The sequence below is a fragment of the Burkholderia torrens genome (assembly GCF_984668525.1).
On the sequence record NZ_OZ480211.1, the window covers coordinates 229,434 to 286,341 of the forward strand.

Sequence of the window (56,908 nt, forward strand, 5' to 3'; positions counted from 1 at the left end):
CCTGGGGATGATGATCCTGCCGCTGCCGCCGCTGCTGCTGGATCTGCTGTTCACGTTCAACATCGCGCTGTCGGTGATGGTGCTGCTCGTCAGCATGTACACGATGAAGCCGCTCGACTTCGCGGCGTTCCCGAGCGTGCTGCTGTTCTCGACGCTCTTGCGCCTGTCGCTGAACGTCGCGTCGACACGCGTCGTGCTGCTCGAAGGCCACACCGGTCCGGATGCTGCCGGCCAGGTGATCGAGGCGTTCGGCCACTTCCTCGTCGGCGGCAACTTCGCGGTCGGCATCGTCGTGTTCGTGATCCTGATGATCATCAACTTCATGGTGATCACGAAGGGCGCGGGGCGGATCGCCGAAGTGTCCGCGCGCTTCACGCTCGATGCGATGCCCGGCAAGCAGATGGCGATCGACGCCGACCTGAACGCCGGCCTCATCAACGAGGAGCAGGCCCGCAAGCGGCGCCTCGCCGTGTCGCAGGAAGCCGAGTTCTACGGGTCGATGGACGGCGCGTCGAAGTTCGTGCGCGGCGACGCGATCGCCGGCCTGATCATCATGGCGATCAACGTGATCGGCGGGCTGATCGTCGGGATGGTCCAGCACGACATGAGCTTCGCGGCGGCCGGCACCAACTACACGCTGCTGACGATCGGCGACGGCCTCGTCGCGCAGATCCCGTCGCTCGTGATCTCGACCGCGGCCGGCGTGATCGTGTCGCGCGTCGCGACCGACGAGGACATCGGCACGCAGATCACCGGCCAGCTGTTCACGAACCCGCGGGTGCTGACGATCACCGGCGTGATCATCGTGATCATGGGGCTGATCCCCGGCATGCCGCACTTCGCGTTCCTCGGGCTCGGCGGCGGCGCGATCTGGCTGGCCCGCACGCAGACCCGGCGCGCGGCGGCCCGCAAGGCGGCCGGCGACCTGACCGACATCGCGCCGCCCGCGGTGCTGCCGTCCGACAGCCACGAGGCGACCTGGGACGACGTGCAGCTGATCGACCCGCTCGGCCTCGAGGTCGGCTACCGGCTGATCCCGCTCGTCGACAAGGGCAGCGACGGCGAGCTGCTCAAGCGCATCAAGAGCATCCGCAAGAAATTCGCGCAGGAAATCGGCTTCCTGCCGCCGGTGATCCATATCCGCGACAACCTCGAACTGCGGCCGAACGCGTACCGGATCGCGCTGAAGGGCGTCGAGATCGGCGTCGGCGAAGTGTTCCCGGGCCAGTGGCTCGCGATCAACCCGGGCCAGGTGACGGCCGCGCTGCCGGGCGCCGTCACGCAGGATCCCGCGTTCGGCCTGCCGGCCGTGTGGATCGACGTCGCGATGCGCGAGCAGGCGCAGGTGTACGGCTACACGGTGGTCGATGCGAGCACGGTCGTCGCGACGCACCTGAACCATCTCGTCGTCCAGCACGCGGCCGAGCTGCTCGGCCGCCAGGAAGTGCAGGCGCTCATCGAGCGCACCGGCAAGGACGCGCCGTCGCTCGTCGAGGACCTCGTGCCGAAGACGATCTCGCTGACGACGCTGCAGAAAGTGCTGCAGAACCTGCTCGAGGAAGGCGTGCCGATCCGCGACATGCGCACGATCCTCGAGGCCGTGTCCGAACACGCGGGCCGCGGCGACGCGTACGAGATCACCGCCGCGGTGCGGCTCTCGCTCGGCCGCGCGATCACGCAGCAGTGGTATCCGGGCGCCGGCGAGATGCAGGTGATGGGCCTCGACGCGAATCTGGAGCGCGTGCTGTCGCAGGCGCTCGCCACCGGCGCGAACCCGGGCCTCGAACCCGGCCTCGCGCACAACCTTCTGACCGGCACGCAGCAAGCGATGCTGCGTCAACAGAATCTCGGGCTGCCGCCCGTGCTGCTCGTGCAGCACGCGCTGCGCGCGATGCTCGCGCGTTTCCTGCGCCGCAGCCTGCCGCAATTGAAAGTGCTGTCGTATGCCGAAGTGCCGGACACACGCACGATCAAAGTCGTTAACGTCATCGGGGGTTCCGCTTGAACATTCGCAAATTCACCGGCGCAACGAGCCGCGACGCACTTCGTCTCGTGCGCGAGGCGCTCGGCGCCGACGCGGTCGTGCTGTCGAACCGCACGCTCGATGACGGCAGCGTCGAAATCGTTGCACTCGCCGATTCGGACCTGGCCGCGGTGACGCCGCCCGCCGCCCGCCCGCGTCTCGCCACGCCGCGCATGCCGGAATCCGTGCCGGCCGCCGCCGTGCCCGGCATCGTGTCGCGCCCCGGCGCCGCATCGGTGCGGCCGTCCGTCAATCCTTACGCCGCCGGCGAAGGCGGGCTGCCGGACGTGTTCTCGTCCGTGTTCGGCGCGAGTGCCGATGCGGACGACGCGCACGCGTACGCGCCGGCGATCGACGCGGATGCGCCGGTTGCGGACTCGCCGTCGATCACCGCACCCGCTGCCGGTATGCCCACCGCCGGTATGCCCGCCGCCGATACGCCGGCCGCCGGCGCATCGGAACCCGCACCGTGGCTGGTCGAGCACGCGAAGCGCCTGACGCAGCAGCGCGACGCGCTGATCGCACGCGCGCAGGCGCCGGCCGTGCCGCCCGCAAGCGCGCCCACGCCGCAGGCCGCCGCGCGCGCGACGCCGCCCGACTGGGCGCGCGACATCGTGCGCGACGCCGAACGCCGGATGCCGGCCGCCGCGACCCGCGCGCCCGACACGAGCGCCGCGTACGCGGCGAAGACGGCCGAGCGCACGCGCCTGTCCGCCGACGCGGCCGCTGCGGTGGCCGATGCGGTGAAGTCGCGCATCGAGCGGATCGTCAACGACACGGTGATGCAGGAACTCGGCGAACTGCGCGGCATGATGGAAGAGCAGTTCGACAGTCTGAAGTGGCATGACCGCCAGCGTCGCAGCGCCGTGCACGGCGCGCTGACGAAGCACCTGTTCGCGGCCGGCTTCTCCGCGCAGCTCGTGCGGATGCTGGTCGACAACCTGCCGTCCGGCGACGGCGCGCAGACCATCGAACAGGCTGCCGAATGGGCGCAGTCGGTGCTCGCGTCGAACCTGCCGGTGCTCGACAGCGAGGATGCGCTGATGGAGCGCGGCGGCGTGTTCGCGCTGATGGGGCCGACGGGCGTCGGCAAGACGACGACCACCGCGAAGCTGGCCGCGCGCTGCGTGATGCGCTTCGGCGCGAGCAAGGTCGCGCTGCTGACCACCGACAGCTACCGGATCGGCGGCCACGAGCAGCTGCGCATCTTCGGCAAGATCCTCGGCGTGCCGGTGCACGCGGTGAAGGATGCGGGCGATCTCGCGCTCGCGCTGTCCGAGCTGCGCAACAAGCACATCGTGCTGATCGACACGATCGGCATGAGCCAGCGCGACCGCGCGGTGTCCGACCAGATCGCGATGCTGCACGGCGCGAACGCGCCGGTGCAGCGCCTGCTGCTGCTCAACGCGACGAGCCACGGCGACACGCTCAACGAAGTCGTGCAGGCATACCGCAGCGCGGGCGAGCACCCTGACCTGGCCGGCTGCATCCTCACGAAGCTCGACGAGGCGACCCACCTCGGCGGCGTGCTCGACACGGTGATCCGCTACAAGCTGCCGGTCCACTACGTGTCGACCGGCCAGAAGGTGCCGGAGAACCTGTACGTCGCCTCGACCAAATTCCTGCTGAAGAGCGCGTTCTGTGTGCCGCGCGACGGTTCCCCCTTCGTGCCGCAAGACGAGGACATGCCGACGCTGCTTTCCGCACTGACCGCACGTTCCACCGCCGAGCTGCACGAGGTGCGATTTGGATAAACGGATCATCGACCAGGCCGAAGGGCTGCGGCGCCTGCTGGCCGGACGCGCGTCGCGCATCGTCGCGGTGACGGGCGGGCCGGCGGGTGTCGGCTGCACGTCCACCGTCGTGAACCTGGCCACGGCGCTTGCGTCGCTCGGCAAGGACGTGCTCGTCGTCGACGAACGCGCCGACGTGCATTCGGCCAGCGCGACGCTGGCGGGCGCGTGGCTGCGCGACGGCGAACGCACGCGGGTGGCCGCCGGCTTCGGCCTGTGCGCGGCCGCGCGGCTCGCGCGCGCCGGCTACGGCGACGCGCAGCTGAGCGATTTCATCGACGGCCCGGCCGACATCGTGCTGGTCGACACGCAGCTCGGCGCCGACGGCGCGTTCTCGGCGCTCGCACGCGAGGCGCACGACGTGCTGGTCGTCACGCGCGTCGCCGCGCAGGCGATCACCGAGGCGTACGCGTGCATGAAGCGGCTGCATTTCGCGCACGCGTTCGCGCAGTTCCGCGTGCTGACCAATCACGTCGGCAGCCACGCGGACGCGAAGACGGCGTTCGACAACCTCGCGGGCGTCGCGAGCCGCTACCTGACCGTGTCGATCGCCGACGCGGGCTGCGTGAGCGCCGATCCGCTCGTCGAGCATGCGCGCGAACTGACGCATGCGGTGGTCGACGCGTTCCCGTCGTCGCCGGCCGCGCGCGATTACCGGCAGATTGCCGCCGACCTGCTGTACTGGCCGATGCGCCCGCGTTCGGGCGCGGGGCGCGCGGTCCACGCGGGCGGCAAGCCGTCGTACGAGGCGGGCGCGGCACACGCCGCGTGAGCGCCACCGCAAGGAGAGAGCCATGATGTACAACGCTCAAGGAAAGATGTCCCAGGCCGACGTGCTCGCGCAATATGCGCCGCTGGTGCGCCGCCTCGGGCTGCAGCTCGTCGCGAAGATGCCGGCGAGCGTCGACCTCGACGACCTGATCCAGGCCGGCATGATCGGCCTGATGGACGCGGCCGGCCGCTACAAGGAAGACCAGGGCGCGCAGTTCGAGACCTACGCGACGCAGCGCATCCGCGGCGCGATGCTCGACGAGCTGCGCAGCAACGACTGGCTGCCGCGCAGCATGCGCAAGACGTCGCGCGAGGTCGAGCACGCGGTGCACCAGGTCGAGCAGCATCTCGGCCGCTCGGCGAGCGAGACCGAGATCGCCGAGCACCTGAAGATGCCGCTCGACGAATACCAGGGGATGCTGCAGGACCTGCACGGCAGCCAGCTCATCTACTACGAGGATTTCGACCGCGCGGCCGACGACGAGCCGTTTCTCGACCGCTATCGCGTCGATCACGCCGATCCGCTGTCCGCGCTGCTCGACGAGCACCTGCGCGAGGCGCTCGTCGAGGCGATCGAGCGGCTGCCGGAGCGCGAGAAGCTGCTGATGTCGCTTTACTACGAACGGGGTCTGAATCTGCGCGAGATCGGTGCGGTGCTCGAGGTGAGCGAGTCGCGCGTGTGCCAGCTGCACAGCCAGGCCGTCGCGCGCCTGCGCGCGCGGCTGCGCGAACAGGCCTGGGTCGGCGCGGAGTCCTGACCCTTTCAGGGCGGCCACGCGCGCCGACGCCGCGCGCGGGTATCGTGCTCGCGCATTCTGCGCGCCGATTTGCTACAATCCCCTCCGTTTTCCGAGGAGCGTTGCGACGGACATCCTTGTCCGCCAGGCTCGGAAGGCTTCACCAAGCAGCCGTGCGGCACGCATTTCGCGACCGTCGCGCCGGCCCCGCTTCCTGAACGGCGCTCACGTCACCAATCTAGAAACTTTTTAGAAAGGAGGGCGTGATGAACGCCATTATCGATTCCAAGGCTTCCCACGATTACGTCGTCGCCGACATGGCGCTGGCCGGCTGGGGCCGCAAGGAACTCAACATCGCCGAGACCGAAATGCCGGGCCTCGTGCAGATCCGCGACGAATACAAGGCACAGCAGCCGCTGAAGGGCGCGCGCATTGCCGGTTCGCTGCACATGACGATCCAGACGGGCGTGCTGATCGAGACGCTGAAGGCGCTCGGCGCGGACGTCCGCTGGGCGTCGTGCAACATCTTCTCGACGCAGGACCACGCGGCGGCCGCGATCGTCGAAGCCGGTACGCCGGTGTTCGCGTTCAAGGGCGAGTCGCTCGACGAGTACTGGGAATTCTCGCACCGCATCTTCGAATGGCCGAACGGCGAATTCGCGAACATGATCCTGGACGACGGCGGCGATGCGACGCTGCTGCTGATCCTCGGCGCGAAGGCCGAGAAGGACCGTTCGGTGATCGCGAAGCCGACCAACGAGGAAGAAGTCGCGCTGTACAAGTCGATCGCTGCGCACCTCGACATCGACGCGACCTGGTACTCGAAGCGCCTCGCGCACATCAAGGGCGTGACCGAAGAAACCACGACCGGCGTGCACCGCCTGTACCAGATGGAAAAGGACGGCCGCCTGCCGTTCCCGGCGTTCAACGTGAACGATTCGGTCACGAAGTCGAAGTTCGACAACCTGTACGGCTGCCGTGAATCGCTGGTCGACGGCATCAAGCGCGCGACCGACGTGATGATTGCGGGCAAGGTCGCGGTCGTCGCGGGCTACGGCGACGTGGGCAAGGGCTGCGCGCAGTCGCTGCGCGGCCTTGGCGCGACCGTGTGGGTCACCGAAATCGATCCGATCTGCGCACTGCAGGCGGCGATGGAAGGCTACCGCGTCGTGACGATGGAATACGCGGCCGACAAGGCCGACATCTTCGTGACGGCCACCGGCAACTACCACGTGATCAACCACGATCACATGAAGGCGATGCGCCACAACGCGATCGTCTGCAACATCGGCCACTTCGATTCGGAAATCGACGTTGCGTCGACGCGCCAGTACCAGTGGGAAAACATCAAGCCGCAGGTCGACCACATCATCTTCCCGGACGGCAAGCGCGTGATCCTGCTGGCGGAAGGCCGCCTCGTGAACCTCGGCTGCGCGACCGGCCACCCGTCGTTCGTGATGTCGAACTCGTTCGCGAACCAGACGCTCGCGCAGATCGAGCTGTTCGTGCGCGGCAACGAGTACGAGAACAAGGTGTACGTGCTGCCGAAGCATCTCGATGAAAAGGTCGCGCGCCTGCACCTCGCGCGCATCGGCGCGAACCTGTCCGTGCTGTCGGACGAGCAGGCTTCGTACATCGGCGTGCAGAAGGACGGCCCGTTCAAGCCGAACCACTACCGCTATTGATGCGCGGCCGCCGCCGCACCGTGCGCGCTCGTTGCGGGCGCACGGCGCGGCGGCGCTCATCGATCGTACCGATCGACCACCGAACCGGAGCACTCCATGAGCGTCATCCTCACCTGGGTCATCAACGCGCTCGCGCTGCTGATCATCACGTATCTCGTGCCGTCGATCCACATCAAGAGCTTCGGCACCGCGCTGATCATCGCGGTCGTGCTGGGCCTGATCAACACGGTGATCCGTCCGGTGCTGATCCTGCTGACGCTGCCCGTGACGATCGTCACGCTCGGGGTGTTCATCCTCGTCGTGAACGCGCTGTGCTTCTGGTTCGCATCGTCGCTGCTGAAGGGCTTCGAGGTGTCGGGATTCTGGTCCGCGTTCTTCGGTTCGATCCTGTACAGCATCGTGTCGTGGCTGCTGTCCGCCCTGATCTTCGGCCAGCGCGACATCGGCTGAGGGCTGGCGGGCGCAGGCCCAACCCCATCGAATCATGAAACCGATCGAACTCTCGTTTGAATTCTTCCCGCCGAAGACGGCGGACGGCGTCGAGAAGCTGCGCGCGACGCGTGCGCAGCTGCTGCCGCTGAAGCCGAAATTCGTCTCCGTGACGTTCGGCGCCGGCGGCTCGACGCAGCAAGGCACGCTCGATACCGTGCTCGACATGCAGAAGGACGGCCTCGAGGCCGCGCCGCACCTGTCGTGCATCGGCTCGTCGCGCGACAGCCTGCGCGCGATCCTCGACCAGTACCGCTCGCACGGCATCCGGCACATCGTCGCGCTGCGCGGCGACCTGCCGTCGGGGATGGGCGAGGTCGGCGAGCTGCGCTATGCGTCCGAGCTCGTCAGCTTCATCCGCGCCGAGCATGGCGACTGGTTCCACATCGAGGTCGCCGGCTATCCGGAGTACCACCCGCAGTCGCGCTCGCCGAAGGCCGATCTCGAGAATTTCGCGCGCAAGGTGAAAGCCGGCGCGAATTCCGCGATCACGCAGTACTTCTTCAACGCGGACGCGTATTTCCGCTTCGTCGACGATGCGCGCAAGCTCGGTGTGGACGTGCCGATCGTGCCGGGCATCATGCCGATCACGAACTTCTCGCAGCTGATGCGCTTCTCCGAGATGTGCGGCGCCGAAGTGCCGCGCTGGGTCGCGCGCCGGCTCGAGAGCTTCGGCGACGATCGCGAGTCGATCCGCGCGTTCGGCGCGGACGTCGTCACGAGCCTGTGCCAGCGCCTGATCGATGCGGGCGTGCCGGGCCTGCACTTCTACACGCTGAACGCGGCAACCGCCACGCGGACGATCTGCGAACGGCTCGCCGTGTAAGCGCGGTCAAGGCGCGGTCACGCGGTTGCATGCGCACAAGCCCCGCCGGGTTCGCCGGCGGGGCTTTTTTCGTCGTGACGGTTGATGCGTGACGTGCGGCGGAGGCGCTTGCCCGCGTCAGCGCTGCGCCTGCATCAGCGGCGGGCGGCGGTCGAACCACGGCCGCGCCTGTTCGAGCTGCCGCGCGAGCTTCAGCAACAACGCTTCGTCGGCGTGGCGCGCGGCGAACTGCACGCCGATCGGCAGCCCGCGCGCATTCCAGTAGAGCGGCACCGACATCGCCGGCTGGCCGGTCAGGTTGAACAGCTCGGTGCAGCCGGCCCACGCGAACGCCTTCTCCGACGACTTCGCGAGCATTTCCTTCAGCAGCGGTTTCACCGGCAGCGCGGCAAGCAGCTTCATCTGCGCGGATTCGAACGGCGTCGGCTGCAGCTCGCCGATCTTCACCGGCGGCGCGGCGAGCGACGCGCACAGGATCGCGTCGTAGCGCGACACGAGGCCGGACACCTGCACGGTCAGTTGGCGCTGCCATTCGAGCACGTCCGGCAGGCGCGTGCGCGCGAGGCGCCGGCCGACCACGGCCATCGCCCACGTCGCGGCCTCGAATTCGCCGCGTCGCGGCGTGCGGCCCGTCAGCTCGCGCGCGCCGAGCACCATTTCCTCGGCGATCGTCGCCCACAGCGTGAGGAAGGTCTCGGCCGCTCGCGCGTAGTCGACGTTCAACGTCGCCGGTTCGACATGGTGGCCGAGCGATTCGAGCAGCGCGGCCGCATCGTCGAGTGCCGCGCGCGTGTCGTCGGCGAGCGCCGGTGCGAGCATCGGATCGACGACGAAACCGATCCGCAGCGGGCCGGGCGGCGTGTCGAGCGCGCCGAGGAAGGTGCCGGGCGCGCCGGCCGGCAGCGTCTGGCCGGTCGTCACGTCGAGCAGCAGTGCGCTGTCGCGCACGCTGCGCGATATCGCATGCTGGACGACGAGCTCGCCGTTCGACGGCAGGTCGACGAGTGCCGGGTTGCGGCTCGGCTTCAGGCCAAACAGCCCGCAACATGATGCGGGGATGCGGATCGAGCCGCCGCCGTCGGACGCATGCGCGAGCGGCACGATGCCGGCCGCGACGGCCGCCGCGGCGCCGCCGCTTGAGCCGCCGGGCGTGTGGTCGAGATTCCACGGGTTGCGGCACGCGCCGAACAACTCGGGTTCGGTGTACGGCATCTGGCCGATTTCCGACGTATTGGTCTTGCCGAACACGTTCAGGCCCGCTGCGCGGCTGCGTGCAATCACCGGCGAATCGTCGGCCGGCACGAAATACCGGTAATGCCGGCTGCCCATCGACAGCGGCAGCCCGGCGACGGCCGCACCGAGATCCTTGACGAGATAAGGCACGCCCGTGAACGGCGCGTCGGCGCCGGGTTCGGGCGCGGCGGTCGCGCGCTGGCGCGCGGCTTCGTAATCCTGCAGCACGATCGCGTTGATCGCGCCGTTGACCGCTTCGGCCTGGCCGATCGCGGCGTCGAGCAGTTCGCGCGGGCTGGCCTTGCGGTCGCGCACGAGCGCCGCGAGGCCGGTTGCGTCATGCGCGAGATAGTCCGAGTGCATCGCAGTCACCCCCGTCGTGACACGTGGCGATGATGGGAGCATAACGCGGGCCCGGCGCGCCGGGTCCGCGGCCGGGCGTTATTTACAGGTGCTCGGCGAGGAACGTCAGCGTGCGGCCGTGCGCGAGCGCCGCTGCGCGCTGGTTGTACGACGCGCGGTCCGTACAGTTGAAGCCGTGCTCGGCGCCCGGGTACACGTGAAACGACGCGTGGCCGTGGCCGGCGAACGCGGCCTTCACCTGGTCGACGGCCGTGAGCGGGATGCCGTGGTCGTTTTCGGCGTAGTGGAACAGGATCGGCTGCGTGACCTTGCCGGCGAGGTCGAGTGCGTTCTGGATGCCGCCGCCGTAATAGGACACCGCCGCGTCGAGCTTGCCGGTCGCGGCCGCGCGGTACGCGAGCTGGCCGCCGAAGCAGTAGCCGATCGCGGCGACCTTGCCGGCCACTTCGGGGCGCGCGCGCAACGCGTCGGCCGCCGCGCCGATGTCGGCCACCGCGAGACCGACGTCGGTCTTCTTCATCAGCTCGATGCCCTTGTCGCGATCCGCGCCGTCGTAGGTCAGCTCGACGCGCGGCTGCGTGCGCCAGAACACGTCCGGCGCGAGCGCGACGAAGCCGTCGGACGCGTATTGCTCGGCGACCGCGCGGATGTGCGAGTTCACGCCGAAGATCTCCTGGATGATGATGACGGCAGGGCCCTTGCCGCGCTTGGGCAGCGCGAGATAGCCGCCGAAGCTGTCGTTACCGGTCGGGATGTCGATCCATTGGGCAGTCACGTTCTGAACTCCTGGCGAACGGGATGCGCGATGCGCACCCCGGGGTGAAAGAGGGCGGCCTAGTGTGCCACCAATCGTCGGGTGCTGCAGTGCACACACCCGCTTCTCGCGCAGCGATCGTTTCGATCTCGATTATTCATTTTTCGGCGCTGCGCCGCTTCGATAGAGTCGAAGTGCCGGCCTTTACAAAGCGCTTTCGCGCATCGTCATCGAAGGATTCGCCATGTCTGCCCGTCTGTTTTCCACCGCCTTTTCCGAACGCTTCGGCCTGCGCCTGCCGCTCGTGCAGGCGCCGATGGTCGGCGCGACCACGACCGCGATGGTCGCCGCCGCATCGAACGCCGGCGCGCTCGGCAGCCTCGGCGCCGGCGCGCTCGCGCCCGAGCGTATCGAGGCCGAAGTCGCGGCGATCCGCGCGGCAACCGATCGCCCGTTCGCGATCAACCTGTTCGTGTTGCCCGATGACGCCGCGCCCGATGCGGCGACCGTCGCGCGCGCACTGGCCGCGATCGACCCGCTGAACGCGACGCTCGGCCTGCCGCCGGGCACGGCGCCGGCCCGCTACGCGCCCGACTTCCGCGCGCAGCTCGATGCACTCGTCGCGCTGCGCGTGCCGGTCGCGAGCTTCACGTTCGGCGTGCTCGACGCGGCCGACGTCGCGCGCCTGAAGGCGGCCGGCACCTATGTGATCGGCACCGCGACGCACGTGGCCGAAGGGCTCGCGTGGCAGGCGGCCGGCGCCGATGCGCTGTCCGCGCAGGGTGCCGAGGCGGGCGGCCATCGCGGCACGTTCATCGGTTCCGCCGACGATGCGCTGATCGGCACGCTCGCGCTCGTGCCGCAGCTCGTCGACGCGACCGGCCTGCCCGTGCTCGCCGCGGGCGGCATCATGGACGGCCGCGGGATCGCGGCCGCGCTCGCGCTCGGCGCGCAGGGCGCCCAGCTCGGCACCGCGTTCCTCACCTGTGCGGAAAGCGCGATCGCGGCGGACTGGAAGGCGCGCCTGCTCGCGAGCACCGATACGTCGACGCAGGTCACACGCGCGATCACCGGCCGCCACGCGCGCGGGTTGCGCAACACGCTGATGGCGCGGCTCGGCGAACACGTGGCCGACGTCGCGCCGTACCCGGTGCAGAACGCGCTGACGCAGCCGCTGCGCCAGGCGGCCGCGCGCGCGAACGACGGCGACTACCTGTCGCTGTGGGCCGGGCAGGGCGCGCCGCTCGCGCGGCGGCGCGGCGATGCGCTGACGACGTCGCAGCTCGTCGCGGCGCTCGACGCGGAATGGCGTGCGTCGTTCGCCTGAATCGTTCATATCGGACGATGAAACGCGCGCGTTGTCACGCGCGTTTCATTCAATGATCCCGCGCACAAAATACCGAATCGAAATGCCCCGGGAATCGATTGAATCGACCTTTCGGCAAGCTGCCGAAAACTAGCGGAAACCCTTATCCGGCGGGGCTTGCGACGATATTCGAGTCTTCATTCCAAAGCGTGCATATCAGTAGTGTTACCACTACCCCAAAAAAGTCCCACAAATTAATTTGATCACCTACACTTGCGCGCAAGTACGGACGGGCGGCTGCTAAAAGCGGCTGTTTTTCACGTGCTTGAGGCCAAGTGCATGAAGGATGCAACCGGCGAATCGTCCAGTGATTGCAAACACAGGGATGGCAGCGGGGCACCGGGCGATGGCGTTTATTGGGACCGAACTGGAGACTTACATGAATATCAAGATGCAAAAGCTGTTGCCGATCACCGCAGCGGCGATGCTGTGTGCTGCAGCTGCAAGCAACGCGTCCGCCGATCAAGTCGTCAAGATCGGCCACGTCGCGCCGTTGACGGGCGGCATTGCACACCTGGGCAAGGACAACGAAAACGGCGCACGTCTCGCAGTCGAAGAGATCAACGCGAAGGGTCTCACGGTCGGCGGCCAGAAAATTACGCTGCAACTGGACCCGCAGGATGACGCGGCCGACCCGCGCCAGGCCACGCAGGTTGCGCAGAAGCTCGTCGACGACAAGGTCGTCGCCGTGGTCGGCCACCTGAACTCGGGTACGTCGATCCCGGCCTCGAAGATCTACAGCGATGCGGGCATCGTGCAGATCTCGCCGTCGGCGACCAACCCGGCCTACACGCAGCAAGGCTTCAAGACCACGTATCGCGTGGTCGCGACCGATGCGCAGCAGGGCCCGGCACTGGCGAACTACGCGCACTCGAAGGGTGTCAAGAGCGTGGCGGTGGTCGACGATTCGACCGCATACGGCCAGGGTCTCGCGAACGAGTTCGAGAAGAAGGCGAAGGCGCTCGGCCTGAAGGTGCTGTCGCACGACGCGACGAACGACAAGGCAGTCGACTTCCGCGCGATTCTGACCAAGATCAAGGGCGAGAATCCTGATGCGATCATGTACGGCGGCATGGATGCCACCGGCGGCCCGTTCGCGAAGCAGGCGAAGCAGCTCGGCCTGCGCGCGAAGATCTTCGCGGGCGACGGCGTGTGCACGGAAAAGCTGGCCGACCTGGCCGGCGACGCGACCGACAACATCGTGTGCTCGGAAGCCGGTGCTTCGCTCGAGAAGATGCCGGGCGGCGGCGCGTTCAAGGCGAAGTACGAGAAGCGCTTCGGCCAGCCGATCCAGATCTACGCACCGTTCACGTATGACGCCGTGTACATCATCGCCGACGCGATGAAGCGCGCGGACTCGACGGATCCGGCGAAGATCCTCGCGGCGATGCCGGCGACGAAGTACACGGGCGTGATCGGCACGACGACCTTCGACTCGAAGGGCGACCTGCAGCACGGCGTGATCTCGCTGTACAACTACAAGAGCGGCAAGAAGTCGCTGCTCGACGAAGTGAAGATGTAACGCGACGAGCGGTCAACAGAAGGGGTGAAAGCGCGCATGCGGCAACGCATGCGCGCTTTCTTTTTGGCCGTTCGGCCCGGCCGGCGCCGTGCGGTCAGATCTTCAGGTGCGCGAGCACCTTCGGCGCGATGATCGCGACGAGCGCCGCGCACAGCGCGACGACCGACAGGCCGATCGTCAGGTTCGCGGCCTGCGCGACCGCACCGATCATGACCGGACCGAACAGCAGTCCGAAATACGCGAGCCCGGCCACGTGCGCGAGCCCTTCGGCCGCATGGATGCCCTTCACGCGCGCGGCGGCGGCGAACAGCACGGGCATCATGTTCGCGAGGCCGAGGCCCATCAGCGTGAATCCGGTCAGCACCACGACCGGATTCGGCAGCAGCAGCGCGCCGATCATCCCCGCGCACGCGAGCGACGCGCTCGCGAACACGAGCTGCGGCGCGCCGAAGCGCGCACGCACGGCGTCGCCCGCGAAGCGTGCGATGGCCATCCCGCCCGAGAACGCCGCATACGCAGCACTCGCGAGCGCGGGGCTCGCCGCGACCACGTCACGCATGTAGACCGTCGCCCAGTCGTACATTGCGCCTTCGGCGATCAGTGCAATCAGCGCGATGCCGCCGAGCATCCACAACGCGGCCGAGCGCCAGCGATTGCCGCCGCCGTGCGCGTGTTCGTGGTGCGGCACCTGCGGCAGCACGGCCGGGCTGGCGGCCACGAGCACCGCGGCGCTCACGGCCGCCGCGAGCGCGAGATGCACGGCCGGCGCCATGCCGGCAGACAGCAGCGCGCCGCCGGCGGCCGCGCCCGACATCCCGCCGATGCTGAACATCCCGTGCAGCGACGACATGATCGGCTTGCCGAGCGCGATCTCGACCGCGCTGGCCTCGGCGTTCATCGCGACGTCGAGCGTGGCCATCGAGAAGCCGAACAGCGCGAGCACCGCGAGCAGCATCCCGTAGTCGGGCACGACGAGGATCAGCGCCGCGCACGCGGCCATCACGAGCCCGCCGGCGAGGCACGCGGTGCGCGAGCCGACGCGGGTGATCCAGCGCGCGACGGTCAGCATCGCGGCGATCGAGCCGCCGGCGACCGCGAACAGCGCGATCGACAGCAGGCCGGGGCTCAGCGCGAACTTGTCGCGCACGGTCGGCACGTGCACGCCCCACGACGCGTACATCATGCCGGCGACGAAGAACAGCGCCATCGACGCCGTGCGCGCGCGCTGGCGGGCCGGCAGCGGCAGCGCGCGATGCGCGGCGGGCGGCGCGGCGAACGGGGACGACGACTGCGGAGAAGAGGATTCGGACACGGGAAGGCTCGTCAGAAAATGCACGGACGCACGCGGCGTCCGTCGGAATTGTCCGATTCTATCGAACCGCTTACGATCCTGCCGGGCGCTGCCCATTCGGCGACGATCGGCCGACCGGACCGCATCGGCCGTCTGGCCGACGCGCGGCGCGCCGCATCGGCGGGTAACATCGAAGTGCATGCGGCATGAACGACGCGCCGCCCTTCGACCGCAGGAGTCCTCTTGAACATCGATCCCGCCCTCGCGCTGCATCTGCTGCACCGTTGCGCGCTCGGCACGCTCGCCACCCATACGCGCGAACCGCAGGGTTTCCCGTATCCGACGGTCGTCCCGTTTGCGCCCGATGCAAGCCATCGGCCCGTGATCCTCGTCAGCGGCCTGGCCGAGCACACGCGCAATCTCGCCGCCGATCCGCGGTCGGGCTTCCTGGTCGTCGACGCGCCGGACGGCGACGTGCTGAATGCCGAGCGCGCGACGCTGCTCGGCCGGTTCGTGCCGCTCGGCGACGATCCGCATGCCGCTGCGCGCTACCTGCGCTACGAGCCGGACGCCGCGCGCTATCTCGCACTCGGCGATTTCTCGTTCTGGGCGCTCGATATCGAGCGGCTCCGCTATATCGGCGGGTTCGGGCGGATGGGCTGGGTCGAAGGCACGCATCTCGGCGCATGGCCGCCGCTCGCGTTCGACGACGAGCAGGCGCTGTGGAATGCCTACGACGCCGGCGACGCACGGCGCGACGGGCTCGACTTGCTCGGCGTCGATCGTCACGGCGCCGACTGGCGATACGACGGCCGCCGCGTGCGCACGCCATTCGATGCGCTGTCGGCCGATATCGGCGCGCTGCGCGACCGGCTGCTTGCATGCGCACGCGCTGTGACGTGACGTCGCGGGTCAGTGACTTGTCCGTTTAGCAAACCACGTCATGTGATTTTTAGCAAAACTGTCGTCCGATGAAAGCTTCTATTTTCCCGAATACAGGGTAATTGCGTATGTTGATAGACCTAATAGACAATCGCTAATGTCCTAATCTCTGTACGAGGACGTAAAAATTTGAGAAAAGGCCGCGGCCGGTCAAATTGACATGTGCGAATTACAATTGGTCTCGGGATTTTCGTGAATCTCGCTTCTATCAAATCTTTTTTGTGCTAATCTCTGCCTTCGAAAATCCGAGGCACATATATTTCATGAATGGTGAGCTGGCTGCAGACCGGCGCCATTAGTCAGATAGAAAGGGAAACTATGTCTTCTTACAAGGACCTGCTGGCCCAGCGGGAGAAGCTGGAGAAGCAAATCGAAGAAGCGAAGTCGCGTGAATACGCTGAAGTGCTGAATGACGTGAAGCAGAAAATTGCCGACTACGGCTTTTCGCTCGCCGAACTCGGTCTCAGCCGCGCGAAGGCAGGCAAGGTTGGCCGTCCGCGCGCCGGCGTGGCCGCGAAGTACCGCGATCCGGAAACGGGCGCGACGTGGTCGGGCCGTGGCAAGCCGCCGCGCTGGATTGCCGGCAAGAACCGCGAGCAGTTTGCGATTTAAGCGTTTGTTTAAGTCGCCTGCGCTTCAAAAGAGCCGCGTATCCGTTCAGGAGCGCGGCTTTTTTGTTTCCGGGCACCGCCGGTGTGCACGCATTGTCATGAAAATGTAATGATTCAATGTGAATGAAAATGCGACACGTTCGCATAAGCGATTGATTTAAATAAGAAATTTGTGGGTATTGGGCGGGTTCGCGAGGCGCGTTTGATAGAATTGCGTATCGCTCACCGATATCTCATATTTCATGTCCACGTTTTCCGGCGACGCGCAGAGCGCAGATAAGCACGCCGTTGCGCGCAAGAGCACGCTCGTCAGTATTGTGCTGAATGTCGTGCTTGCGACATTTCAGATCGTCGTCGGTACGATTGCGCATTCGCAGGCATTGATTGCCGACGGCGTGCATTCGATATCCGATTTGATCTCGGATTTTGTCGTGCTGGTTGCGAATCGCCACAGCGGTGCATCGCCGGATGCCGACCACAATTACGGCCATAGCCGCTACGAGACGGTCGCGTCGTTGTTTCTCGGCGCGATCCTGATTGCGGTCGGGATCGGCATGCTCTGGCGTGCCGGCGATCGCCTCGTTAATCTCGAAAACATTCCGGCCGTCCATTTCTCCGCGCTGATCGTCGCGCTGACGGTGCTCGTGTCGAAAGAGGCGCTGTTTCGCTACATGCTGCGCGAGGCGCGGCGCGTGCGTTCGGCGATGCTCGTCGCGAACGCGTGGCATGCACGTTCGGATGCCGCGTCGTCGCTGGTCGTCGCCATCGGCATCGTCGGCAGCCTGGCCGGCGTGAAACTGCTTGATCCGATCGCGGCCGCGATCGTCGGCTTCATGGTCGCGCGGATGGGCTGGACGTTCGGCTATGACGCGCTGCAGGACCTGTCCGACCGCGCGCTCGACACGGCCGACACGGCCGAGATCCGCGCGCTGCTCGCGGCGACGCCGGGCGTGCGCGACGTGCACGACCTGCGTACGCGCAAGATGGGCGATGCCGCGCTCGTCGACGCGCACATCCTCGTCGATCCGAAGATCTCTGTCTCCGAAGGGCACTACATTGCCGAGACCGCGCGTGCGCGCGTGCTGGCCGACCCGCGCGTGCTCGATGCGCTGATCCACGTCGACCCGGAGAACGACGCGGCGCGGCGCCCGGCGCTCGCGCTGCCGCCGCGCGGCGAGATCGCGGCACGGCTCGAGGCCGCGCTCGCGCAGCGCGGCCTGCAGGCGACGGCGATCAACCTGCATTACCTGAGTACGGGGCTCGAGATCGACGTGACGCTCGCCAGCGATCCGCACGAACCCGATGCGGCGCTCGCCGGCCGGATCGACGTCGGCGCACTGGAGCGCGAGTTCGGCGCGCGCCGGATCGGCTTCACGCGTGCGATGCCCGCGCAGGCGTGACCGGCGGCCGGCAATTGCGCTCGCCGAGCGCCAGCCGGGCCGGCCCGCGTGTTACAGCGGCAGTTGCGTGTCGAACTTGATTTCGCGCAGCACGACGCTCGTGCGCACCTGCGACACGGCCGGGATCTTGAAGATGCGTTCGTGCAGGAACACGTCGTAGGCCTTGATGTCCGGCGCGACGATCTTGAGGATGTAATCGGCTTCGCCCGTCGTGCTGTAGCACTCGGTGACTTCCGGGCAGGTCGCGATCTCGCGCTCGAACTGCTCGACGCCGCCTTCGTTGTGGCGCGTGAGATGCACGTGCGCGAGCGCGCAGACGTGCAGGCCGAGCTTCTCGCGATCGAGCAGCGCCGTGTAGCGCTGGATCACGCCTGACTGTTCCATGTCCTTGATGCGGCGCCAGCACGGCGTGCTCGACAGGCCGACCTGGTCGGAAATTTCCTGTACGGAACGGCGCGCGTCGAGCTGCAACAGGCGAAGGATTTTTTGCGAAAAGGAATCGAGCGTCACCTGCGCCTCCATGCGGCAGCAACAACATGCTGAATGTTAGAGGGCCGGAAAAGGAAAGGCAATCTGGCGTGGCGCTGGTGAGCGAGATTCGCTAATTTGCTCGCGGATCCGTGGGGTTTTGTCCCGCCCCCGCATTGTCCGACCGATCGGTGTCCGACACGGCGAGGCCTGCGAGCGCGGCCTGCTGCCGGCGCAGGTCGGCGAGCATGTTGCAGAACAGCGCGCCTTGCTCGATCGCGTCGTCGAGCGCGACGTGCGTATGCGGATGGTCGTCGAACCAGTGCTTCGGAAAGCGCGGCTTGATCGCCTTGCGGTACGGCAGGCCCGTCATCGCGAACGCGAGCGTCTTGATGTCGAGCGCGGACCACGAGAACGGGCAGCGTCCCGCGAAGCGCATCATGTACCAGAACATGAACGTGAAATCGAAGCCGGCCGGCATCGCGACGAACACGGGCTTGCCGGGCAGCGCCTCGACCCAGTCGACGTACGCGATCAGCGCCGCCTCGGGCGCCTGCAGGTCACGCCGGCACGCGGCCCACGCGTCGGGCTCGGTCTTCCACCACGCTTCCTGCACCGGGTGCGCCTGCGCGCCGGGCAGCGTCTCGAGGTTGGCCGAGAATGTCGCGATCAGCTGCTTGTCCTCGGTATAGGCGGCCGACGCGAAGCTGAGCATCGAGTGCGGGCCGGGAATCGGGCCGTCGGCCTCGACGTCGGTGCTGACGTAGATTTCCGGGATGGCGGTCTGGTTCATCCGAATACCTTGTCGGACACGAACGGGTTCGTGCGGCGCTCGTCGCCGAACGTCGACACGGGGCCGTGGCCCGGCACGAACGTGACGTCGTCGCCGAGCGGCCACAGCTTTTCCTTGATCGAACGGACGAGATCCTCGTGGTTGCCGCGCGGAAAATCGGTCCGGCCGATCGAGCCGGCGAACAGCACGTCGCCGACGATCGCGACGCGATGCGCGCGGCTGAAGAACACGACATGGCCGGGCGTGTGGCCCGGGCAGTGATAGACCTCGAGCGTCTCGTCGCCGAACTGCACGGTGTCGCCGTCGTTCAGCCAGTGGTCGGGCTCGAAGGTGTCGGCGGCCGGGAAGCCGAAGCGCTCGCTCTGCATCGGCAGCTTCTCGATCCAGAAGCGTTCTTCTTCCTGCGGCCCTTCGATCGGTACGCCGTAGTGCGTCGCGAGCGTCTTCGCGCCCGCGCAGTGATCGATGTGCCCGTGCGTGAGCAGCACTTTCTCGACCTGCACGTTCTGCCGCGCGACTTCCTGCTGGATCCGGTCGAGATCGCCGCCCGGATCGACGACGGCGGCACGGCCCGTTTTCTCGCAGACGAGCAGCGAGCAGTTCTGCTGGAACGGCGTGACCGGAATGAGCGTGACTTTCATGGAGGCACCGGCGGCTAAAAGGAGCGATTGTACCGGTCGCGCGCGCCGCCTGCCGTTCGTGCGGCGCGTGCCGCGACGCGCGGATGCGGGCATTCCCCGAGCATGTCGATTGTTACAGCCATAGTGAGAATCAATGGTCCGCCGGGGGTCCTTTTCGAGACAAGGTTTTGATTTATGTATAATGCGCTCCATTGCGCGTGAATTTCATGCCATTCGCTGGTGTTTCGGCCCCGTTAAAAGAGGCGTCCGATTCACCGTCAAGCATCAGCCGCCGGGGAGTCCGGCGGTGTATCCAGCACCGATATTCGGTGCTCACGTCTTGTCCGGCCGGGTGCTGCGCGCCCGCCTTGCGGCCCAGCTGCCGCGCCGCCGGATGAGGCCTGTGCCGCCGTTCCCGTGCGTTGGTCGTATCGACGCGCGCGAACGTGAAACCATGTTCGATGGCGGCATGCGGGGTCTGGTCAGGCTGTTGGGGACAGGTTGCGCCAGACGTGAAAACTAATCAGGACGGTTGCGGCATAGACGAAAGCCGCGCCCATGCTAGCCGCCTGCTCGCATCCGAGCGGGGCGTGCACGCATTTGCCGTCCGGGCCGCGTGCCTGCGTAGTGACGCAGCGTCGTGAAGGAGCGGCCCGAACCAGAAGGCGACACGTCGATGAATTTACGTTTTCCGAGTCGATTCGGGACCATTGCATTATTTTTTGCGCTGACGGGCTGTGCGGTGCCACCCAGCCAGACCACCAGCAGCGCGAACCAGAAGAACGCAGTCGACAAGACGGCCGCTGCCGCGAAGGCGGACGCCGACAAGCAACTCAATTTCGATTCCGCGCTGGCATCGATGCCGGCTACAGACAGCAAGGACGCGAAGAAGTCGTCGCTGGCCGACGCCGAGCCGATCGACGGCAAGGATGTGTCCGACTTCCGCCAAATGGGCCGCGCGTCGTGGTACGGGCGGGATTTCCACGGCCGCCGCACCGCGAACGGCGAGCGCTTCAACATGAACGCGTTCACCGCCGCGCACCGCACGCTGCCGCTGTCGTCGTACATCAAGGTGACGAACTCGTCGACCGGCAAGTGGGTCGTCGTGAAGGTCAACGATCGCGGGCCGTACAAGCGCGGCCGTGTGCTCGACCTGTCGTATGCCGCTGCCAAGGTGATCGGCCTCGTGCACGCCGGCACGGGCCGCGTGAAGATCGAAGGGCTGTCGCCGCAGGAAGCGCGCGAGGCACGCGACGAAATGTTCGCCTCGATCTCGGCGAAGTAACGCGGCGGATCGTCCGCTCACGCATTCAGGGATCACGCATCAAGTACAAAGGGCTGCCTTCCGGCAGCCCTTTATCGTTTCGGCGCGGCAATGTCGCGCGTCAGCCTTCCTTCCCTTCCTTCAGCGCGAGCGCACGCGCATACAGCGTGTTGCGCGAGGCGCCCGTCAGCGCGGCCGCGAGCTTGGCCGCGCTCTTCACCGGCACTTCTTCCAGCAGCAGTTTGAGCAGCGCGTCGTGCGCGGTGTCGTCGGCTTCGCCGCTCGCCGCCGGCGCGCCTTCGACGACCAGCACGAACTCGCCGCGCTGCCGGTTCGCATCGCCGGCCAGCCAGGTCTGTCCTTCGGCCAGGGTGCCCTGGAACAGCTGCTCGTGTAGCTTGGTGAGTTCGCGCGCAATCAGCAGCCGGCGCGCGGGGCCGAACGCATCGGCGAGCGCGGCGACGGTTTCGGCGATCCGATGCGGCGCTTCGTAGAACACCAGCGCATACGGATGCGACACCAGCGCCTGCAGTGCGGTTGCGCGCTGCTTGGCCTTCGGCGGCAGGAAGCCCGCGAACGTGAACGCGCCGGCCCAGTCGCCGGCCACGCTCAGCGCGGTCACGGCCGCGCTCGCGCCCGGCAGCGGGATCACCGCGAAGCCGGCCGCGCGCACCGCGTCGACGAGCCGTGCGCCGGGGTCCGAGATGCCGGGCGTGCCGGCGTCCGATACGTAGGCCACGCGTTCGCCGCCGCGCAGCAGTTCGATCACGCGCTGCGCGGCTTCGCGTTCGTTGTGCTCGTGCACGGCCAGGAGCGGCTTCGAGATCCCGTAGCGGGCGAGCAGCTGGCCCGTGTTGCGGGTGTCTTCGGCCGCGATGCGGTCGGCGAGGCCGAGCACGTGCAGCGCGCGCAGCGTGATGTCGGCCGTATTGCCGATCGGCGTGGCGACCACGTAAAGCGCGGCGTCCGGGTAGTGCTGCGTATGCGCGAGTTCGAGGAGGGCAGTCATGGCAGGCAATGCACGCAATCGCGGCGCAAGCGGAACAAGGTCGGCATTGTGCCACGCGGCGCCGGCCGGCCCGGGCGACGGGCGCGGTTTGGCGCGCGCGGGCGACAACTTTTCCGGCGCGGCGCGATCCAAACCGGTCGGCGCCGCGTTCGAGCAGCGCGCGCGGCAGTTTCTCGAGCGGCGCGGCCTCGGGTTCGTCGCGGCGAACGTGACGATGCGCGGCGGCGAGCTCGATCTCGTGATGCGCGAGCCCGACGGCATGCTGGTGTTCGTCGAGGTGCGCGCACGGCGCAGTGTCCGGCACGGCGGTGCGGCCGCGAGCGTCGGCTGGCGCAAGCGGCGGCGTCTCGTCGCGGCGGCGCTGCAGTTCTGGGCGCGGCATGGTGCCGGTGCCGCGTGCCGGTTCGACGTCGTCGCGTTCGAGGCCGGCCGGCTCGCGTGGCTGCGCGACGCATTTCGTACCGACGATGCGTAGCCGCGACGTGTGACGAGATGTAAAGAGTTCTTGCCGGACCCCCGGAGAGCGTGCCGGAGTACGGTAAACTCGCCGCACCCATGATGTCGCGCGATATGTGCCACGCGCCCAGTTCACCAGGAATCGATGTCAGTCGAACGTATTCAGCAACAATTCCACGACAGCGCCGCGCTTCACGCCGAAGCGGCCGACGCACTGTCGTTGCCGATCGCAGCCGCGGTCGATGCGATGTTCGCCGCGCTGGCGAACGGCAACAAGATCGTTGCGTGCGGTGAGGGCCCGTCGGCCGCCGCCGCGCAGTATCTCGCCGCGTCGCTCGTCGGCGGCTTCGAGCGCGAGCGTCCGGGCCTGCCCGCGATCGCGCTGGCCACCGATGCGTCGCAGGCCGGCCTCATGGGTGCGGTGGCCGCCGAGCAGCTGTTCGCGCAGCAGGTGCGCGTGCTCGGCCAGACCGGCGACATCCTGCTGGTGCTCGATTCGGGCGGCGCGTCGCCGCGCGTGCTGGCGGCGATCGACGAGGCGCACGAGCGCGAGATGACCGTCGTCGCGCTGACGGGCGGCAACGGCCACGCAGTCGCGGCCGCGCTGTCCGATACCGATATTCCGATCAGCGTGCACGCCGTTCGCGCGGCACGCATTCAAGAAGTCCATCTGCTGACCATCCACTGCCTGTGCGACGGCATCGACGCGATGCTGCTGGGTGAGGATTGAACGAAGGAGAGCCGTCGATGAATCAAAGCCGCGTCAAACAGACGCTCGTCAGAACCACGCTGCTCGCCGCACTGACCGCGGGCCTTGCCGTGTCGCTGCAGGGTTGTGTGCTCGGAGTCGTGGGCGCAGCGGCCGGCGGCGGCGCGCTGATCGCGACCGATCGCCGGACGCTCGGCGCGCAGACGGAAGACCGCGAGATCCAGGTCAAGTCGCTCTCGCAGATCAACAACGGGCTGCCGGACCAGTCGCACGTGAACGTGACGGTGTTCAACCGCCGCGTGCTGCTGACGGGTGAAGTGCCGAACGATGCGTCGAAGCAGCGTGCCGAGGAAATCGTGCGCGGCATCAACAACGTGAACGGCATCATCAACGAGCTGTCGGTCGAGCCGGCGTCGTCGCTGTCGTCGCGCGCGAACGACTCGTATCTCGAAGGGCGCGTGAAGTCCGAGCTGATCGCGACGAAGGGCATCTCGGCGAACTACTACAAGGTCGTCAGCGAACGCGGCAACCTTTACCTGATGGGCCTCGTGACGGTGGACGAAGGCAATCGCGGCGCGGAAGCCGCGAGCCAGGTGCCGGGTGTCGAGAAAGTCGTGAAGGTGTTCCAGTACGTGAAGCCGCAGGACGCGCAGGCGCTGCAGGATGCGTCGCCCGCGAGCGGCGCGTCCGGCGTGCCGGCTGCCGCCGCGCCGACCGACAGCGCGACGGTCGGCGCCGTGCCCGACGCGTCGGTGCAGTCCGCGCCGCTGCAGTCGCCGGCCCCGATCTCGAATTCGTCGAACGTGCACCCGGGCAACCCGAAGGCGCCGAAGCAATGACGAGCGTGCAGATGAATCAGATGAAGCGCTGGATGGCGCAGGGTGCCGCGGCCGCGGCGCTCGTGGCCGGTACGCTGGGCGCCGCGCACGCGGACGTCGGCGACGGCCTGAAAGTGGCGCGCAGCAACGCCTGCATGGGCTGTCACGCGGTCGACCGCAAGCTCGTCGGTCCGTCGTTCAAGGATATCGCCGCGCGCTACAAGTCCGATCCGCAGGCCGTCGCGAAGCTGTCGAAGAAGGTGAAGGAGGGTGGTTCGGGCGTCTGGGGCGCGATTCCGATGCCTGCGCATCCGCGCATGAGCGACGCCGACGTCCGTTCGGTAGTCGAATGGGTGCTGGCCGGCGCGCCGTCAAAGTGACGTTTCAGGGGCGACCTAACCCCTATTGCCAAGCGCAGAAATGCGTGTGTATGATGATTGACTGTTGGGGCGGTAGCTCAGCTGGGAGAGCGTCGCGTTCGCAATGCGAAGGTCGGGAGTTCGATCCTCCTCCGCTCCACCAACGGAATTTGAAAGGCCTGATCGTCTTGGGACAGGAAACGTAATGCGGCATCGGGTGCCGAGTTATGTTTCTGCTCCGGCATAGCGCCTTATGCTTCGCAAACAAAAAGCCGGCCTTGTGCCGGCTTTTTGCATTTCTGTGACCCGTCCTGAAATAGGTTGACACTTTTTCGCCGAAGCGAAGAGGTGCCAAGTGGAGCAAGGGATCAAGCGAACGCAGCGAGACTACAGCCTGGCTTTTAAATTGTCGGTGGTAGCGCAGGTTGAAAAAGGCGAACTGACGTACAGAGAGGCGCAGCAGCGCTACGGTATCCAGGGACGCTCGACCGTGCTGGTATGGTTACGTAAGCACGGCTTGCAGGATTGGGCCGATCCATCCGGCCGTGCGCGATCGGGTTCCACCATGCCAAAGCCAGACTCAAAGCCACTCACACCGGAGCAGCGCATCAAGGAGTTGGAGGTGCAGTTGCGCGAGGCGCAGGAGAAAGCGGCGCTGTTCGAAGCCGTACTCGACGTGATGCGCAAGGACTACGGGATCACCGTAAAAAAGCCTTCGGGCAGGTCGTCGCGCAAAGGCGGATCGAAAAGCTGAGCGTCGAGCGAGCCTGCCGCTACATGGGCATCAGCCGCCAAGCGTATTACAAGCGATGTCGCAGCGAGAAACGCCGCTGTTCGCAAGCCGAGACTGTGACGGCACTGGTACGCGACGTCCGTTTGCGCCAGCCCAGGCTTGGGACGCGCAAACTGCATCATCTGCTTGGGCCGGCGTTGGTCGAGCGCGGCATTAAGCTGGGGCGAGATGGGCTGTTCGAGATGCTGCGCGCGGCGCGGCTGCTGGTCGTGCCGCACCGGGCGTATCACAAGACGACGCAAAGCCACCATCACTTCCGGCGTCATCCAAATCTGCTGAAACGCGGGCCTGAGCAAATCGTACCCACCGGTCCCGAACAAGTGTGGGTAGCCGACATCACATACCTGCCGACGGCGGGCCGGTTTGTGTATTTGAGCCTCGTCACGGATGCGTTCTCGCGCAAGATCGTCCGGCATCACGTCCACGACAGCCTGCAGACCGAGCAGGTCAGTCAGGCGCTGAAGAAGGCGTTGCGCAAGCGCCAGACCTGTCAGCCACTGATCCATCACTCCGATCGTGGGATCCAGTACTGCTCGACCTACTATCAGGACATCCACCGGCGTCACGGCCTGCGCTGTTCAATGACGGACGGCTACGACTGCTATCAGAACGCGCTGGCCGAACGGGTCAACGGCATCCTCAAGGGGGAGTTCCTGCTGCAGCGTCCCGCGGACCTTGAGCAGGCTGCCAAGATGGTTGAACAGTCGGTACGCATCTACAACCATGAGCGACCACATACCGCCCTGAAATACAAAACGCCCGATGCGGTGCATCGGGCGTTCTAGCGTCTGGATACTGTCAACCTATTCCAGGACTTGACACTGTTCGATATCGGCGTGCGTGCACGTTGCTCTGTCGACTTCTTCCTCGGCCGCGTGTTGTTCCGCTCGAATCCCCGGGCCGCGCCTCTCCCGCGTGATACGGCGCTCTGTCAATCTTAGTCAGATTGTGTCGGCAACCGGCATGGATACACACCGGATGCCGAAATATTTTCGTGAATTTGATATGCTCGCTGTCACAAATCGGTAGTGTGACCGTGACATGACGCGGGGTGCCAAGCCGAAGCCAATAGGTCGACAACAATACTGAGAGAACGGCTGTGTCGATAAATGAAACAATAAGCAGCTTTGCATCGGGGATGGTCGACTGGAATCGTCGGCCGGTTGCCTTGAATTTCGGCAAGGCGCAAGACGCACTGGGGCACTTGCTTGCGCTGCAGCACGCGCACGTGCACGAAGGGCTGATGACCGGCATTCGCGGGCATCTGACCTGCGTGTCGGCCCGTCATAACCTGCCGCCGCGGCTGTTCCTCGGCGTCCCGGTCTCGATCCGGCTCGTCACCGACCGGGGGCAACTGCACTTCGTCAACGCGATCGTCCAGGACGTGCAGATCGGCCAGAGCGACGGCGAGCTGTGCGTGTACCAACTGACAGTGTGCGATGCCCTGTCGTTGATGGACAAGCGCACGAATTCCCGCATATTCCGCCAAAGCAGCGTCGTCGACATACTTTCGACGCTGTTCACCGAATGGCGTCAGCGCAGCCCGGCGCTGGCGGCCGCGTTCGATTTCGACTTGTCCGGCCTGAGTCGTGACCGATATCCGGCGCGCGAGTTGACTCGCCAGGTCAACGAGTCGGATGCGAAGTTCGTGCGCCGCCTGTTGCGGCGCGAAGGTATCACGGTCTTCGCCAAGGCCGGTCCGGGCAAGGGCGACGGCAGCAGCCACGACGACACGCCCGCGCATACGCTAGTGTGCTGCGACGATCCGATGTCGCTGCCTCAGGCGCCGGCCGGTACGGTACGGCTGCATCCACGCGACGCTGCCACGGAAGAGCGCGACACCGTCACGTTGTTCGCACTGCATCAACGCCTGGCGCCTGGCCAGGTCGGCCGCCCGTCGTGGGATTACAAGAAAGCGCGTATCGACGAGTCGATGGTCGCGACGAGCCTCAATCAGGGCGACGCCGGCAACGACCTCGCACAATTGCTGACCGATGTCGCGATCGACATCCCGCATGCGGGCGACTCGTGGAACGATCACGAGCGCCTGACGCGCGCCCGGGTGCTCGCGCATCAGTTCGAGGCCGAGCGCTACGACGGCGTGAGCAGCGTGCGCGACCTGGCCGTCGGCGCATGGATCACGCTGACCGGCGATCCCGAGCGGGACATGCAGCCCTCCGACCAGCGGCAGTTCGTGATCACGTCGATCGACCACGACGTCTGGAACAATTTGCCGAAGGGGCTGACCGACCGTGTGCAGGCGCTGTTCGCCGCGAGCAGGCACTTGGCCTATCCGTCGCCATTGCAGCAGCCTGCCGAAGCGACCGAACCCGACACGCGCTACGAGAATCATTTCACCTGCGTGCGGCGTGGCGTGCCGCTCACGCCCGCTTACGATCCGAAGATCGACCTGCCGCCCGTGCACCTGCTGACCGGCACGATCGTCGGTCAGCGGGGCGAGGAAGTGTTCTGCGATGCCGACGGCCGCGTACGCGTGCGGATTCACGGTCTCGATCCGGCCGATCATGCGCACGCGCAGGGTGCGGGCACGAACGACAACGCCGGCGACAGCGCGCCGATCCGTGTCGGGGCGAGTCTCGCCGGCGGAAGTTTCGGCGCGCTCTTTCTGCCGCGCGTCGGCATGGAAGTCCTGATCGGCAGCCTCGGTGGCGATCCGGACCGGCTGGTCATCATCAACGTGCTGAGCAACGGGGTGAATCCGCCGGCGGCCTTCACCCACATCGGCAACCTGCCCGGCAACCGCTACGTTTCAGGGATCAAGACCAAGGAAATCAAGGGGAACCGGTATAACCAGCTGCGTCTCGACGATACGCCGGGTCAGATTTCCAGTCAGCTGGCGAGCGAACACGCGCATTCTCAATTGAACCTGGGGTATTTGACGCAACCGCGGCGGGACGGCCAGGGCCAGGACCGTGGAGAGGGCGCGGAATTGCGTACCGACGCGGCCGCCGCACTGCGGGCCGCGCAGGGGATTCTGCTGACGACCTACGCGCGCTCGCAGGCAAGTGGCGGTCAGCTCGATCGCGACGAGTTGCTGCGGCTGCTCGGCGAGTGCACCGAGTTGTTCAAGTCGCTGGGCGACTACGCCGGTCAGCATGGCGGCCAGGCGAGCGACACGGCAGGCCAGCAGGCGGTCGCCGCGGCGTTCAAGAGCTGGACGCCCGGCAGCGGTAGCGGCACGTCGGGCGCCGGCGCTGGCGCTGGCGATGCGGCCGGATCCCAGGCGCTGATGGCGTTCGGCGCGCAAGCCGGCTCGGTTGCGATCACACCGAAGACCCACGTGACGTACGCCGGCGAGAACATCGACCAGGTCGCGCAGCAACATGTCCAGTTGACCAGCGGCCAGCACATCACGCTGCACGGCGGCCGCGGCGTCGCGATGTTTGCGCACAGCGACGGCGTGTCGGCGATCGCGAATCAGGGCAAGGTGACGCTGCAGAGTCAGAACGACGACACGCAGATCGATTCCGCGAAGAACATTCAGTTCACGGCGGCCGGCGGCAAGCTCGCGGGCATGGCGAGCGATGAGGTGGTCTTCACGACGTCCGGCGGTGCCTACCTGAAACTGCACGGCAGCGATATCGAGCTGGGGTGCCCGGGCACGTTTACGGTGAAGTCCGCAGGGCATTCGTGGCAGGGGCCGGCGAGCATGAGCACGGACATGCCGAAGTTCGATCATGCGCCGCTTGGGCGCGTGCCGAAGCTGATTCGACCGACGGATGGAAATCCGGTCGAAGGCTACGACGCGCAATTGACGAGGTCATCGGGGACGGTGACGAATCTGACCAGTGATGCAAACGGTGAGTTGCCGGCGGTTCACAGCGACCAGTTCGAAAAACTGGCGGTGAAGTTCATCAAGAAAAATATTTGAGAGATTTGCGGGAGCCCGGATGTCTGATTCTCAAACAAACAACACGCAGTCGACGACTGCCGAACCGCCGTCCGTCGTAGTCGCGCAAGGCCAGGGGCCGGCTATTTTCGATTGGCAGAGCAAGCTGCTCTGCATCAAGCAGATGCCGTTGCCGGGTGTGGTCATCTTCGTACACGGCGTCAATTCCGAAGGCGAATGGTTCGAGCCGGCGGAAGATGGGCTTTGCAAGGGGCTGAATCGACGCTTGGGCCGCCTTTCCGATCAGATGTCTCATCCCGGCATCGAAGCGGGTCAATTGACGCCGGCACAGTACACCGAAAGTCTGACGCCAGATGGATTCCTGAATCCCCAACTGCTCCCGGACAACTACGTTAAACCCACCCCATCGTTTTCGAATGTGATCCCATTTCGCTGGGGCTATCGTGCAACGCTTGACGAGCTGAAAGACTATGGTGACAAGATTTTCCTGAACGAGCAGGACTATTGGGGGGGCGGCCCATTCGCCAACGGTTGTTCGAGCCTGCCGGATCTTTGGCATGCGGGCGTCGACGATCGAATTTTCGGGTGGATCACGATTCAAGGCATGAATCCGACCAATCGCCCTCTCTACCGTACGCCGCCGCGCGCGTATGGCGTATTGGCCGCGCTACGGTTAGCGAAGCTGATCGAGTCGATCCGAAAGATGCAGGCCAACGTGCCGATTACCGTGGTGTGCCACAGCCAGGGCAACATCGTGGGCTTGACGGCCGCGTTCTTCGGCGATGCGTTGCCGGAAGTCGAAGACCAATGGGGCAACAAAGGGCGCTGCGTGGCGGATGCGTATGTGCTTGCGAACCCTCCCTATAGTTTCGCCAACGCCAAAGGCAAGGGTGTAGACGAGGCAAGTACGTTCATGGATACGTGGTCCCAGCGCGAGGTGAAAGACCCGAAGGGAAATCGTGGCCGCGAGACATATGCGGCCAGGACTGGGACGTTCGGCAGATTTCTGGACATTATTCGCGCGCGCCCAGCCTTCGAGCTTCCGGCAGACAAGGTCGATCAAGACATGGCCAACACGCGCGAATCGCCGACGAGCCGGAAGTCCTATACGGCCCAAGCAGATCGCGAACGCCACGGACTGAATGGCTCGACATACGGTCGTGTCACGTTGTACTGCTGCCCGCATGATCAGGTTATTTCGGCCGTGACCGTTCAGGGGATCGGCTGGCGAGGGATCGGCAAGACCGAGCTGGAGGCGATTGGTGCGGCCGGTGTGCTCACGCAGCGTGTCTTTGCGTCGGGGTTCGACGTCGGCAGACAAGGGCCGTACGACTATTGGAAAAACGATTGGCGACATACGAAGAACAAAAAGCACGGATTTTGGTATCCGCCATCGCCGCCGGCAAAGTACACCATCGTTGGTGCACTCAAGGGTAACGAGACGATCCCGGGAGCGGTCGGCACCATTTTGACTGCAGGACTGGCATCTTTCGTGACGTTTTTTACCTCAAAAGGAAATGTCATGCGCGTGAATGCCGATCCGGCCGAAGGTTGGACCGTGACAGCAGATGCGCCAGCACTCGACGAACCGTTCTCGCCGCAGGCATTGAAGTTCAAACAGCCGATCGAGACTCGTGATGGTGATTTGATCAGCCATTTCAACGAAGGCAACGATTCGCCCGCCGCGTGGCGAAACGCAGGTAAGAAGGACGAGGATAAGCGGGCCGACGATCCGTACGACCAGTACGAACCGAAGAGTAAAGACGGGCGGGCGCAAGGCAACGCCGATAGTGAGGCATCGCAGCGCTACGAAGATCGTGCCATTGCCCGTATGGATGCACGCCGCACCAAGAACGCAGCATGGGTTGACGACGCGGGGCACGTAGCGGGTGAGGATGGAAAGAGCGATTTGCCCGAGGGCTACAAGGATTGGCACAACGCGGAGATCAAGGACATTCTCGATCGTGGAACGATAAACAATCCGACCAATCACTCGGTGACGATGACCAACCCGATGCATGCGGAGAAGGCACTCGCGTACGATGTGGCGATTGGGCCGTGCTATCTGACGCCCACGCAGATGACGGCGTTGCGTATCGAGGCAGATTGGCGGATGGGGGAAGGTATTTCGGATGGCAATCCAAATAAGGATTACGCTAAGTATTTCTCTGATGGTGTTTTGAATAATTTGCCAATGCACCTTTGGGTGAATGCAAAAAATAGTGAAGGTAATATTCCATCGAAGATCGTAGATGAAAGAGAGGGGCAGTTCTTCCTGGCCGTGGGAGGCGCGGTATGAGGGCGTTGATTGCGACCGGGTCGCGACGTATCGTAGTTGCCGCCATGGCATGGATGGTGGCTGCAGTGTTGATGGGAGGGCTGACGGTTTACCTCGGGCAGGTGCGGCCGGCTCCACTGGACTTGGGAGATTGGATGAAACGACTTGTACTTGTGCCGGGCCTGCTGGCGTTTATGGTGTTCCTCTTGACGACGGTTGCGATGCGGCCTGCTCAGGCGGCGCCAGTCACCACGGCGAACACTGCTGCGAGTGTGGATGCTGCGGTAGCTCCGTTCGTAGCCCAGGTTGTTGGTCTGATCTGGTTGAACCCGTTACAGCGCAAGGATTACCCCACGGAATGGCAGACTCTGTGGGCGCAAGGGCTCGCTAAGCCGAACAAGAATGACGACATGGTGCGCACCGACCCGAAGTCGTTTAGTACGGTGAAGTCTATCGGGGCGCTGGTTTATGGAAATGAAGGAACCGAAACGTTCAAAGGGTTTTACCACAAATATGCATTCAAGTTTCCCCGCTTGCTGAGAACGCCTTACGCAACGAATGCCAAGTATTTTTATACGGTGAAGCCCGAGGACACCAAGGCATGGCGCGAGCTGGCCGGAATCCATGTCGAACTGGCGATTCCTTCGCGCCTCGACGCGGTCGATGCAAGAGACTACCTGGCAAACTCGATCCGGGAGACATTTTTGATCGGCAATCCGAATTTCAAAACTGTCTGGAGCCGCGACACGCCGCCCGACGTGCACACCACGCAGGGAGGCGCAAATGCGGGCTTCACTTCACTGAACGAAGGTCTGGCTTATCTCGAAGCCAATCCCGACAAGAGCGTTTGGGTGATGAACTGGGATGCGCCGAGCTTCCCTCCGAAAGACGGTCAGATCAACGAGAATCTCGTGGTGCTGTTTCTCGCTGGCCCGAACTTCAACACCGAGCGTGAACCGCTCGCATGGATCGGGAAAGCGGCGACCGGCAACACCCAAGACTTCACGCCGAAGGTCGGTGCGTCACGAACCGTGCAAGCATGGAAAGCCACGATCGAGCACGCTGCCAAAAATGCGGGCATCAGCGCTGCCGACCTCCAGTACGTCGTTCACGATGCCGGGCATGGCGGCGACGCAGCGTCGGCACGGTTGGCCGCGCTTTCGCAGTCATTGACGGAGACGTTGCCCGAATACGACTACATGAAACAGACGTTCAATACCGCGGCGTTGCTCGGCGATATGGGAACGGGCAGTGCGCTGACCGATGTTGTGCTGGCGATCGGCCGCATCAATCACTTCGGCGGCAATGCACTCGTGGCCGGTACAACGGATGCGCAGCATCCGGTCGCCGTTGTCGTGCGACCGCCGTCGAAACTTACCGCGATTGATCCGGACAAGGACTGGTTCCGAGCACGTGGCGAGAACAACGCCTATCTGCCGTGGTGGGGGCGTCGTCACGACACGAACTACGGTGCCCAGGGTTACTCGTACTGAGGAGCATCCATGCGCGGCATCATTCGGGTAGGCGACGTGCACAGCCATGGCGGCCGTGTGGAAACCGGTGCGGCGAACAGCGAAGTCATGGGGCGCGCGGTCGCCCGTCAGGGCGATCGCTGCACGTGCCCGCTGCATGGCGAGGTCGTGATCATCGACGGCGAGGCCGGATTCGATGTGGAGGGGGCACCCGCATCGTTCGACGGTCACAAGACGTCTTGCGGCGCGGTACTCATCTCGTCGGTACCTACCTCGGGGCTTTCCTGAGCTGGCCCCGTGAGGAAATGCCCGCTTTCTCCGCAGAGGAGCGCGAGCGAGGCAAGTGTGCCGGTCTACTCAGCTCTCGTGGTTGCAGGCCTTTCGCGCGCAACGAGACATGATCACGAATGGGGGGCGCGCCAGTCGAGGCGCACGGTTGGCTGTGTACTCGTCGCGCTCCTCCGCTCGTTGCCGAGCAGACCAGTGTTCCGCGTAAGGGAATATTCAGTGTAAATCGACTGCCTGCTGCAAGGCAGACACTTGTTCAGATATATGACACGGTGGACAGGATTGCCCGCTTTGGCGGGGATCGCAGCATTCACCTTTGCCTCCGCATGCTCAGCGATGAGCGCTGAGGCAGAGCAGCCCATTTCAGCGCCGGCACCTTCGACGCCAGTCCAGGAGAAGCCGTTTCTTGCTCAAATCGTGGGGCTGGAATGGCTCAATCCCCTGCAGCGCCGTGACTATCCGACGGAATGGCAATTGTTGTGGACGATGGGGCTCGTCAAGCCAAACAAGAATGACGATATGGTTAGGGTAGATCCAAAGAGTTTTTCGTCGGTTAAGCCTGTTGCGATTGTCGCGGATGGCAACAACGGAAGGGAAAGTTTTGACGGATTCTATGAGAAATACATTGATACGTTTATTGGGCTGCTTCACGATAGATATGCGATGAATGGGCATTATTTTTATACGGTCCAACCATCTGATAAGCAGCACTGGCGAGAGTTGGCGGGAGTCAGGATTGAGTTCGCGATCCCCATGCGGCTTTCTCCGAAAGAAGCTCGCGCGCACCTTAGCGATGAAATGATCACGGCCTTTTCAATTGGGAGCAAATCTTTCCCCGATCTGTGGAGTAAAGATACGCCGCCGGATATTCAGACCCACGTCGGCGGTGCGAATGCGGGTTTCACCTCGCTGAACGCCGCGCTCGACTATCTGCAGGCACACCCGCAGGAAAGCGTGTGGGTGATGAACTGGGACGCGCCGAGCTTTCCGCCCAAAGACGAGCAGATGAACGAGAACCTCACGGTGCTGTTTCTGGCGGGCCCGGATCTGAAGACCGAGCGCGAGCCGCTCGCCTGGATCGGTAAGGCGGCAACGGGCAAGGTGAGCGACTACGAGGCGAAGGCGGGCACGACGCGTGTGGTCCAGGCATGGAAGGCGACGATCGCTCAGGCTGCTCACAATGCAAACGTCGACCCGTCGAGTATCCAGTTCGTCGCGCACGACGCCGGCAAGGGCAGCGATGCGGCATCGGCGCGTCTGGCCTCGCTGTCGCAGACGCTCACGGAAACGCTGCCGGAATTCGACTATACGAAGCAGGTCTTCAACACGCCGGCGCTGCTCGGCGACATGGGTGCGGGCACGGCGCTGACGAACGTCGCACTCGCGATCGGCCGGATCAACCATTTCGGCGGCAATGCGTTGGTTGCCGGTACGACGGACGCTGGCCACCCGACTGCCGTAGTCGTGCTGCCGCCGTCGAAGCTCACGCCGATCAACCCGGACGGCGACTGGTTCCGCGCACGCGGCGAGAACAACGCCTATCTGCCGTGGTGGGGACGTCGTCACGACACGAACTACGGTATCCAGGGTTACTCGTACTGAACTGAGCCAGCCGCGCTATTCCGGCTTCTTGAGTGACGCGACCAGCGTAACGCGACGACAGACAGCGATCAGGTCGCCAACTCGTAGATCAGTCTGACCGTCGGCACCGACAACACGGCGAACGCCACGGTGATGGCCGCGAGAATCACGATCCTCTTCCGCAGCAGCGCGAGGAGGGCGATCGACAGCCCGTAGAACACGCAGGTCAGAATGACGATCCACCACAGCGCCGCGTAGCCTGCACCGCCTTCGAAATTCGATACGTTCTGCGTGATTCGGGTCGCGGCATAACCGGCGACGGTCATGCTCGCGGGCAGACACAGCACCGAATACAGGACGAAGACGATGATCTGTCGCGGTGTCGGATCGGGAGACGTCATGACGAGCGCTTTTCCTTCGGGTGGACGGAGCCGCCGAGCCGCCCGCCACGCGGGCCGGTCTAGGCAGCCGGCAGGATGCGGCCGTTTCCCGCGTTTGGCAACCATCGCCAGCCGCTCCCTCACCCCCGCCCGAAACTCGGCCGCTTCGGATCGTACGTCCACCCCGGCACCAGATAGCGCATCGCGACCGCATCGTCGCGCGCAGTACCGCCCACCGCGTTGTACAGCGCATGCGCGGCCTCGACCTGCGCCATGTCGATCTCGATCCCGAGCCCCGGCCGCTCCGGCACGGCCACCTTGCCGCCGACGATCGCGAGCGGTTCTCGCGTGAGCCGCGCGTCGCCTTCCTGCCAGATCCAGTGCGTGTCGATCGCGGTGATCGTGCCGGGCGCGGCGGCCGCCGCATGCGTGAACATCGCGAGCGACACGTCGAAGTGGTTGTTCGAGTGCGAGCCCCACGTGAGCCCCCAGTCGCGGCACAGCTGCGCGAGCCGCACCGAGCCCTGCATCGTCCAGAAATGCGGGTCGGCGAGCGGGATGTCGACCGCCTGCAGCCGCACCGCGTGATCCATCTGCCGCCAGTCGGTCGCGATCATGTTGGTCGCGGTCGGGATCCCCGTCGCGCGGCGGAATTCGGCCATCACCTCACGGCCCGAATAGCCGCCTTCCGGCCCGCACGGATCTTCCGCATACGCGAGCAGGTGGCCTTGCCCGCGGCACAGCGCGACGGCTTCGTCGAGCGACCACGCGCCGTTCGGGTCGAGCGTCGTGCGCGAATCGGGGAAGCGTGCCTTGATCGCCGCGATCGCTTCCATCTCGTCGGCGCCGGCCATCACGCCGCCCTTCAGCTTGAAATCGGTGAAGCCGTAGCGCTCGACCGCGGCTTCGGCCTGTCGCGCGATCTCGGCCGGCGCGAGCGCCGCTTCGTTGCGCAACCGGAACCAGGCGTCCGAAGCGTGTGTCTCGTCGCGATACGGCAGATCGGTGCGGCGCCGGTCGCCGATGTAGAACAGGTACGCGAGCATCGGCACCGCGTCGCGCTTCTGGCCTTCACCGAGCAGCGCCGCGACCGGCACGTCGAGATGCTGGCCGAGCAGGTCGAGCAGCGCGGCCTCGATCGCGGTGATCACGTTGTCGAGCCGCAGGTTGATCTCGTGCGGCTGGCGCAGCACCGCTGCCTCGCCGTCCGACGTCACCTCGTGCCGGATCGTGCGGCCCGCACCGGCACGCGCACCGGACAGCGCCGCGCGCACCGCGTTGAGCGTCGCCTGGTAACGACCGATCGGCTGGCCGACCACGAGATCGGTCATGCGCTCGAGCGCGTGGCGGATGCCTTCGCCGCCCGGCACTTCGCCGACACCCGTATGCCCGCTGCTGTCGTCGAGGATCACGAGGTTGCGCGTGAAGTACGGCGCATGCGCGCCGCACAGGTTGAGCAGCATGCTGTCGCGGCCGGCGACGGGGATCACCTGCATGCGCGTGACGCGCGGCGTGCCGGCACGGCTGGGTTCGGACATCGGTTCGCTCCTGGTTCCGGTGGCATGCGGGCCGCCGGACGGGCCGGCGCGGCCCGCGCCGTTCATTGAAGCTCGACGCGGCGGATCTCGCCGACGACGAACAGGTAGCAGATCACGGCGACGAGCGCGTGCGCGACGACATAGACGAGCGCGCCGTTGAACGAGCCGCTGCGGTCGACGATATAGCCGATCGCGATCGGCGTCGTGATGCTGGAAAGGTTGCCGCACGTGTTGAGCAGCGCGCCGCTCAGCCCCGCGATCTGGCGCGGCGCGGTGTCGGCGTTGACGGCCCAGCCGAGCGCGCCGAGCCCCTTGCCGAAGAACGACAGCGCCATGAACAGCACGACGAGCACATGCGAATCGGTGTAGTTGCAGACGATCATCGACATCGACAGCAGCATGCCGAACACGATCGGCACCTTGCGCGCGACCGACAGCGACCGGCCCTGCTTGAGCAGCGCGTCGGACACGACGCCGCCGAGGATCCCGCCGAGGAACCCGCATACGGCCGGGATCGACGCGACGAGCCCCGCGTTGAGGATCGACATCCCGCGTGCCTGCACGAGATAGACGGGAAACCACGTGATGAAGAAATAGGTGAGAGCGTTGATGCAGTACTGCGCGACGTACACGCCGATCAGCATCCGGCTCTTCAGCAGCGCTTTCACGTGACGCATCGACGGGCCGCCGTCGCGTCCGCCCGTTGCCTGGTCGATGTTGACGAGCGCGCCGCCTTCGGCGAGGTAGTCGAGTTCCGCGCGGTTGATGTTCGGGTGGTCCTTCGGGTCGTACATCGTGCGGTTCCACACGAGGACGAACGCGAAGCCGAGCACGCCCATCACCGCGAACACCGACTGCCAGCCGAACGCGTGCACGAGCCAGCCCATCAGCGGTGCGAACACGACGGTCGCCGCGTATTGCGCGGCGTTGAAGATCGCCGATGCGGTGCCGCGCTCGGCGGCCGGGAACCACGCGGACACGATCCGGCTGTTGGCCGGGAACGACGGCGCCTCGGCCGCACCGACCAGGAAGCGCAGCCCGAACAGCAGCGCGAACGCGGCCGCGCCGCCGAAGAAGCCGATCGAGCCCTGCAGCAGCGTGAACAGCGACCAGAGAAAGATGCTGAACGCGTAGACGATGCGCGACCCGTAGCGGTCGAGCAGCCAGCCGCCGGGCAGTTGCGCGGCCACGTAAGACCAGCCGAACGCGGAGAAGATGAAGCCGATCTGCACGTGGCTCAGGTGCAGCGCGCGGGCGAGGCTCGGGCCCGCGATCGCGATCGCCGCGCGATCCGCGTAGTTGATCGTCGTGACCGCGAACAGGACGGTCAGCACGAGCCAGCGCACGCGCGTGCGCCGGGCCGTTGCCGACGCGGACGCCGGCAGCGCGTGAAGCGGATTCATGACTTGTCTCCTCCGAAGGGCGGAAGGTGCCGTCGTGCGGCGGCGCGTCGATGCGCGCGTGATATGTGCGGATGCCGCCGGTTCGAGGGCGGGCACCGGACGCCGAAGCAGGCAAGGGCGTCCGGGCCATTCTGTCATGTCGCAATTTGCGCTTTCATGCCAATTGCTGACTTGATCGATTCAGCATTTGAATCGATCGGTTCCGCTCGCTCAGGGGCGCGCGTCGTCCGCGCCGGTACCGTGATGGCGCGCCACATGCTGCGCGAGAAACTCGACGGCGGCGCGCACGCCGGGCAACTGGCCGCGGCGGTGCGGCATCAGCAGCGTCGTCGTGACGGTGCCGGCGCGCCAGCCCGGCAGCACGCGCACGAGTGCGCCGGACGCGAGCGCGGTGCCCGCGATCCAGTCGGGCAGGCACGCGATGCCGAGGCCGGCCGTCGCCGCGTGTAGCAGCAGCGTCGATTCGTCGGCCTGCAGGCGGATGCGCGGCGCCACGTCGACGGTGTCGCTGCCACGCTGCAGCCGCCAAGGCTGCTGGCCGGGGTGGAGACCGTCGTGCCGCGCGAGGTCGGCGGGCTCGTCCGGGGTCCCGGCACGCGCGAGATAGGCCGGCGATGCCACGGCGATGATCGGCGAGGCCGCGAGCGGACGCTGCACGAGCGCGGAATCGGGCAGCGGCGCGAAATGGCTGCGCACCGCGATGTCGAAGCCTTCCTGCGCGATGTCGACGAGGCGGTCGCTCGCATGAACCTGCAACAGCAGCTTCGGGTGCGCGATCGCCAGCGCCGGCAGGCAGGGCGCGAGGATGTGCTGCGCGACCGGCACCGAGCTCGTGAGCCGCACGATGCCGGCCGGCTCGGCGGCCTGCCGCAGCACCGCGTCGCGCGCGCTGTCGGCCTCGATCACGGCCGCGCGTGCATGCTCGAAGAATTCGGTGCCGACCGGCGTCAGCCGGAAGCTGCGCGACGTGCGGTGCACGAGCCGCGCGCCGAGCGTGCGCTCGAGCTCGGCCACGCGCTTGCTGACGGTCGATTTCGGCAGGTCGAGCCGGCGCGCCGCCGCCGACATGCTACCCGCATCGACCGCCTGCACGAACAGGTAGAGATCGTTCAGATTCACTTTCAGCGTCCACATGAAGAAACGACGAGTTTCAATTTTAGCGGCTACTGCGTCATCGTTCGCCGTGGGAGCATGATCACTCGTTCAACTTCTGCGGAATCCTCCGATGTCTCCCATCCTTCTCTACGGCATTCCCGCCGGCTGTTCGTTCGGCTCGATCGTCGCGCTCGAATGGATCGGCCGCCCGTACCGGCTGTCGCGCATCACGATGCCCGGCGCCGTGACGAGCGACGCGTATCTCGCGCTGAACCCCGTCGCCGAGACGCCGGCGTTCGTCACCGCGAACGGCGACGTGCTGACCGAAAGCCTCGCGATCCTCGGCCACGTCGGCGCGCAGGCGCTCGACAGCGGCCTCGCGTTTCGCCAGGGCAGCGCGGATTTCGACCGGCTGAACCGGATGCTCGCATGGCTGAACACGACGTTCTTCAACGCGTTCGGCGCGCTCTGGTACGTGTATGAACACGACACCGAGGGCGCGGAGAAAGCGGCGCTGCAGGCATACGGCCGCGGCAAGGTTCTGAAGGCGCACCGGCAGCTCGAGGCGCTGCTCGAACACGGCGAGGGCCCGTGGCTGCTGGGCGCGCGGCGTACGCTGGCCGACGCTTACTTCGCCGGGATCGCGCGCTGGGCCGACTATCACGCGGTGTTCGAGCGCGATGCGTTCCCGCGTGTCGCCGCACTGCGCGCACGGCTCGCCGACGATGCAGGCGTGCAGTTCGCGCACGCAATCGAGGAAGACCTGCCGCTGCCGGCATCGCTGGCGTTCGAAGGGCATGTGTCGGTCGACGACGCGCTGGCAAGCGCACGCGGTATCACGGCTCCGGCTCGCGCGACCTGACCCGTGGTCGCCCGAATGAATCGAACGCGCGGCTGCCGTATTTTTACCCGGATGATATTGACATCCAATTAATACCCGGATAAAAATAGCGTCATTCTGATTCCTGCCCGCGGGCGACCACGATGACCACCTCCACGCTCCTTCCTTCGTACACGGCCTTCGACGGCCACCGGCGGCTCGCGTCGGGCCCGCTCGAGACCGTCGCGCTCGCGGTCCGGCAGGCTGCCGGCGCGGCGACGCCGGGCACGATCCTGATCTTCGACGACGCGACGGGCCGCTCGATCGACCTCGACTTGCGCGGCACGGACGACGACATCCGCGCGCGGTATGCGCCGCCGTCAGGCAACACGTCCGGCACCGGCGAACCGCGCGGCCGCGGCCGGCCGAAGCTCGGCGTCGTGTCGCGCGAGGTCACGCTGCTGCCGCGTCACTGGGAATGGCTCGGCGCGCAGCCGGGCGGCGCGTCGGTTGCGCTGCGCAAGCTCGTCGAGGACGCGCGGCGCACGCATGCGGCGGCCGACCGGCATCGCGATGCGCAGGCACGCGCCTACCACTTCATGTCGGCGATGGCGGGCGATCTGCCCGGTTTCGAGGAGGCCGCGCGGGCGCTGTATGCGAACGATCCGGCGCGGCTGGCGGAATTGGTTGCCGGCTGGCCGGACGACGTGCGCGACCATGCGCTCGCCTTGGCGCGCGGCGACCTGCCGCCGTCCGCCGAAGACTGTTGACGGAGCACCGATGCAATGACCGTATTCGACCTGAACCGCGGCGCGATCGCGCCGGTCGCCGATGAAGCCGATATCGTCGACCTGCGCGTGACGGGCGCCATTCCGCGCGAACTCGGCGGCACGTTGCTGCGCAACGGCCCGAATCCGCCGGGCGGCCGCTTCGAAGGCAACGACATGCTGTCGTGGTGGCCGGAAGCCGCGATGCTGCACGCGATCGCGTTCGACGACGGCCGCGCGACCGGCTACCGGAACCGCTGGGCGCGCACGCAGCGCTGGGCCGCCGTGCATGCGCCCGCGCAGGCGCCGCATCTGCCCGACACCAATCCGAACGTGAACGTGCTGCAGCATGCGGGCGAGCTGCTCGCGCTGGCCGAGGGCGGCGCGCCGCTCGCGATCACGGCCGCGCTCGATTCGCTCGGCGTGCCGGCGCGGCATGCGGTCTTCGGCGGCGGGATGACCGCGCATCCGAAGGTCGACCCGGTGACCGGCGAGCTGATGACGTTCCGCGCGGACTGGCGCGCGCCGTGGCTGCGTTACGGCGTGATCGATGCGCACGGCGTGCAGCGTGTCGACGTCGAGATCGACCTGGGTGCGCCATCGATGATGCACGACCTCGCGATCACCGAGACCCGCAGCCTGCTGCTCGACCTGAACGTCGGCTATGACTTCTCGCTGCTGAAACAGGGCCACCGGATGCCGCTGCGCTGGCACGACGACCGGCCCGCGCGCATCGGCGTGATGCCGCGCCACGGCGGCGCGGTGCGCTGGTTCGAGGTCGAGCCGTGCTTCATCCAGCACGTCGTGAACGCGTACGACTGCGACGCGTCGTGCATCGTGCTCGACGCGGTGCGCTATCCGTCGTTCCTGCGGCTCGACCCGCGCACGGGCCGCTTCGCCGACAACCCGGTCGGCGAGCTGTGGCGCTACGTGATCGATACGGCGAACGGGCTGGTAGACGAAGGGCCGCTCGCCGACGGCGGCATCGAGTTGCCGCGCATCAACGAAAGCCTGACGGGGCGCCGCTACCGCTACTTGTATGCGGTCGAGCAGCCGAACAACGCGGAAATGCGCGGCGTGATGCGCTTCGATCACCTGCGCGGCACGACGACGCACTACGCGGTGCCGGCCGGCGACCAGAACGGCGAGCCGGTGTTCGTGCCGCGCGCGGGCGGCACCGGCGAGGACGACGGCTGGCTGCTGGTGATGGTCTACCGCGCGGTGACCGATACGAGCGACGTCGTGATCCTCGATGCATGCGCGATCGACGCGGGGCCGGTCGCGACCGTGCATCTGCCGCGCCGCGTGCCGGCCGGGTTCCACGGCGCGTGGGTGCCGCGCTCAAGCTGATGAACGGCTGCGCGCGTCATTGCGTCACTGCGCGCGCAGCGCGTCGACGATCTTCAGCCGCGCGGCGCGCATCGCCGGCAGGAACCCGCCGACGAGCCCCATCACGAGCGAGAACAGCAGCGTCTTCACGACGATCGCGGGCGTCAGCACGAAGCGGAACGACAGGTCCGAGAAGGTCTGGAAGTTGGTGGTCGAGAACGACGCGAACTGCATCAGCGACGCGCACGCGAGCCCCGCGACGCCGCCGACGAAGCCGAGCAGCAGCGCTTCCAGCAGGAACGCGGCGAGCACGTTCCTGCGCTTGAAGCCGAGCGCGCGCAGCGTGCCGATCTCGGCCACGCGGTTCGCGACCGACGCGTACATCGTGATCATCGCGCCGATCATCGCGGCAATCGAGAAGATCGTCGACAGCGTGATGCCGAGGATGTTGATGAACGTCGACAGCGATTTCGACTGGTCGCCGTAGAACGTCTGCTCGCGCTTCGCCTCGTCGGTCAGCCGCGGGTCGACGTCGATGTCGGCCTTGAAGCGCGCGAAGCCGTCGGCGCTCGGGATGCGCAGCACCATCGACGAATAGCTGGTGCGCCGGAACGACTGCATCAACTGGTCGACGTCGCCCCAGATCTCCGAATCGAAGCCGCTGCCGCCCGCGTCGAAGAGGCCGACGATGGTCCAGTCGCGCTGCGCGAAATGCAGGCTGTTGCCGAGCTGCGTGCCGCTGAAGCCTTTCGCGATCGCGCTGCCGACGATGATCTCCGACGAGCCGGGCGCGAACATCCGGCCGGCCACGAGCGTCACGTGCGGGCGCAGCGCGAGCCCGGCCGGCGACACGCCGCGGATCACGACGTTCGACGGCTTGCCGCTCGACGTCTTCACGAGCGAGATCAGCACGACGGCCTCCTTCGACACGAGCGGCCGGCCGTCGGGGCCGAGCGCGACGGCCGGATGCATCTCGAGCGCGTTGGCCTGCTGGTGGTCGATCGAACTCTGGATCTCGGTCTCGGCGCCCTTGCGGATCACCACCGCGTTGTCGGGTTCGCCGGTCGACACGAGCGTCTGCGTGAGCCCGGCGTCGAGCATCTGCACGGTCGCGAACACGAAGATCACGAGCGCCATCCCGCCCGCCGTGAGCGCGGTGGTGAGGCGCCGGGTCCACAGGTTGCGCGCGATGTAGGTGAGCGGGATCGCCATGCGCGTCGTTACCCGATCGCCCGCAGGCCTTCGACGACGCGCACGCGTGCGGCCTGCCACGCCGGCACGATCGCGGCCGCGAAGCCGACCGCGACCGAGCATGCGGCCTGCAGCGCGACCGTCTCGGCCGACACCTTGAACACCGGGAAGATGCCGCCGGCCGCCTGCTTGAACAGGCTCGCGGCGGGCGGTGTCGCGAGGATCCCGAGCGCGCCGCCGGCCACGGCGATCACGACCGATTCGCCGAACACGATCAGCGCGAGAAAGCCGGGGCCGAAGCCGAGCGCCTTCAGCGTCGCGTACTCGGCCGTGCGTTCGCGCGCGCTCATCGCCATCGCGTTCGCCATCACGGCCATGATGATCAGTATCACCACATACGACACCAGGCGGATCGCCGCGATGATCTGGTTCGACATCGCGACGAAGCCGAGCTGGAACGCCTGCTCGGTCTCGGTCAGCGTCTCGGCGAGCGAGTTCTTGAACACGGTGTCGACGTTGCGCGCGATCGATGCGCCGTCGTCGGGGTTCGCGACGCCGAGCACGAACACGCCGACCTGGTCGGCCTGCTTCGGCGTGCGCTTGCGCACCGTCTCGTTCAGGTAGTCCCAGTGGAACACCAGCTGGCGCGTGATCGTCGAGTCGTCGCGGCCGTCGAGGATCCCGCGCACGACGAAATCCCACGTGCCCGGATAGATCGTGCCCTTCAACGGAATCACGTCGCCGACCTTGAAGCCGAACTGCGTCGCGAGCTGGCGGCCGACGAGGCAGCCGCGGCGGTCGCGGTCGTAGTCGGCGCGCTGCTGCGCCGGGATGATGAATTCCGGATACAGGTCGAGATAGTTCTCCGACACCGCGAAGCTCGCGAAGAAGTTCTTCGGGTCGCGGTAGATGCCGCCGAACCAGTTCGAGCGGACCACGGCCGTCACGCCGTCGACGCCGCGGATCCGGTTCTCGTAGCTGACGGGCAGCGGAAACACGAGCGAGATCGCGTTGCGCGTGACGAGCCGTCCGCTGGACGCGGCGGCCGCACCCGCGTACCACGCGTCGACCACGGTATGCAGCAGCCCGAACGCCAGCACCGCGATGGTCAGCCCGAGCACGGTCAGCAGCGTGCGCAGGCGGTGGCGCAGCGCGTTGCGCGCGATCAGCTTCAGCACATGCATCGCGCGCGCTCCCGCCGCCGCTCAGCCGGCGTGCCCATCGATCAGCTCCCCTTTTTCCAGATGCACGAGCGAGCGCGCGGCGCCGGCCGCGTGCGCGTCGTGCGTCACCATGATGATCGTCTTGCCGAGCTCGGCGTTCATCCGTTGCAGCATTGCGAGCACGTCGGTGGCCGACGCGCGGTCGAGGTCGCCGGTCGGCTCGTCGGCGACGATCAGCACGGGGTCGGTGATCAGCGCGCGTGCGATCGCGACGCGCTGCTGCTGGCCGCCCGACAGCTCGGACGGATAGTGGCTGGTACGGTCGCCGAGGTTCACCATGTCGAGCACGAGCTCGACGCGCTCGCGCCGCTCGCGGCGCGACAGGTGCGTGAGCATCAGCGGCAGCTCGACGTTCTCGAACGCGGTGAGCACGGGCATCAGGTTGTAGAACTGGAAGATGAAGCCGACGTTCGCCGCGCGCCATTCGGCCAGCTGCGCCTCCGCGAGCTGCGAGATATCGAGGCCGCCCACGCGCAGCTCGCCGCTGTCGGGCCGGTCGATGCCGGCCACCAGGTTCAGCAGCGTGCTCTTGCCGGAGCCCGACGGCCCCATCAGCGCGACGAAGTCGCCTTCGCCGATGTCGAGCGTGATGTCGGTCAGCACGGGCACGATCTGGTTGCCGCGCCGGTACGACTTCGCGACGTGGCTGATCTCGACGAGGGGCGGCGATGCGTCGTTCACGCGCGCGCTACTTCTTCGCGACGGTCACTTTCGCGCCGTCCTTCAGCTTCACGCCCGGCGCGAGCACGACCGTGTCGCCGGGTTTCACGCCGCGGATCGCCACCAGTTCGCCGATCCGCATGCCGCGCGTCACGGGCGCCGCGTGCACGGTGTCGTCCTTCACGACGAACACGACCGGCCGGCCGTCGCGCTCGACCACCGCGCTCGCCTGCACGGCCGTCACGGGCTGCCGGTCCTGCGCCGACACGGGTTTCGACAGGAACGCGATCTTCGCGCTCATGTCCGGCAGCACGCGCTCGTCGCGGTCGACGAAGCGCACCTTCACGAGCACGGTGGCCTTCGAGCGGTCGACGGTCGGCACGATGCGCGACACGCGGCCCGCGAAGCGCATGTCCGGCAGCGCGTCGAGCTGGATCTCGCACGGCTGCTCGGCGCGGATCTTCGCGATGTTCGATTCGGCGACGTCGGCCTCGACTTCGAGCGTGTCCATGTCGGCGATCGTCACGACGGCGCCCTTGCTGTCCGACGCGGACGAGAACGGTGTGATGTTGTCGCCGACGTTCGCATGCTTCGCGAGCACGATGCCGTCGAACGGCGCGCGGATCACCGTCTGGTCGACCGCGACCTGGGCGGCTTGCGCGTTCGCTTCGGCCGACGCGATCGCGGCCTGGTCGCTGCCGACCGACGCGCGCGCCTTGTTCACGCGGGCCGTGTCGATGTCGAGCTGCGCGGCCGGCACGGCGCCCTTCGGCGCGAGCGCGGCGGTGCGGCGCAGCGCGATTTCGGCGTCCTTCTGCTCGGCCAGCGCCACGCCGAGGTTGGCGCGCGAGACCTGCACCTGCGCGCGCGCCTGCGCGAGCGACGCTTCCACGTCGCGGCTTTCGAGGCGCGCGATGATGTCGTCCTTCTTCACGCGCGTGCCTTCGAGCACGCCGAGCCATTCGACGCGCCCCTGGCCCTTCGACGCGACCGCGGCCTTGCGCTGCGGCACGACGTAGCCGGTCGCATTGAGCTGCGTGTCGTTCTGGTACGGGTAGGCGGACGTGACGGCCGTGGTTTCGACGGTCGGCCGGCCGGTGAGCGCGATGCCGGCGACGATCGCGATCACGATGATCGTGGCGGCGGCCGCATAGCGGACCCACCGGCGCCGGCGGGGCGGCGGCGCGATCGGACGCCGGTCGATTTTCAGTTTGTCCAGATTGTGATCGGGCAATTTGAGCGCCTCGAGACGGCGGCGGTCTGGCGACCGGCCGCGATCCGGTTTCCCGGGAAGGGACGGATGGACGCCAGTATAAGCGTCGCCCCGATGGCGCGCGAGCGGGTTTGCCGTGCCGCCGGCGCGGCCGCCGGACGGGGCACCGGGACTGGAACACACGCCCGTCTCCGGGGAAACCCGAGGGACGCAAGCAACGTGTCAACTTGCCGCGAACACGAGGCGTTATGGAACCAGTGCGTCAGGTTTTGTCGCGACGGAACGGCGAAAGCCGGCCGCGCCGCCTGGGGCTCCGATGCGAATGCCTCGCATCTTTACTTACCGGTACGTTTGATTTTTTCTCCGCTAAAGGAAGAACAATGAAGAAGACGCTCGCTTCGATCATCGCCGCAGCATTCGCACTCGCATCGGTTTCGGCATTCGCACAGGCGTCCGCGCCGGCAGCCGACACGTCGGCAGCTGCCCCGGCACCGGCCAAGAAGGATCACAGCAAGCCGAAGCACCAGCTGAAGCACCACGGTTCGAAGAAGGGCCAGGCGAAGGCTGCTGCCGCATCGGCCGCCGGCACGAACGACGCAGGCGCGCAAAACTAAGCGGCTCGCTGCCACGGCTGGCGTTGCCGGTCATCGGCCGGCCAACCCCGCATGCTCCGGCATGCGGGGTTTTGTTTTTTCAGGCGCCGAGTTCGTCCGGTTCGCCCGGCTCGTCGAGCCGGACGGGTTGCGGCGTGCGCATCGCGTCGACCACCGCGCGCATGCGCCGCCAGTGCGAGCCCTCCCAGAACACGCGCCGGCACACGTCGCACGCGGCGAAGCGCCGGTGCCGCTGCCGGACGCCGTCCGGCACACGCGGTGCGGCGGCAGCCGCCTCGAGCGGGTGTAGCGGCGCATTGCAGCGCAGGCACAGCCGGAACGGCCGCATGTGCGGCGCGAGGTCGAGCCGCTCGAACAGTTCGCGCAACTGGTCGGCCGGCTGCACCGCGTGCAGGTAGCAGCCGCGCACGACCGCGCGCCGCTTGAGCAGTTCGCGGTCGCGGGTCAGCACGATCCGGCCCTCCCGCTCGGCCAGCGCCGCGAGTTCATCGTCGCGGTAGTGGTTGTCGTAACAGGTGTCGAAGCCCGCGAGGCGCAGCAGTTGCGCGAGGCCGCCGAGATGCGCGTCGGCGACGAAGCGCCACGGCGCCGGTTGCGGCGCGCTGGCACCGTTCGCCGCCGGCCGCGCGCGCTCCGGAAAGGCTTCGACGCGGTCGCCGTCACCGAGCGGCCGGTCGAGCGCGGCCGGTACGCCGTTCACGCAAAGCCGACCGATTTCGGTATGCGGGACGCCCAGCGCCTCGATCGCATGCTTCACGGTTGCGTCGCGCGCACACGCGTGCCCGAACGCGCGCTCGCGCTGCGCGCGCGGCAGAAAGGCGTTCAGTTCGCCGTGGAAGCGGAAGGTCGCGGTCGCCATCCGTCCAGTATCGCACCGCGCCCGGCCGGCGGCAGGCGCTGCAGGCCGCCGCCATCTGTGATTAACTCGCGGCTTCACGGAGCGAAGGAGAGGGCGATGGATCTCGGGTTTATCGGGCTGGGCGAAATGGGGCAGGCGATCGCGACGAACCTGCTGAAGGCGGGCCATACGGTGCGGGTCTGGAACCGCTCGCGCGAGCGTGCCGAGCCGCTCGCGGCGTTCGGCGCGCAGATCGTCGACACGCCGGCCGACGCGTTTCGCGGCGACGCGGTGTTCTCGATGCTCGGCGACGATGCCGCCGCACGCGCCGTGTTCGACGAGGCACTGCTCGCGCAGGCGCCGCGCGGGCTGATTCACGTGAACATGGCGACGGTATCGGTCGCGCTCGCCGAATCGCTCGCGCACGCGCATGCGTCGCGCGGCATCCACTATGTCGCCGCACCGGTGATGGGGCGGCCCGACGTGGCGGCCGCCGCGCGCCTGACGATCATGGCGGGCGGCCCGGCCGAGGCGATCGACCGCGTGCAGCCGCTGTTCGACGCGATCGGCCAGAAGACCTGGCGGTTCGGTTCGCTGCCGCAGCATGCGAACGTCGCGAAGATCGCCGCGAACTTCACGCTCGCATCGGCGATCGAGACGCTCGGCGAGGCGTCGGCGCTGCTGGGCGCGCACGGCGTCGCGATGCGCGACTTCCTCGACGTGATCACCGGCAGCGTGTTTCCGGGGCCCGTCTACGAAGGCTACGGCTCGATGATCGCCGAGCGGCGTTACGAGCCCGCGCGCTTCAAGGCGCGGCTCGGGCTGAAGGATGTGCGCCTCGCGCTGGAAGCCGGCGACGCGACGTCGGTGCCGTTGCCGGTGGCGAGCGTCGTGCGCGACAGCCTGCTCGATGTGCTCGCGCACGGCGGCGGCGACCAGGATTTCGCGGTGCTCGGCGAGGTCGCGCTGCGCCGCGCCGGCCGCTGACGCGCGACAGGCGCGCGGCGCTCACGGCATAATCGATGTTTCATTTCCCCGACATTCAGGCAGAGGCAGTCATGAACTTGCATACGTGGTGGCTTTTCGTGGCGACGGTGTTCGTCGTGTCGGCGATTCCGGGTCCGAACATGCTGCTCGTGATGACGCACGGTGCGCGGCACGGGCTGCGCCGCTCGGCCGCGACGATGGCCGGCTGCCTGAGCGCGCTGGTGTTGATGCTCGCGGTATCCGCGGCGGGGCTCGGCGCGGTGCTTGAAGCATGGCCGGCGACGTTCAATGCGTTGCGCTTCGCGGGCGCGGCCTACCTGATCTATCTCGGCGTGAAGGCGTGGCGCGCACGCGTGGACGACACGCCGGCGGCCGACGTCGATGCCGTGTCGCAAGGGGCGTCGGCATCGCGCATGGTGCTGTTCCGCAATGGCTTCCTGGTCGCGGGCAGCAATCCGAAGGCGATCCTGTTCGCGGCCGCGCTGCTGCCGCAGTTCATCAACGCGGCCGAGCCGACGCTGCCGCAGTTCGGCATCCTCGTCGTCACGTTCGCGCTGATCGAGGTGAGCTGGTATCTCGTCTACGCGTCGTTCGGCACGCGCATCGGCGCGACGCTGAAGAGCCAGAGCGTCGCGAAGGTGTTCAACCGGCTGACGGGCGGGCTGTTCGTCGGCTTCGGCGCGATGATGGCGCTGGTCCGTCACTGATTTCGACTAGACCGGATTCCGGCGTACCGAACGCCCCGTCCCTCGCGAGAGGGCGGGGCGTTCGGTTTTTCGGCGCCGCGTCGTCGCTGTCCGCTTATGCGCGCGGGCGAGTCAACGCCGCCGTGCCGGCCCCGCGTCCGGCCGTGAGCCCGAACAGGGCGGCTGCGCCCGCGAACGCGAAGCCGACGCCGCACACCGCGCTCCATCCGCCCCATGCCCACGCGCTGCCCGCGAGCGCCGCGCCGAGCGCGCCGCCGACGAAGAACAGACCGACGAACAGCCCGTTCAGGCGGCCGCGCGCGGCCGGATTCAGCAGGTTGATCGCGCGGCGGCCGATCGTCTGGTCGACGATGACGCCCGCGTCCAGCAGCGCCGCGCCGCCGGCCAGCAGCGCGAGTGCGACGCCGCGATGCGCAGGCGCATCGAAGCCGAACCAGCCGGCCCCGGCGATGCCGAGCACGACGAGCGCCGCGAGCATCGTGCCGTGCGCGATCCGTTGCGCGGCCGGGCCGTGGCCACGGTCGCCGGCGCGGCCGGCGAGCGGCGTGACGATCGCGCCGCTGGCGCCGGCGAACGCGAACAGCGCGATCCCGTGCAGGTCGAGCGCGAACGGCGGCTGTGCGAGCCGCAGCCCGACGGCCGTCCAGAACGCGCTGAACGCGGCCATCGCGAGCGCGGCCGACAGCGCATGGCGGCGCAGCACGCGTTCGTCGGCAAGCAGGCGCCCCAGCGACGCGAGCAGCGCGCGGTAGCCGGCCGTGGCCGTCGGCGTGCGCGACGGCAGGCGCAGCGCGAGCACGATGGCGATCGCCGCGTTCGCGAGCGCGGCCAGCAAGTAGAACGCTCGCCAGCCGGCCGAGCCCGCGATCAGGCTCGCGAGCGGCCGCGACAGCAGGATGCCGAGCATCAGCCCGCTCATCACGTTGCCGACCGCGCGGCCACGCTGCGCTTCAGGCGCCATCGATGCGGCCATCGGCACCAGCATCTGGATCACGCTCGACGCGGCGCCCGCCGCCAGCGTCGCCAGCAGGAAGACGGTGCCGGACCGCGTGAACGCGGGCAGCGCGAGCGCGGCCGCACACGCGGAGAGCGTCGCGACGATCAGGCGGCGGTTTTCGAGCAGGTCGACCAGCGGCACGAGCAGCACGAGTCCGGCCGCGTAGCCGAGTTGCGGCAGCATCGCGACGAGGCCGGCGAGGCCGGGCGGCAGGTGCAGGTCGGCGCTGATCGGGCCCGTCAGCGGTTGCGCGGCGAACAGGTCCATCACGATCACGCCGACCGTCGCGGCGAAGAACAGCGTCATCCCGGCGCTCAGCGCGGGCGGCGCGGCGACGGACGGTGGAACGGAGGCGGGGCAACGGTTGGCAGGACAGTTCATCGGAAGCCTAGAGCAAGGGGCGAAGGAATCCCCATCGTAGGTGCCCGACGTTTATGCGACAATTGAAATATCTCTAACATGATTATGCGAGTTTGTTTTGAATACGCGTGATCTCCAGGCATTCGTCGCGGTGGTCGACAGCGGGTCGATGGTCGCCGCGGCCGCGAAGCTCCACCTGACGCAGCCGGGCCTGACGCGGCGCGTGCAGAACCTCGAAACGCTGCTCGGCATGCCGCTGCTCGAACGGCAAAGCAAGCCGCTGAAGCCGACCGCCGCCGGGCGCGACGTCTACGCGCTCGCGCGCAACGTGCTGGGTGCGGTCGACGAGCTGATGGCGGCCGGTGCGCCGGACAGCGAACCGTCGGGCGAATTGCGCATCGGCGTGCCGCCGTTCCTGTCCGAACTCGCGCTGGAGCGGCCGATCGACCGGCTGCGCGACGCGTTTCCGCGCCTCACGCTGCGTGTGACGGCCGGCTGGTCGCCGGCGCTGTTGCAGGGCATCGAGCGCGGCACGCTCGACGTGGCGGCCGTGATGGTGCCCGCCAGTGCGGCGCTGCCCGACACGCTCACCGCGACGCTGCTCGGCACGCAGCCGACGGTGCTCGTCGCCGCGCGCGACTACCCGTTGCCGGACGGTCCGCTGTCGATCGACACGCTGTCGGGTTTCCCGTGGGTGCTGAGCCAGGACGGCTGCGGGATGCGTTCGGCGCTGAGCCGCTCGCTCGGCGCGGCCGGGCTGCCGTTCGACGTGGCGGTCGAGGCATTCGGCTCGGAGCTGCAGCTGTCGCTCGTCGCGCGCGGTGCCGGTATCGGCATTGCCGCACCGAATGCGCTGGCGCGCAGTGCGCATCGCGATGCGCTGAGGGTGGTGGAAACGACGGGGCTGGAGACGCGGATCAACGTGTGGATCGTGCACGGCACGCTGCCGGGCCGGCTGGCGCGGCCTGTCGCGCTGCTGCGCGACGCGCTGGGCGAGGTGCTCGATCGGGAGAACGGGAAGGGGTCGGATACGGCAATGGCGAACTAGAGGCAGCGTTCGAGGGAAAATCCTTATTTTCTCTACGGAAATGTTGCAATGCGGAAACTGATTCGATATAGTGGCACCTGTCTCCTCCATGTCTCCTCTGATATGGATTCAGCCCGCCTCTTAGGCGGGCTTTTTTTTGCCTGCGATTTTGCCGCGGCAATCCATTCGTCGGCGCTCGCCGGCGTCAGAACTTGTACGTCATCCCGACGTAGCTGATGATCGGGTCGGCCTTCAGGTCCGATTTCGACTCGGCGAGCACCGAACCGTCGGCCGCCTTGATCGTCACCGTGGATGTCGTCTTCAGCGGGATGTACGTCACCGACGCGATCAGCCCGAAATGCTCCGTCATGTTGTACTGCAGGCCCGCGTTGAACACCGGCTGCCATGACGACGACGCCTTCGCTTCCACCGATGTCGTACCCGGCTTGCCCGCACCCGCCGCGAGGATCGCGCCGAGGTTGTCCTGCGTCTGCTTGATGAAGTTCGTGTTGAGCTGCAGGTCGCTGAACCAGTTGTACGACACGCCGAGGCCGAGGAACGGCCGGAACTTCGCGGTCGCCTGCCCGAAGTAGTACTGCAGGATCACCGCCGGGCTCCACTGCCGCACGCTCTTCACGATCGGGTTGACCGACCCGAGCCCGATGTTCTGCGTGCCGAGCGCGCCGGCCGGTCCGGGCGGCTTGATCGTGCCCTGGCCCGACACCTTGAACACCGGCGGCACGCCGGCCACCGACGTGACCGCGATGTGGTCGGTCAGGAAGTGGCTGACCGTCAGACCGACGGTGTCGGCGCCGCTCGTGTGCAGCCCGGTGCCCGGCGACGTGAACGACGGCGGCAGCCGCAGCGGCGTGTTGATCGGCGTCGGCGCGACGTTGGTCGTCATCGGCGTGCTGCTCTGCTGCGGCATGATGTGGAACCAGCCGAGCGTGACGACGTTGCTGCCGGCGCTCTGTGCGTGCGCCGCGAGCGGCGCCAGCACGGCGGCGCCGGCAGCCGCGCGGAGAAGGGTTTTCTTCATCACGGCTTCCGCCTCCGCTTACTGGACGAACGCGCCGATCGTGAAATACGGCGTCGATCCCGCGTTATCGAGGAAACCGAACACGCCACCCGTGAAGATGAACTTGCCGGTCGGCGACGTGCTGCCCGAACCCGTGTGAATCGTCGTGACGGTACCCGGCACCTTCTGCGTGTAGTCGAGGTCGAGCGCGGTCGCGAGCGATGCCTGCGACGGCTGGAACGGATCGAGCAGCGTGGCCTGCTTGTCGATCAGCGCGGTGGTCCGGTAATCGAACTGGCTGTCGACGCCGATGTATTCGCCGTTCTGCGAGCCGGCCGCGACGGCCGTCTGCGGCGAGAGGATCGAGATGCTCGATTCGTCGTCGGCGGTGAGGCCCGGCACGCCGTTGCTGTCGGGCGTCGGGTTCGGGTTCGCGACACCCGTGCGCACGAGGATCGGCACGAGCTGGTTGCGCAGCTTGCCGACGATCATGAAACCCTTGCCCTGCGGCGTGGCCGACAGCGTCGGCTTCAGCTGGCTCGTGTAGTTGTTCGACTGGAACGCGCCGCTGCCGTCGGCCGACTGCACGAAGTTCGTGCCCTGCTGCGCGCATGCGCCGCCGGCGAACTGGCCGGTCGTGTCGCACTTGGTCCACGAGCCGTCCGCGTTGATCGTCACCTTCGCGTCGATCGACGCCGGCGCGAATTTCTGCGACGGCACTTCGCCGAAGCCGACGTGGCTGTACGTGCCCGCGACCTTCGTGATGTCGGTTTCGATCGACGAGAAGCCGATGAACGGGTAGTACGGGAATTTCGTGTCGGGCACCGCGGCCTGGCCGAGCACGCCGTCGAACTGGATCTCCTTGCCCGGAATCGTGCCGCCCGCGACGCCGAAGCCGACGAAGATGCGCGCCGGACGCGATGCATCGAGGCTCGCGCCGTTCAGGCGGAACGCGCACTGGTTCAGCTTGTTGGTCGGCAGCATCGTTTCCTGCGTGAGCGTGCCGCTGTCGACGGTGCCCGCGCGGGTCGGCGTGACGGTGCCGGTCTTTTGCGGCACGGCCGATTCCACGTACGTCACCTGCCAGGTCATCTTGGTCGTGTCGAGCTGGACCTTCGCGAGTTCGCCGCTGCCCGCGCCGCCCGTGAACACGGTGTTGTAGTCGAGCGTGGCGGGGCAGAGCCGGTCTTCGACGAGCGGGGGCGGGTTGTCGCCGCCGCTGCCGCTGCCGCCGCAGGCGGAAAGAAGGGGGGCGGCAAGGGCCGCCGCCAGAATGAGGTTGCGCTTCATGTTGCTCCTCCAGATTTGTCTTGTGCGGCGGCCAGCTCCCTGTCGGCCGCTTCTGTTGGGGGTACTCGTGCTGCCCGCGCCGTGCCGCGCGCGTTGTGCGTAACGCGGCGGCGGGCCAGCCGCCGCCGCGTCCTCGTCCGCTACTTGCTGATCTGCGCGCCCACGCCGAAGTACGGTGTCGACGACGTCGTCGCGTTCGCCGACGTCGACGTGACGCCGCCGTTCACCGTGCCCTGGACCAGTGCCGCGTACAGCCCGCCCGTCGCGATCACCACGCCCGATGCGGACGGGTAGCTCGCACCGCTCGGCGGCGTCGTCTTCGCGTTCAGCAGGCCCGGCGTCGCCTGGCCGTAGTCGAGCGTGAAGCCGTCTTCCTCGGCCTGCGTGGACGGGTTGATGAACGACGCGTTGCTGCCGCGGATCAGCGCAGCCGTGTACTTGAAGTTCGAGTCCGCGCCCGCGTAGCCGCCGTCGATCGCGCCCGACGTGATCGCCGTTGCCGCGCCGAGCACCGCGATGCCCGATTCGTCGTCGACCTGCGCGTCGAGGTGCAGCGGCGGCGTGCCGAGGTTCACGTTGCCCGTGCGGACGATCACCGGCACCGTCGCACCGTTGAGCTGGCCGATCACCATGTGGGCGGTCGCCGACTTGCCGGTCGCGCCGACGATCGGCAGTTGCGTCTGCGGCAGCGTCTGCGGCGCCTTCGTGCTGTCGAAGTAGCCGCCGTTCGCGGTGTTCGCGGTCCACGGGTTGCCGGTCGTCTGGCAGCCGCCCGTGCTCGTCGACGTACACGCGCCGTTCGCATCGAACGTCTCGCTCGAGTTCGTGCCTTTCGTCGCGTAGTTGCCCGACGGCACGAGGTGGTAGATCAGCGCGTTGTACGTGCCCGGCAGCTTCGACAGGTCGGTCGTCGTATTCGCGAAGCCGAGGAACGGGTAGAAATCGAAGTGGCGGTTCGGCACCTGGCCGACGTTCTGCACGACGCCCGGAATGATCGTCAGCCCGTCGTACTGGATCGTTGCACCGGGGATGCCGCCGCCTGCGACCCCCATGCCGACCAGCAGCATCGGCGGGTTCGCCTGGTTGAAGTCGGCGGCCGTCGAATAGGTCGAGCCGTCCGCCGCGGGGCCCGTGCCCGGCGTGAGGACGAACGCGCAACGCGTCTGCTCGGCGGTCGGCAGCGTGCCGGTCGGCGGATGGATGACCTTGCCGGTGATCGTCGTGCCGACACGGCTCGGCGTGACGGTGCCCGTCTTCAACGGAATCGGCGATTCGAGCCACTTGAGCGTGTACGTCATCGCGACCGCGTCGATGTTGACGCTGACGATCTCGCCGCTACCTGCGCCGCCGAGATACGTGCTCTTCACGATGTCGGCGTTGGCCGGACACAGTGCGCCGTTGATGGGCTGCGACGGCGGCTGTCCTTGCGTGCCGCAGCTCGCTCCGGAACATTGGGGCGCGTTGATCGGCGCAGGTGCGCCGCCGTCCCCCCCACCACAAGCAACCAGGAAAGGGGCAATGGCAAAGGCCGTTGCCACCCCCTTCGATAAGGTGTGCGACATGCCGCTGTCTCCAATCGTTTAATTGTGCGAGCTAATGTCGCTGCCTTGATTTTTGCTGTCAATTGATGAACCCGTCTAAAAAAGGCGATTGAAACGGGTATCGGGTATTGAATCCTTTCCCGATGCGGCATTCGGTAAGAATTTAAACGCGCAAGGGGCTGCCGAAAGCTGCCGGAGTGGGGGATGTGCCACGCTTGGCAGGCTGTCGGAGGGCCATCCTGCGTATAACGGCAGCGTTTAAAGCGGCGATATCCGGTTTATCCCTATTCGGGATTGACTGGAGAAGGAAGGGGGAAGTTAATTCGCTGGTAATCGCGCAATGGAAAGCTTGTAAATATTTGTAAATGCGCGATCGGGGATTTTTTATTTATTGCCTGATACGGGTAAATAAAAAGCCGGCCAGTGGCCGGCTTTGCATGGCGTGCGATGCTGAATCAGCGTTTGAGACCGGTATCCTCGGCCGCGCCGATGCTCAGGTTCATGCACTGGATCGCGGCGCCCGATGCGCCCTTGCCGAGGTTGTCGAGGCGCGCGACCGTGACGAAGCGCTCGGCGTTGCCGAACACGAACAGGTCGACACGGTTCGTATCGTTATTTGCCTGCACGTCGAAGAAGCCGCCGTCGAGATTCGCGTCCGCGTCGAACGGTGCGACGCGCACGAACGCTTCGTCCGCGTAGTACTCGGCGAACACGCGCTGCACGTCCTGCGGCGTCGCGCGCTTCGCGAGCTGCTCGGGCGTGAAGTAGGTCGTCACCGCGAGACCTTTCAGGAACGGGCCGACGATCGGCGTGAAGATCGGTGCGTTCGCGAGGCCCGTGTGTGCTGCCATTTCCGGCAGGTGCTTGTGCGTGAGGCCGAGCGCATACGGGCGCGGGCTCGCGAGCTTGCCGCCCGGCGCCGCATTCTCGTAGTCGGCGATCATCGACTTGCCGCCGCCGCTGTAGCCGGTGATCGAGTAGCTGTGCGCGGCGAACGTCGGTGCGACGATGCCGGCCTCGACGAGCGGACGCATCGCGAGCACGAATGCCGATGCGTGGCAGCCGGGCACCGCGATGCGCTTCGACGTGCGAATCTTCTCGCGCTGGGCGCGGGTCAGTTCCGGCAGGCCGTAGGCCCAGTCGGCGCTGGTGCGGAACGCGGTGCTCGCGTCGATCAGGATCGTGTTCGGGTTCTCGACGAGCGAGGCCGATTCGCGCGACGCGACGTCCGGCAGGCACAGGAACGTGACGTCCGACGCGTTGATCAGGCGGCGGCGCTCGTCGACGTCCTTGCGCTTCGCTTCATCGATACGCAGGATCTCGAT

Annotated in this window: 51 protein-coding genes, 1 tRNA gene and 1 riboswitch (2 of these 53 only partly in view); of the genes, 31 read left to right on the forward strand and 21 right to left on the reverse strand. The window is 66.8% G+C overall.

Features of this window, described 5'->3' with window-relative positions; all coding sequences use genetic code 11:
• From flhA to metF, 7 genes are all read left to right on the forward strand, one after another.
• On the forward strand, positions 1-2,005 hold the 3' portion of the coding sequence (gene flhA / locus AC5LXX_RS00980; RefSeq protein WP_493410231.1) for a flagellar biosynthesis protein FlhA. The gene continues 98 nt to the left of window position 1, outside the view; 2,005 of the gene's 2,103 nt are visible here — the last part of the coding sequence; its start codon lies beyond the left edge, outside the window; the stop codon is at positions 2,003-2,005.
• The gene (gene flhF / locus AC5LXX_RS00985; RefSeq protein WP_493410232.1) at positions 2,002-3,777 is read left to right on the forward strand and encodes a flagellar biosynthesis GTPase FlhF; all 1,776 of its coding nucleotides are present in this window, start codon (positions 2,002-2,004) and stop codon (positions 3,775-3,777) included. Before flhA ends, flhF begins: the two co-directional genes overlap by 4 nt.
• Positions 3,770-4,588 (forward strand): MinD/ParA family ATP-binding protein, encoded by an 819-nt coding sequence (locus tag AC5LXX_RS00990; RefSeq protein ID WP_493402059.1) that lies wholly within the window; start codon positions 3,770-3,772, stop codon positions 4,586-4,588. The genes flhF and AC5LXX_RS00990 overlap by 8 nt, the downstream gene beginning before the upstream one ends.
• 22 nt (positions 4,589-4,610) lie before the next feature.
• Positions 4,611-5,345, forward strand: a complete 735-nt coding sequence (locus AC5LXX_RS00995) for an RNA polymerase sigma factor FliA (protein WP_124456933.1) — start codon at positions 4,611-4,613, stop codon at positions 5,343-5,345.
• Positions 5,346-5,432: 87 nt separating this feature from the next.
• Positions 5,433-5,558: riboswitch (S-adenosyl-L-homocysteine riboswitch) on the forward strand.
• 32 nt (positions 5,559-5,590) lie between these two features.
• Entirely contained in the window at positions 5,591-7,009 is a 1,419-nt protein-coding gene (ahcY, locus tag AC5LXX_RS01000) for an adenosylhomocysteinase (protein ID WP_124456934.1), read from the forward strand.
• Positions 7,010-7,105: 96 nt separating this feature from the next.
• A complete protein-coding gene (locus AC5LXX_RS01005; RefSeq protein WP_006477367.1) occupies positions 7,106-7,459 on the forward strand; it encodes a phage holin family protein in 354 nt (117 codons plus the stop codon).
• A 34-nt stretch (positions 7,460-7,493) separates the two neighbouring features.
• A complete protein-coding gene (metF, locus tag AC5LXX_RS01010) occupies positions 7,494-8,324 on the forward strand; it encodes a methylenetetrahydrofolate reductase [NAD(P)H] (RefSeq protein WP_006484036.1) in 831 nt (276 codons plus the stop codon).
• 117 nt (positions 8,325-8,441) lie between these two features.
• Here the strand turns inward: metF and AC5LXX_RS01015 are convergent, their stop codons facing one another.
• On the reverse strand, positions 8,442-9,920 hold the full coding sequence (locus AC5LXX_RS01015; protein WP_493410233.1) for an amidase: 1,479 nt from the start codon (positions 9,918-9,920) through the stop codon (positions 8,442-8,444).
• Between the two features lie 82 nt (positions 9,921-10,002).
• A complete protein-coding gene (locus AC5LXX_RS01020) occupies positions 10,003-10,695 on the reverse strand; it encodes a dienelactone hydrolase family protein (protein WP_493410234.1) in 693 nt (230 codons plus the stop codon).
• Positions 10,696-10,918: 223 nt separating this feature from the next.
• Here AC5LXX_RS01020 and AC5LXX_RS01025 point away from each other — a divergent pair, with 223 nt between their 5' ends.
• Together AC5LXX_RS01025 and AC5LXX_RS01030 are read left to right on the forward strand one after the other, a co-directional pair.
• On the forward strand, positions 10,919-12,001 hold the full coding sequence (locus AC5LXX_RS01025) for an NAD(P)H-dependent flavin oxidoreductase (RefSeq protein ID WP_493410235.1): 1,083 nt from the start codon (positions 10,919-10,921) through the stop codon (positions 11,999-12,001).
• Between the two features lie 418 nt (positions 12,002-12,419).
• A complete protein-coding gene (locus AC5LXX_RS01030) occupies positions 12,420-13,562 on the forward strand; it encodes a branched-chain amino acid ABC transporter substrate-binding protein (protein ID WP_124456588.1) in 1,143 nt (380 codons plus the stop codon).
• Positions 13,563-13,656: 94 nt separating this feature from the next.
• Here the strand turns inward: AC5LXX_RS01030 and AC5LXX_RS01035 are convergent, their stop codons facing one another.
• Positions 13,657-14,874 (reverse strand): MFS transporter, encoded by a 1,218-nt coding sequence (locus tag AC5LXX_RS01035; RefSeq protein ID WP_493410236.1) that lies wholly within the window; start codon positions 14,872-14,874, stop codon positions 13,657-13,659.
• A 222-nt stretch (positions 14,875-15,096) separates the two neighbouring features.
• Here AC5LXX_RS01035 and AC5LXX_RS01040 point away from each other — a divergent pair, with 222 nt between their 5' ends.
• The 3 genes from AC5LXX_RS01040 to AC5LXX_RS01050 all read left to right on the forward strand — a co-directional run bounded on the left by AC5LXX_RS01040 (position 15,097) and on the right by AC5LXX_RS01050 (position 17,806).
• Positions 15,097-15,756, forward strand: coding sequence for a HugZ family pyridoxamine 5'-phosphate oxidase (locus AC5LXX_RS01040; protein WP_493410237.1), 660 nt, complete (start codon positions 15,097-15,099; stop codon positions 15,754-15,756).
• A gap of 357 nt (positions 15,757-16,113) precedes the next feature.
• Entirely contained in the window at positions 16,114-16,407 is a 294-nt protein-coding gene (locus AC5LXX_RS01045; RefSeq protein ID WP_006491875.1) for an H-NS histone family protein, read from the forward strand.
• A gap of 241 nt (positions 16,408-16,648) precedes the next feature.
• Positions 16,649-17,806: a cation diffusion facilitator family transporter gene (locus tag AC5LXX_RS01050; protein ID WP_493410238.1), complete on the forward strand. Its 1,158-nt coding sequence runs from the start codon at positions 16,649-16,651 to the stop codon at positions 17,804-17,806.
• 51 nt (positions 17,807-17,857) lie between these two features.
• On the opposite strand, the gene AC5LXX_RS01055 is transcribed toward AC5LXX_RS01050, so the two are convergent.
• The 3 genes from AC5LXX_RS01055 to AC5LXX_RS01065 all read right to left on the reverse strand — a co-directional run bounded on the left by AC5LXX_RS01055 (position 17,858) and on the right by AC5LXX_RS01065 (position 19,708).
• Complete coding sequence (locus AC5LXX_RS01055; RefSeq protein WP_006477376.1) at positions 17,858-18,328, reverse strand: Lrp/AsnC family transcriptional regulator; 471 nt, start codon at positions 18,326-18,328, stop codon at positions 17,858-17,860.
• Between the two features lie 79 nt (positions 18,329-18,407).
• A complete protein-coding gene (locus tag AC5LXX_RS01060) occupies positions 18,408-19,067 on the reverse strand; it encodes a 3'-5' exonuclease family protein (protein ID WP_493410239.1) in 660 nt (219 codons plus the stop codon).
• Positions 19,064-19,708 carry an MBL fold metallo-hydrolase gene (locus AC5LXX_RS01065; RefSeq protein WP_493402068.1) on the reverse strand — a complete coding sequence of 215 codons (645 nt, stop codon included), beginning with the start codon at positions 19,706-19,708 and terminating at the stop codon, positions 19,064-19,066. The genes AC5LXX_RS01060 and AC5LXX_RS01065 overlap by 4 nt, the downstream gene beginning before the upstream one ends.
• Before the next feature lie 655 nt (positions 19,709-20,363).
• Here AC5LXX_RS01065 and AC5LXX_RS01070 point away from each other — a divergent pair.
• Positions 20,364-20,972 carry a septal ring lytic transglycosylase RlpA family protein gene (locus tag AC5LXX_RS01070; protein WP_322082097.1) on the forward strand — a complete coding sequence of 203 codons (609 nt, stop codon included), beginning with the start codon at positions 20,364-20,366 and terminating at the stop codon, positions 20,970-20,972.
• Positions 20,973-21,072: 100 nt separating this feature from the next.
• Here the strand turns inward: AC5LXX_RS01070 and rsmI are convergent, their stop codons facing one another.
• Positions 21,073-21,960 (reverse strand): 16S rRNA (cytidine(1402)-2'-O)-methyltransferase, encoded by an 888-nt coding sequence (gene rsmI, locus AC5LXX_RS01075; RefSeq protein ID WP_322082096.1) that lies wholly within the window; start codon positions 21,958-21,960, stop codon positions 21,073-21,075.
• A 46-nt stretch (positions 21,961-22,006) separates the two neighbouring features.
• Here rsmI and AC5LXX_RS01080 point away from each other — a divergent pair, with 46 nt between their 5' ends.
• The 11 genes from AC5LXX_RS01080 (at position 22,007) to AC5LXX_RS01130 (ending at position 34,606) form a co-directional block, all read left to right on the forward strand.
• On the forward strand, positions 22,007-22,435 hold the full coding sequence (locus AC5LXX_RS01080; protein ID WP_322082195.1) for a YraN family protein: 429 nt from the start codon (positions 22,007-22,009) through the stop codon (positions 22,433-22,435).
• A 126-nt stretch (positions 22,436-22,561) separates the two neighbouring features.
• A complete protein-coding gene (locus AC5LXX_RS01085; RefSeq protein ID WP_322082095.1) occupies positions 22,562-23,146 on the forward strand; it encodes an SIS domain-containing protein in 585 nt (194 codons plus the stop codon).
• 17 nt (positions 23,147-23,163) lie between these two features.
• Positions 23,164-23,964, forward strand: a complete 801-nt coding sequence (locus AC5LXX_RS01090; protein WP_493410240.1) for a BON domain-containing protein — start codon at positions 23,164-23,166, stop codon at positions 23,962-23,964.
• 11 nt (positions 23,965-23,975) lie between these two features.
• Complete coding sequence (locus AC5LXX_RS01095) at positions 23,976-24,323, forward strand: c-type cytochrome (RefSeq protein WP_493410241.1); 348 nt, start codon at positions 23,976-23,978, stop codon at positions 24,321-24,323.
• Between the two features lie 66 nt (positions 24,324-24,389).
• Positions 24,390-24,465 (forward strand) — tRNA-Ala (locus AC5LXX_RS01100).
• A 192-nt stretch (positions 24,466-24,657) separates the two neighbouring features.
• A protein-coding gene (locus tag AC5LXX_RS01105; RefSeq protein WP_493410242.1) for an IS3 family transposase occupies positions 24,658-25,880 on the forward strand; the annotation gives its coding sequence in 2 pieces (ribosomal slippage) (positions 24,658-25,023 and positions 25,026-25,880; 1,221 coding nt in all).
• A 353-nt stretch (positions 25,881-26,233) separates the two neighbouring features.
• Positions 26,234-28,987 carry a type VI secretion system Vgr family protein gene (locus tag AC5LXX_RS01110; RefSeq protein ID WP_493410243.1) on the forward strand — a complete coding sequence of 918 codons (2,754 nt, stop codon included), beginning with the start codon at positions 26,234-26,236 and terminating at the stop codon, positions 28,985-28,987.
• Positions 28,988-29,006: 19 nt separating this feature from the next.
• The gene (locus AC5LXX_RS01115) at positions 29,007-31,265 is read left to right on the forward strand and encodes a T6SS effector phospholipase Tle3 domain-containing protein (RefSeq protein ID WP_493410244.1); all 2,259 of its coding nucleotides are present in this window, start codon (positions 29,007-29,009) and stop codon (positions 31,263-31,265) included.
• Positions 31,266-31,399: 134 nt separating this feature from the next.
• Positions 31,400-32,737 carry a virulence factor gene (locus AC5LXX_RS01120; RefSeq protein ID WP_493410245.1) on the forward strand — a complete coding sequence of 446 codons (1,338 nt, stop codon included), beginning with the start codon at positions 31,400-31,402 and terminating at the stop codon, positions 32,735-32,737.
• A 9-nt stretch (positions 32,738-32,746) separates the two neighbouring features.
• Positions 32,747-33,004: a PAAR domain-containing protein gene (locus AC5LXX_RS01125; RefSeq protein WP_080970964.1), complete on the forward strand. Its 258-nt coding sequence runs from the start codon at positions 32,747-32,749 to the stop codon at positions 33,002-33,004.
• A 264-nt stretch (positions 33,005-33,268) separates the two neighbouring features.
• Entirely contained in the window at positions 33,269-34,606 is a 1,338-nt protein-coding gene (locus AC5LXX_RS01130) for a virulence factor (RefSeq protein ID WP_493410246.1), read from the forward strand.
• Positions 34,607-34,674: 68 nt separating this feature from the next.
• On the opposite strand, the gene AC5LXX_RS01135 is transcribed toward AC5LXX_RS01130, so the two are convergent.
• The 4 genes from AC5LXX_RS01135 to AC5LXX_RS01150 all read right to left on the reverse strand — a co-directional run bounded on the left by AC5LXX_RS01135 (position 34,675) and on the right by AC5LXX_RS01150 (position 39,040).
• On the reverse strand, positions 34,675-35,091 hold the full coding sequence (locus AC5LXX_RS01135; protein ID WP_493410247.1) for a hypothetical protein: 417 nt from the start codon (positions 35,089-35,091) through the stop codon (positions 34,675-34,677).
• A gap of 14 nt (positions 35,092-35,105) precedes the next feature.
• Entirely contained in the window at positions 35,106-36,503 is a 1,398-nt protein-coding gene (locus AC5LXX_RS01140; RefSeq protein ID WP_493410248.1) for an enolase C-terminal domain-like protein, read from the reverse strand.
• A gap of 62 nt (positions 36,504-36,565) precedes the next feature.
• Positions 36,566-37,906: an MFS transporter gene (locus AC5LXX_RS01145; protein ID WP_493410249.1), complete on the reverse strand. Its 1,341-nt coding sequence runs from the start codon at positions 37,904-37,906 to the stop codon at positions 36,566-36,568.
• A gap of 210 nt (positions 37,907-38,116) precedes the next feature.
• Entirely contained in the window at positions 38,117-39,040 is a 924-nt protein-coding gene (locus AC5LXX_RS01150) for a LysR family transcriptional regulator (RefSeq protein ID WP_493410250.1), read from the reverse strand.
• A gap of 91 nt (positions 39,041-39,131) precedes the next feature.
• Between AC5LXX_RS01150 and AC5LXX_RS01155 the strand changes: the two genes are divergently transcribed.
• The 3 genes from AC5LXX_RS01155 to AC5LXX_RS01165 all read left to right on the forward strand — a co-directional run bounded on the left by AC5LXX_RS01155 (position 39,132) and on the right by AC5LXX_RS01165 (position 41,938).
• Positions 39,132-39,863 carry a glutathione S-transferase family protein gene (locus tag AC5LXX_RS01155; protein ID WP_493410251.1) on the forward strand — a complete coding sequence of 244 codons (732 nt, stop codon included), beginning with the start codon at positions 39,132-39,134 and terminating at the stop codon, positions 39,861-39,863.
• A gap of 122 nt (positions 39,864-39,985) precedes the next feature.
• On the forward strand, positions 39,986-40,591 hold the full coding sequence (locus AC5LXX_RS01160; RefSeq protein WP_493410252.1) for a DUF2239 family protein: 606 nt from the start codon (positions 39,986-39,988) through the stop codon (positions 40,589-40,591).
• Positions 40,592-40,606: 15 nt separating this feature from the next.
• Positions 40,607-41,938: a carotenoid oxygenase family protein gene (locus tag AC5LXX_RS01165; RefSeq protein ID WP_493410253.1), complete on the forward strand. Its 1,332-nt coding sequence runs from the start codon at positions 40,607-40,609 to the stop codon at positions 41,936-41,938.
• Positions 41,939-41,962: 24 nt separating this feature from the next.
• Here the strand turns inward: AC5LXX_RS01165 and AC5LXX_RS01170 are convergent, their stop codons facing one another.
• From AC5LXX_RS01170 to AC5LXX_RS01185, 4 genes are read right to left on the reverse strand one after another with little or no spacing between them, the layout of a single operon-like run.
• Positions 41,963-43,129 carry an ABC transporter permease gene (locus AC5LXX_RS01170; protein WP_493410254.1) on the reverse strand — a complete coding sequence of 389 codons (1,167 nt, stop codon included), beginning with the start codon at positions 43,127-43,129 and terminating at the stop codon, positions 41,963-41,965.
• A gap of 8 nt (positions 43,130-43,137) precedes the next feature.
• Positions 43,138-44,292 (reverse strand): ABC transporter permease, encoded by a 1,155-nt coding sequence (locus AC5LXX_RS01175; RefSeq protein WP_493410255.1) that lies wholly within the window; start codon positions 44,290-44,292, stop codon positions 43,138-43,140.
• A gap of 21 nt (positions 44,293-44,313) precedes the next feature.
• Positions 44,314-45,012 carry an ABC transporter ATP-binding protein gene (locus tag AC5LXX_RS01180; RefSeq protein WP_493410256.1) on the reverse strand — a complete coding sequence of 233 codons (699 nt, stop codon included), beginning with the start codon at positions 45,010-45,012 and terminating at the stop codon, positions 44,314-44,316.
• 7 nt (positions 45,013-45,019) lie between these two features.
• Entirely contained in the window at positions 45,020-46,225 is a 1,206-nt protein-coding gene (locus AC5LXX_RS01185; protein WP_493410257.1) for an efflux RND transporter periplasmic adaptor subunit, read from the reverse strand.
• A 359-nt stretch (positions 46,226-46,584) separates the two neighbouring features.
• On the opposite strand from AC5LXX_RS01185, the gene AC5LXX_RS01190 reads away from it, so the two are divergent.
• A complete protein-coding gene (locus tag AC5LXX_RS01190; RefSeq protein ID WP_122944170.1) occupies positions 46,585-46,818 on the forward strand; it encodes a hypothetical protein in 234 nt (77 codons plus the stop codon).
• A 79-nt stretch (positions 46,819-46,897) separates the two neighbouring features.
• On the opposite strand, the gene AC5LXX_RS01195 is transcribed toward AC5LXX_RS01190, so the two are convergent.
• Entirely contained in the window at positions 46,898-47,677 is a 780-nt protein-coding gene (locus AC5LXX_RS01195; RefSeq protein ID WP_493410258.1) for a Mut7-C RNAse domain-containing protein, read from the reverse strand.
• A gap of 96 nt (positions 47,678-47,773) precedes the next feature.
• Between AC5LXX_RS01195 and AC5LXX_RS01200 the strand changes: the two genes are divergently transcribed.
• Together AC5LXX_RS01200 and AC5LXX_RS01205 are read left to right on the forward strand one after the other, a co-directional pair.
• Entirely contained in the window at positions 47,774-48,643 is an 870-nt protein-coding gene (locus AC5LXX_RS01200) for an NAD(P)-dependent oxidoreductase (RefSeq protein ID WP_493410259.1), read from the forward strand.
• A 71-nt stretch (positions 48,644-48,714) separates the two neighbouring features.
• On the forward strand, positions 48,715-49,350 hold the full coding sequence (locus AC5LXX_RS01205) for a LysE family translocator (RefSeq protein WP_493410260.1): 636 nt from the start codon (positions 48,715-48,717) through the stop codon (positions 49,348-49,350).
• A gap of 94 nt (positions 49,351-49,444) precedes the next feature.
• On the opposite strand, the gene AC5LXX_RS01210 is transcribed toward AC5LXX_RS01205, so the two are convergent.
• Positions 49,445-50,728, reverse strand: a complete 1,284-nt coding sequence (locus tag AC5LXX_RS01210) for an MFS transporter (RefSeq protein ID WP_493410261.1) — start codon at positions 50,726-50,728, stop codon at positions 49,445-49,447.
• Between the two features lie 97 nt (positions 50,729-50,825).
• On the opposite strand from AC5LXX_RS01210, the gene AC5LXX_RS01215 reads away from it, so the two are divergent.
• Entirely contained in the window at positions 50,826-51,755 is a 930-nt protein-coding gene (locus tag AC5LXX_RS01215) for a LysR family transcriptional regulator (RefSeq protein WP_493410262.1), read from the forward strand.
• Between the two features lie 184 nt (positions 51,756-51,939).
• On the opposite strand, the gene AC5LXX_RS01220 is transcribed toward AC5LXX_RS01215, so the two are convergent.
• The 4 genes from AC5LXX_RS01220 to argC form a co-directional block, all read right to left on the reverse strand.
• Complete coding sequence (locus AC5LXX_RS01220) at positions 51,940-52,773, reverse strand: OmpW/AlkL family protein (RefSeq protein WP_493410263.1); 834 nt, start codon at positions 52,771-52,773, stop codon at positions 51,940-51,942.
• A gap of 18 nt (positions 52,774-52,791) precedes the next feature.
• On the reverse strand, positions 52,792-54,042 hold the full coding sequence (locus tag AC5LXX_RS01225; protein ID WP_493410264.1) for a DUF2957 domain-containing protein: 1,251 nt from the start codon (positions 54,040-54,042) through the stop codon (positions 52,792-52,794).
• A gap of 140 nt (positions 54,043-54,182) precedes the next feature.
• Positions 54,183-55,604, reverse strand: a complete 1,422-nt coding sequence (locus tag AC5LXX_RS01230) for a DUF2957 domain-containing protein (protein WP_493410265.1) — start codon at positions 55,602-55,604, stop codon at positions 54,183-54,185.
• Positions 55,605-56,038: 434 nt separating this feature from the next.
• On the reverse strand, positions 56,039-56,908 hold the 3' portion of the coding sequence (argC, locus tag AC5LXX_RS01235; RefSeq protein ID WP_493410266.1) for an N-acetyl-gamma-glutamyl-phosphate reductase. It continues 81 nt past the right edge of the window; 870 of the gene's 951 nt are visible here — the last part of the coding sequence; its start codon lies beyond the right edge, outside the window; it ends in the stop codon at positions 56,039-56,041.

Coding starts and splice junctions, on each gene's coding strand:
- AC5LXX_RS00995 (WP_124456933.1), top strand. CDS start 4,611: ATGATGTACAACGCTCAAGGAAAGATGTCCCAGGCCGACGTGCTCGCG.
- ahcY (WP_124456934.1), top strand. CDS start 5,591: ATGAACGCCATTATCGATTCCAAGGCTTCCCACGATTACGTCGTCGCC.
- AC5LXX_RS01005 (WP_006477367.1), top strand. CDS start 7,106: ATGAGCGTCATCCTCACCTGGGTCATCAACGCGCTCGCGCTGCTGATC.
- metF (WP_006484036.1), top strand. CDS start 7,494: ATGAAACCGATCGAACTCTCGTTTGAATTCTTCCCGCCGAAGACGGCG.
- AC5LXX_RS01015 (WP_493410233.1), bottom strand. CDS start 9,920: ATGCACTCGGACTATCTCGCGCATGACGCAACCGGCCTCGCGGCGCTC.
- AC5LXX_RS01025 (WP_493410235.1), top strand. CDS start 10,919: ATGTCTGCCCGTCTGTTTTCCACCGCCTTTTCCGAACGCTTCGGCCTG.
- AC5LXX_RS01030 (WP_124456588.1), top strand. CDS start 12,420: ATGAATATCAAGATGCAAAAGCTGTTGCCGATCACCGCAGCGGCGATG.
- AC5LXX_RS01045 (WP_006491875.1), top strand. CDS start 16,114: ATGTCTTCTTACAAGGACCTGCTGGCCCAGCGGGAGAAGCTGGAGAAG.
- AC5LXX_RS01050 (WP_493410238.1), top strand. CDS start 16,649: ATGTCCACGTTTTCCGGCGACGCGCAGAGCGCAGATAAGCACGCCGTT.
- AC5LXX_RS01055 (WP_006477376.1), bottom strand. CDS start 18,328: ATGGAGGCGCAGGTGACGCTCGATTCCTTTTCGCAAAAAATCCTTCGC.
- AC5LXX_RS01060 (WP_493410239.1), bottom strand. CDS start 19,067: ATGAACCAGACCGCCATCCCGGAAATCTACGTCAGCACCGACGTCGAG.
- AC5LXX_RS01065 (WP_493402068.1), bottom strand. CDS start 19,708: ATGAAAGTCACGCTCATTCCGGTCACGCCGTTCCAGCAGAACTGCTCG.
- AC5LXX_RS01070 (WP_322082097.1), top strand. CDS start 20,364: ATGAATTTACGTTTTCCGAGTCGATTCGGGACCATTGCATTATTTTTT.
- rsmI (WP_322082096.1), bottom strand. CDS start 21,960: ATGACTGCCCTCCTCGAACTCGCGCATACGCAGCACTACCCGGACGCC.
- AC5LXX_RS01085 (WP_322082095.1), top strand. CDS start 22,562: ATGTCAGTCGAACGTATTCAGCAACAATTCCACGACAGCGCCGCGCTT.
- AC5LXX_RS01090 (WP_493410240.1), top strand. CDS start 23,164: ATGAATCAAAGCCGCGTCAAACAGACGCTCGTCAGAACCACGCTGCTC.
- AC5LXX_RS01095 (WP_493410241.1), top strand. CDS start 23,976: ATGAATCAGATGAAGCGCTGGATGGCGCAGGGTGCCGCGGCCGCGGCG.
- AC5LXX_RS01110 (WP_493410243.1), top strand. CDS start 26,234: ATGGTCGACTGGAATCGTCGGCCGGTTGCCTTGAATTTCGGCAAGGCG.
- AC5LXX_RS01115 (WP_493410244.1), top strand. CDS start 29,007: ATGTCTGATTCTCAAACAAACAACACGCAGTCGACGACTGCCGAACCG.
- AC5LXX_RS01120 (WP_493410245.1), top strand. CDS start 31,400: ATGAAACGACTTGTACTTGTGCCGGGCCTGCTGGCGTTTATGGTGTTC.
- AC5LXX_RS01125 (WP_080970964.1), top strand. CDS start 32,747: ATGCGCGGCATCATTCGGGTAGGCGACGTGCACAGCCATGGCGGCCGT.
- AC5LXX_RS01130 (WP_493410246.1), top strand. CDS start 33,269: ATGACACGGTGGACAGGATTGCCCGCTTTGGCGGGGATCGCAGCATTC.
- AC5LXX_RS01135 (WP_493410247.1), bottom strand. CDS start 35,091: ATGGTTGCCAAACGCGGGAAACGGCCGCATCCTGCCGGCTGCCTAGAC.
- AC5LXX_RS01140 (WP_493410248.1), bottom strand. CDS start 36,503: ATGTCCGAACCCAGCCGTGCCGGCACGCCGCGCGTCACGCGCATGCAG.
- AC5LXX_RS01145 (WP_493410249.1), bottom strand. CDS start 37,906: ATGAATCCGCTTCACGCGCTGCCGGCGTCCGCGTCGGCAACGGCCCGG.
- AC5LXX_RS01150 (WP_493410250.1), bottom strand. CDS start 39,040: ATGTGGACGCTGAAAGTGAATCTGAACGATCTCTACCTGTTCGTGCAG.
- AC5LXX_RS01155 (WP_493410251.1), top strand. CDS start 39,132: ATGTCTCCCATCCTTCTCTACGGCATTCCCGCCGGCTGTTCGTTCGGC.
- AC5LXX_RS01160 (WP_493410252.1), top strand. CDS start 39,986: ATGACCACCTCCACGCTCCTTCCTTCGTACACGGCCTTCGACGGCCAC.
- AC5LXX_RS01165 (WP_493410253.1), top strand. CDS start 40,607: ATGACCGTATTCGACCTGAACCGCGGCGCGATCGCGCCGGTCGCCGAT.
- AC5LXX_RS01170 (WP_493410254.1), bottom strand. CDS start 43,129: ATGGCGATCCCGCTCACCTACATCGCGCGCAACCTGTGGACCCGGCGC.
- AC5LXX_RS01175 (WP_493410255.1), bottom strand. CDS start 44,292: ATGCATGTGCTGAAGCTGATCGCGCGCAACGCGCTGCGCCACCGCCTG.
- AC5LXX_RS01190 (WP_122944170.1), top strand. CDS start 46,585: ATGAAGAAGACGCTCGCTTCGATCATCGCCGCAGCATTCGCACTCGCA.
- AC5LXX_RS01195 (WP_493410258.1), bottom strand. CDS start 47,677: ATGGCGACCGCGACCTTCCGCTTCCACGGCGAACTGAACGCCTTTCTG.
- AC5LXX_RS01200 (WP_493410259.1), top strand. CDS start 47,774: ATGGATCTCGGGTTTATCGGGCTGGGCGAAATGGGGCAGGCGATCGCG.
- AC5LXX_RS01205 (WP_493410260.1), top strand. CDS start 48,715: ATGAACTTGCATACGTGGTGGCTTTTCGTGGCGACGGTGTTCGTCGTG.
- AC5LXX_RS01210 (WP_493410261.1), bottom strand. CDS start 50,728: ATGAACTGTCCTGCCAACCGTTGCCCCGCCTCCGTTCCACCGTCCGTC.
- AC5LXX_RS01220 (WP_493410263.1), bottom strand. CDS start 52,773: ATGAAGAAAACCCTTCTCCGCGCGGCTGCCGGCGCCGCCGTGCTGGCG.
- AC5LXX_RS01225 (WP_493410264.1), bottom strand. CDS start 54,042: ATGAAGCGCAACCTCATTCTGGCGGCGGCCCTTGCCGCCCCCCTTCTT.
- AC5LXX_RS01230 (WP_493410265.1), bottom strand. CDS start 55,604: ATGTCGCACACCTTATCGAAGGGGGTGGCAACGGCCTTTGCCATTGCC.